Genomic DNA, 57,671 nt, shown 5'->3' on the forward strand with positions numbered 1-57,671 from the left:
AGTTTGGCCATGCTTTATGTTCCTATTATCTTTTTAAATTATGCTGCTTGATGCATGAAGGCCAAAAAGTGGTTGATATAATGAGTTGCTGTGGTCTGATCGACCTGTGTACCTAACTTTTCCAAACGTTTATAGCCCAAATGCGTCGTCATGTTGATTACTCCGTTAAGAGTTTTATCGACAACTAAATTAAATTTTAAACGCTTTTTAGGCTCACGTACTAGGCTTGTTACGCCTAAATCTACAATTTGTATTAATGTTTCAAAAGCAGCTGCAATACTTTGCATATTACCGTCACGAATTTGCTGCGTAAGGTTTTGAGCTTGTTGTACGAGTTGCAGGGTAACTGGGTAGGTAATATAAATTTGCTGCCCCTGTTCTTTCATCAGAGATGTCATGTAATCGACTAAAGGCAAAAGACGCTCATTTCCAAAAAATGAAACTGACCACGGCATGTATTTTCGAAAAGTCTCTAAAACTTGCTGAATCACTTTTTCAGACTCAGCTTGTTGTTTTGGAGACATGGTTGCACTTCCTGACTGTAAAAGCACAGAAAAAACCTGCTCAATAATTTCACAAGAAAGATCAGAGAGTACATCGCCTAAAGGTTTTGCCTGACTTTGACTTACCCCATCATGCAGTTTCTGTCGAATGGTCTCAAATTGGGTATAAGTTGAATCGGAAATTTTCAGAAAAACTTCATAACTCATGAGCAACATCCTTTTTCAATTCGTTTGTAATTTTTGTGCCGTGTGTCTACACGATTAAATTGTGATCCATCTTTCATAAATCTACCGTTTTTTGAAAAAAATACAAAACCGTTTATCTGTTTTCAGCACATTAATTTCGAGGCATTTTTTTGCTACAATAGGTGCAATTTTTTATGCATATTCGATCTAAGCTACTATGACTGACGCTCAAACCGCTCAAAATATTGCGACCACATACGATCCAACCGAGATCGAAAAGAAGTGGTACCAAACGTGGGAAGAACAAGGTTACTTCAAACCTTCTGGTCACGGTGAATCATTCTGTATCATGATTCCGCCACCAAATGTCACAGGTAGTTTGCACATGGGCCATGGCTTTAACAATGCCATTATGGATGCCCTCACCCGTTATAACCGTATGATGGGTAAAAACACTTTGTGGCAACCGGGTACTGACCATGCTGGTATTGCAACGCAAATGGTTGTTGAGCGTCAACTTGGCTTACAAGGTGTGACTCGTCATGACTTAGGCCGTGATAAGTTCATCGAAAAAGTTTGGGAATGGAAAGAGCAATCTGGCGGCACAATTACGAAACAAATTCGTCGCTTAGGTTCATCTGTAGACTGGTCACGTGAACGCTTCACGATGGACGAAGGTCTATCAAACGCAGTTAAAGAAGTATTCGTTCGTTTGCACGAAGACGGTTTAATTTACCGCGGTAAGCGCCTTGTAAACTGGGACCCTAAACTTCAAACAGCACTTTCTGATCTTGAAGTAGAAAGCAAAGAAGAAAAAGGCTCACTTTGGCACTTTAAATATTTCTTTGAAGACAAATCAGTTAAAACTCAAGATGGCAAAGACTATTTAGTCGTTGCAACAACTCGTCCTGAAACTTTACTCGGTGATACTGCTGTTGCTGTTCACCCAGAAGATGAGCGTTATGCACACCTTGTTGGTAAAAACATTGTATTGCCAATTACTGGTCGTTTAATTCCGATCGTTGCTGACGACTACGTTGAAAAAGACTTCGGTACTGGCTGTGTAAAAATTACCCCTGCTCATGACTTCAATGACTATGACCTAGGTAAACGCAATAGCTTGCCAATTATCAATATCTTCAACAAAAATGCCGAAGTTTTAGGTGAGTTTGAATATATTGCAAAAGCTGGCGAACAAATTTCTAAAACCATTACTGCACCTGCGGAATATGCTGGTTTAGAACGTTTTGCAGCACGTAAAAAGTTAGTTGCTGAAGCTGAAGCTGAAGGCTGGTTAGATCAAATCCAACCGTATGACTTAAAAGCTCCACGTGGCGACCGTTCAGGCGTGATCATTGAGCCATTACTTACTGACCAATGGTACGTAAAAATTGCGCCTCTTGCTGAGCCTGCGATTGAAGCAGTTCAAGATGGCCGTATTAAGTTTGTTCCAGAGCAGTACAGCAACATGTACATGGCTTGGATGCGTGACATTCAAGACTGGTGTATTTCACGTCAGCTTTGGTGGGGTCACCGTATTCCAGCTTGGTACGATGCAAATGGCAATATCTATGTTGGCCGTAACGAAGAAGAAGTACGCACGAAAAATAACATCGCTGCTGACGTTGAACTTAAACAAGACGAAGACGTTCTTGATACATGGTTCTCATCTGCACTTTGGACATTCTCAACTTTAGGTTGGACTGGCGACGCACAAAAAGACGCAGCAAATGATTTCTTAAAAACCTTCCACCCAACAGATGTATTGGTGACTGGTTTTGACATCATTTTCTTCTGGGTTGCCCGTATGATCATGATGACCCTGCACTTCATGAAAAATGAAGATGGTTCATCGCAAGTTCCATTTAAGACTGTTTACGTTCACGGCTTGGTACGTGATGGTGAAGGTCAAAAAATGTCGAAGTCTAAAGGTAACGTGCTTGATCCATTAGACTTGATTGACGGTATTGATTTAGAAAGCTTAGTTGCAAAACGTACAACTGGCTTAATGAACCCGAAAGATGCTGCGAAGATTGAAAAATCAACGCGTAAAGAGTTCCCAGAAGGTATTAATGCTTATGGTACTGACGCAGTACGTTTCACGTTCTGTGCGCTTGCAAACACTGGTCGTGACATCAAGTTCGACTTAAAACGTGTTGAAGGCTACCGTAACTTCTGTAACAAAATTTGGAACGCAACTCGTTTCGTTCTGATGAATGTTGAAGGTCAAACTGTTGGTCAAGAAGCACGCCCTGACCTTTGGGAACTTCCAGAACAATGGATTATGAGTCGTCTGCAAAAAGCTGAAGCTGCTGTACATCAAGCGTTTGCAACGTATCGTTTAGACCTTGCTGCTCAAGCGATTTACGACTTTATCTGGAATGAATACTGTGACTGGTACGTTGAGTTAACTAAACCAGTTCTAAACGATGCAGAAGTGTCAGAAGAACGTAAAGCTGAAGTACGCCGTGTATTGCTTGCAGTGATGGAAGCTTCATTACGTTTGGCTCATCCATTAATGCCATATTTGACAGAAGAAATCTGGCAAACGCTTGCACCAATGCTTGGTCAAGGCGGCCCAACGATTATGACTGCTCAATACCCTATTCCTGAGCAAGCAAAAATCAATGAACAAGCTGAAGCAGATATGCAATGGCTTCAAGGTTTGATTGGTGCAGTACGTAACATTCGTGGTGAGTTAGGCTTAGGTAATGCGCGCTTGTTGCCAGTATTACTTCAAAACACATCTGATGCTGAACGTGAACAAATCATTCGTATTGAAGCATTGTTCAAAGCATTGGCTAAAGTTGAAAGCATTGAGTTCTTGAATAAAGACCAAGAACCACCTTTATCTTGCTCAAGCGTTGTTAGTCATGCATCGGTATTTGTACCAATGAAAGGCTTAATTGACCCTAAAGCTGAACTTGCTCGTTTGCAAAAAGACTTGGATAAAATCCAAAAGCAACACGATCAAATTGCGGGCAAACTTGCAAACGAAGGCTTTGTATCTAAAGCACCAGCAGCGGTGGTTGAAGGCGAAAAAGCGAAGCTTGCTGAGTTTGCTGCCCAGTTAGAGAAAGTTAAAGCGAATATGGAGCAAATTGCTGCGCTTTAAGCTTTTTAGTTAAATGAACCCAGAATTTGTGCAAGCAGGTTCTGGGTTTTTCTATATTTAGAAATTACTTTTTCTGTAGAATCACCATATGAAGATGCCATGATTTTATATAACCACTCAACAAAGGAAGATTTTCATTTATTTCTTTATGAAACAATAAATTAAAATCATATAAGAATAGATTAGCTATATCTTGATAAGTAAATCCTATAAATTTTGCAGGTTCTCTAGCAACCCATTCATCTTGAGTCCCCAATAAATCAGCTACCAGAATTCCGCCTTCAGGAAGCGCATTTATAATTCGTTTAATTACACTATAAAAATAGCTTGGCTCACAAAAGAATAGACTTGATGAGGCAATAATTAAGCTTGCAGACGGGAAATTAAAGTCTTCAAAAGATTCATGATAGAAACTAAATTTAGAGTCATCTTTGAATCGCTCAGTACAGACTTTTTGCGCATCAATTGAAATATCAAAAGCATGAACATTAAATCCCTTTGAGAGTAGATAAGCAGATTCATTGCCAGCGCCACAGCCACAATCGATAGCAACTAAAGGTAAATTAGGAAAATGTCCTAAAGCCTTTTCTAAAATAGGTCTATGTTTAAGTTCTCTTGATAATTGAATAAATTTTTCATTCATAAATCCGATCTTTTAATTTTTATAATTTTCACACTATATTTTATAAAAATTCTAATCTCAATAATTTCTTATTTCAGAAGCTACTCTCTCACACCATCATCACTAGTATGGTTATGGCAGCAAATAAAGTATAAATCTAATTATTACTGCCATAAGTTGAATACGCCAATAGGCTTATCAAAGATAATTAAAACACCCCATGCCCCAATAACATCTCTATCCCACTCACTTTTTTCATATGTTTTAAACGCTCCTTTTCCCACTTCACCTGCTGCTTTAACTCAGCACAGTCAGCATCTATAGCTTTATAAACATCACTAATGTGTACATGCTCTGCTTTTACATTCTTTGCCAACTGAAAAGAATCCAAAATTTCAGCAATTTGACTTTCAAGCTGCTGGCTTTGTGCATCCAAAGCCAGTTTATAAAACCGCAACTGCTCAGCAGATAACTCTTTAGCGCCTAGCCCTTTATTCTGTTCAAGCTGTAACTGGAGTTTGAGTAAATAAAACAAATCTTGCTTTTCGTAGGCCTGACTTACCAGTTGGAACAACTCGGTTTTTTCCTGTTTCTTTATTTCATCTTGCTCACGGTCTGGGTGAATCATCGCAGTAATTTTTAAATAAACTGTTTTTAACGACTGCGTTGCCATTTGCTCGGCTTGTTCACGTTTCTGTTGCTGTCTTTGCTGTTTGGCTTGTTCTCGCGCTTGTTGTTGCTCAGCAGCATATTGTTCAAAGTCTTCTTCAAACTCTGAACCTTGATCAACGCTTTCTTCATATTCAGATTTTATTGAATGAGCTTTTTTATTCTTTTTTACCGACTCCCCCGCATGTTGCTGATAAAAGGTATCGATCTGCCTCACTAACTCCAACTGTTCAGCAGATAGCATTTTGGAGCGCTTCAACATTTGTGCAAGCTGGGCAATTTTTTCATCGAGTTGTTGTATATCTGCTTTAGAAAACTCATGGCTATGCAGCATATTCCAAAGTTGCTCTAACTGTTGGAATAACACTTCATGCAAATCGCCATACACAGGCATCAGTTTTTGCCGAATGTGCTGTTGAATCTCAGCTTGTGCATTTTGCCATGTGCTCAGGCTAACTTTTTGCTGTTCTATTTTATCAATCAGGCGATTCAGTTTTTTCTGCTGTGCAGACGGTTCAGACCTTTGCTGCAAGCCCACTTTGAGATCAAAGGACATACTCATCCACCTGAAAAAGAAAAAGTGTAGCAATAATCAGATGAGGAAGGTAGCCAGCATTCTTTAAGTGTTAAGAGACCTAAAATTTATATCTTAAGAAATCCACCAAATCACTAGTGGCAAAGTCACGGCGGCACATAGAGTTTGAAAGCTAATCACGGCTGCCATAAGCTGACTATCGCCACCCAAAACTTTGGTTAAAATGTATGAAGCTGAAGCAGTCGGTAGCGCAAAGAAAATAACTAGAATTTGAGTTTGTAAGCTTGGTAAACCAAACCACGTACAGACCGCGTAAGCCAAGGCAGGTACTGCTAAAAGTCGCGCAAACGTGTCTGCTGCCAATACCACAATGTCCTTTTTAATTTGCATAAACTGCAAAGCTGCCCCCACACATAACAATCCTAGTGGCAAACTCGACACTGAAAAAAGCTTAATAAACTGAGTAAAGCCTTCCCAAATTGGGATATGAAGTGCATTGATTGCTGCCCCGACCACACACGATGCAATTAAAGGATTTTTAAGGAGTGCAATCAAAACAGGTTTAATTGCCATGTGTTCTTTAGAGGTTAGAGCAAGCACCGAAATAACGTTCACAAGTGGAATGCAAAGCGCCAATAAAATTGCCAGAATTGCCATTCCTTCACTTTTAAAAAGCGAAGTCACTAAAGCCAAACCAATATAGGTATTAAAGCGAACCATACTTTGTACGTGCACACCAAAGCGTGCAGGTGGTATGTGCCAAAACATTCGGAGTATGTATAAAAAGGCGGTCACAGCTAAAACCACAATCAACATCGCAATAATGGCTGTGCTCAAACTTTCTAAGTCAATTTTTGCGGTTGATAGCGTACTAAAAAGCAAAGCAGGAAATAAAATATAGTAATTGAGCTTCTCTGCTCCAGCCCAAAACTCATCGCTAAAAAAACGATATTTTTTAAATAAGTATCCAGATGCAATTAATGCAACTAAGGGAAAAAGAGATAAAACAATGCTATTCATTTCTTTACTCGAGTTTTGTGGAGGTTTGCTGTTTGGCAATGACCTTGGCTTACTCATATATTAAAGATAATGAAAACTCATGATAAAATGAGTTTTTACTCATAACAAATACAACATGACCTTTACCCAGCTTGAAATTTTCGCACTCATTGCTGAACTAAAAAGCTTTACTGCTACAGCAGAAAAGCTGGGAATTTCACAGTCGGCAGTTTCCCATGCACTTAAATCATTAGAACAACAATGGGGCATTAATCTGATTTCAAGAACTCAAAGCGATATTGAGCTCACCACCACAGGTCAGCAGTTATTGACTCATGTAAAAGAGCTATTGAGTATTGCCAATACCTTAGAAAAAGAAGTGGCTGCCATCCATGGTTTAAACGAAGGCACATTACGTATTGGTTCTTTTGGAGCTTCATCATCCATTTATCTATTGCCTGAAATTTTAGAAACCTTTCGGCAACGCTACCCTAAAATCGAAATTTATATTGATGAAGGTGAAGATAAAGAAGTTGCTCAGTGGTTATTAGAACGGCGCATAGAGGTTGGTTTTTTGATTATGCCAGATGAGCGATTCGATACATTCCCTTTAATTGAAGACCGTTTTGTTGCGTTAATTCCTAGTCACTACCCGCTCGCACAACAACTCTATATTGATCCAGTACAACTAGAAAACTGTCCTTTCATCATGACAATGGCTGGTAGTAGATATCAGGTCGAATTAATTTTAAAAAACTTTAATGTGAAACCAGACATTAAATTTTATGTTTCACAAATTTTGAGTATCGTCAGCATGGTTCATAATCAATTAGGGGTGTCCATTGTGTCTGATATGGTCATCACCAAAGAGTTACTCTCACTTTATCCAAACGTGGTTAAACGCCCTTTTAAACCGAACCTTAAACGTTCGATTGGTCTCGCAGTCAAAAATAAAAAGCACATGAGTCCCGCTGTGAAAGCATTTATTGAAGTTGCCCAATCGGTTTGGTCAAATCATTAAATGATTACGAATAATTTTTAGGAATTTGATAACGAACTTTTTCAGGTCAATTTATAAGCGCATTAGATGACTTGTAACGTAAAAAGCGCCATAACTGCTCTATCTTAACCAAATCAACGCACCATTTATCGCCAAAAACTACTTTTTCAATTCAAATTGGTGCACTTATTGCATATTCACTTTTATGCAATTGAGTTTGTTTCGACAAACTTAGGTTTTTAGATTCCTTAAATCTATTTTGGTGCAATTTACAGACCCAGATTTGTTCCAAAATGGAATTTAGCACTTTTTTCGAGCATGCTATGCAAAATGTAGATCTATTTTTCTTATTACTTGGTGCTGTTTTGGTTCTTGCCATGCACGCAGGTTTTGCATTCTTGGAACTTGGTACGGTTCGCCATAAAAATCAGGTGAACGCACTTAGTAAAATTCTGACTGACTTTGCCCTCTCTGCAATCGCTTACTTCTTTGTTGGTTACTACATTTCCTATGGTCAGCACTTCTTCCATGATGGTACAAGCCTCGCAAGTGATCATGGCTACAACTTAATGCGTTGCTTCTTTTTACTGACTTTTGCTGCGGCTATTCCTGCCATTATTTCGGGTGGTATTGCTGAACGTGCAAAAATGCGTTCACAAGCAATTGCAACACTCGCTTTAGTTGCACTGGTTTATCCATTTTTTGAAGGTATGGTCTGGAATGGCAACTACGGTCTGCAAAAATGGTTAGAAGCAACTTTTGGTGCAGCTTTTCATGACTTTGCAGGTTCAGTCGTAGTGCATGCTATGGGTGGTTGGATTGCACTTGCTGCCGTGATTTTATTGGGTGCCCGTTCTGGTCGTTATAAGAAAGATGGCCGTGTAAGTGCTCACCCACCATCTTCTATTCCATTTTTAGCGCTCGGTTCATGGATTTTAATTGTAGGCTGGTTTGGCTTTAACGTGATGAGCGCGCAACGTGTTGATGCAATTTCAGGTCTGGTTGCCATTAACTCACTCATGGCTATGGTCGGTGGAACCATTACAGCAAATGCGATTGGGAAAAATGACCCTGGTTTCTTACATAACGGACCACTTGCAGGCTTAGTTGCAATCTGTGCGGGTTCTGACATTGTTCATCCGGTCAGTGCGCTGGTTATTGGTGGTGCAGCTGGTGCAATGTTCGTGTATCTATTCACCTACACCCAAAACAAGCTCAAAGTGGATGATGTGTTAGGTGTGTGGCCTTTACACGGCGTATGCGGCGCATTTGGTGGTATTGCAGTAGGTCTATTCGGCCAAAAATGGCTTGGTGGTTTAGGCGGTGTATCTTTTGCTTCACAGCTCATCGGGACAGTACTTGCAATTGCTATTGCGCTCGCTGGTGGCTTTATTGTTTATGGCCTACTCAAAGCAACTATTGGTATTCGTTTATCCCAAGAAGATGAGTTTAGAGGGGCAGATTTATCTATTCATAAAATTTCTGCAAATTCTGAAGAAGGCATGTTTTAAGTCTGTGTGGCACGGCAGAGTCTTTTCTTCTGTAATAGCAAATAATATCAGTCAATTACGTTACTTTTGTTTCGGCAAAAGTAACCAAAACCATTTCCATTCACAAAACCTGTTCCCTATTGATTACTATCCAAATAATTTGCAAAAACTTTAAACTTCTTATGCTCAACAGGTTGTGAATGGATACATCCATTCATCATTTTGGTCACGAAATTAAATTTAGTTTAAGAACAATTTAAGTTTTATTTTATGTAATGCCTTCAACTCACACTCAAATTGATGTTGCATGGCAATGAACCAACAAAAACAATTTTTTCAACTTCAACTTATTTTTCTTGCCCTTAGTTTTTTTATGCTTTTATTTATATTTCCAGTGGGTGGGAAAATTGATATGTATTTCATCCAGCCTTGGATGGATTCAACGGGTCATTTCTTTAATCGGGACAATTGGTACCTTGTCAGAGTTAACCATGAAATCGTAAAACAGATCATTACCACTGTTTATGTGATCTTTTTATTTCTGTGGATTGTGTCATTTAAAGTAGAAAAATTGAAGCTTTCCCGCTGGCAATATGGCTATATGTTTTTTGTGAGCATGATTGGTAGTGGTGTAGTTGGCCTATTAAAATCACAATCTGCTCACGCTTGCCCTTGGAACATGGTTCATCCGACTGCTTTAAGTTATGTGTGGGACTTTACCGCTACCCATGGTCATTGCTTTCCAGGGGGTCACGCAAGTGCAGGCTTTATTTTAATGACAGGCTTTTTTGTTTATCGCCTTGAGCAACCTAAACGCGCCTATTTTTATCTGATCGCTGGCATTATCTTAGGCTTTCTAATGGGCTGGGGACAAATGATGCGTGGCGCCCATTTCCTTAGCCACAACTTATGGACAGGCTGGGTCGTTTGGGCAGTGAATATCTTATTTTATAAAATATGTATTCACCGCTTTGAGTTTGAAAAACGAATCAAACAAGAACTTGCTTAAATCAAGTTCTTACTTCATGAATATGTAGAGCTTTAGGCAGTTTAACTAAAACAGAAAGTCCGCCAAGCTCTAAGCTTCGATCCAGTGTCAAAGTTCCACCTAAACGCTGAGTCGCTCGGTCAACAATTGATAAACCTAAACCACTACCCACTTCAAGGTGGTGGTGTACACGATAAAAACGTTTTAAAACTTTATCGTAATGTTCAGGGTCAATCCCTGCACCGCTATCTTCAATTTGTATACACGCATCGCCATCTTTAGCAGTAAAGACTGAAATGTTAATCATTCCTTCATGAGGCGTGTATTTAATTGCATTATCAATTAAGTTAAAAATAATTGAGTGTACTGTTGGCTCAACACTATGCATTTCAATAGGTTCGTTACGGACAAACCCTAGGTCAATATCTTTTTGCATAGCTAAATTAACCAGTTGTTCAACACAATTTAAAGCGACATCATTGAGTTGAAAAGTTCTGGTCGGTTCAATCACACTTAAAGAGACATCTTGCTTAGCCAAAGCCAAAAGCTGGGTAACCAAATGCTGAATACGCGCTAATCCTTTACTCAAGTTTTGCAGCGCTTCATGCTCAGGAAACTGACTGATTAAAATCTTGGTTTGTAAATTTAGAGCTGTGACAGGAGTTCGTAATTCATGAGCAGCATCTGCAATAAATTGTTTTTGCTCATTTTGAGCTTTAGAAATACGCTCAAACAAACGGTTCATTTCATCAATAGTTGGCAATAACTCTTGAGGATAGTCCGAAACTTCAATGGGAGTTAACTCTTCCGAATCACGTTCCTTCAGCTCATTTTTAAAGTCATCTATCGGCTTTAGGCCTCGACCAATAATTGCAGCCAAAGCAAAAATCGCAAATGGCAAAATAATTAAATACGGAATAAACATACTTCCCGCAAGTTCCCAAGCAAAAGCTTCGCGAACTCGTTCTTGTTGACTGACCTGAATCTGGTAATCTTTTAAAGGCAAAACATAAGTTCGCACTACGCCTTGGCTAGTTTTATGAGAGTAAAAACCAGCTTGTGTAACAGGTGCAACCAACAGATGTAAACTGTGAGATAAATGAGCCTGATCCTTATAGGCCCAAATATCTAAAAACAAATCTTCTTCATGATAAGTTTTATGTAAATCAAACTTACTACTTACTGTTCTTAAAGGGTACTCAGCTGTTCGTTCTGCTAAATACTGCATTTGAGTATCTAAAATTTCATCAACTTCTTGAAGTGCAACCTTATAGGCACTAAAAATTAATATACAACCTAAGATGACACTGAAAATTGAGGTGCCCCAAATCAGTCGTTTCTTTAATGAATAATGCACTTTTATAAAGTTCCAAAATTGAAGTGAGGATTACCCTAAACGGTAACCCAACCCTCGAATAGTTCGAATAAAGTCTTTTCCAAGTTTAGCTCTCAAGTGATGCACATATACTTCTATCGTATTACTGGTCACTTCACTATCGAAATCATATAACTTATCTTCAAGATTTGCTTTAGAAAAGATTTTATTTGGATGACTCATTAAAGGAATAAGAATCGCCCACTCACGGTTCGACAAATCAATCCGCTGGCCTTTAAAGGTTGCAATATGTTGTTCAACATTTAAAACCAGATCGCCATTTTGTAAAAGTTGCTCATGATTCGCAAGCTGAGCCTCTACCCCAGTACGGCGCAATAGTGCATGAATACGGGCAAGTAACTCATCAAACTCGTATGGTTTAATTAAGTAATCATCTGCACCGTGGTTTAATCCATCTACACGGTTTTGTAACTGGTCTCGTGCCGAAATGATTAAAACTGGAGTGACAGCTCTTTGACGGATTTGCTTTAAAACCTGCATGCCATCCATCATCGGCAAACCTAAGTCTAATAAAATGATATCAAACTTATTTTTAGCCAATTGAGCCAGACCATCCAAGCCATTATTGACCCACTCCACCTCAAATTGATGATATTGCAGCAACGTTATTGTTGACTCAGCAATCATAAAATCATCTTCAATCATCAAGATTTTTGTCATGTTCTAGGCTCGCTTTAATTCACATGGGCACATGAGTGCAACATGTCCAGTTGAGGGTTAATGACCTGAGTTTTCACATCCAGCATACTTAACAAACTTGGGAATAAATTATCCTGACTTAACTTTTGTTTCGTTTGTTGGCCTAAACAGCTCACTTGCGCAAGATTATGCTGTTTCCAGTTATCAGAGAACCACATAATCATTGGTACATGTGTTTGTTGAGTCGGTGCGATTGCATAAGGTGAACCATGTAAATATAAACCATGTTCGCCAGTTGATTCACCATGATCAGATAAATACCATAAACCTGTTTGATATTTCGATACTTCTTTTAAATTATTAATCATCTGACTTAATACATAGTCTGTATATACGATTGAATTATCATAGCTATTTATTAATTCGGTTGGAGAACAGCCCTGTATCGCATTAGTATCGCAAGTCGGTTTAAACTTTTGATATTCCACAGGCGCTCGCTTGTAATAGGCTGGGCCATGACTTCCGACTTGATGTAAAACAATTAAACGTGGACGCGTGTCTTCTTTAGGAATAGTAGCTAAATATTCATTTAAGCTATCAATTAAAATACCATCAAGACATTCGCCATCTTTACACCATTTTTGCTGTAGCTTTTCTGGAATTTGATATTGCTCAACACGATCACATGCGCCTTTACAACCAGAATTGTTATCAATCCAAGTCACCTGATAGCCCGCACGCTTTGCAATATCAAGTAATCCTTCACGATGACTTGCTAATTGCTCATCATAGTCAACACGTGGCATGCCCGAGAACATGCATGGAACTGAAACAGCGGTTGCTGTACCACATGAACTTACTTGCGAGAAATTCAAAATATCTTGTTTAGAAAGCTCTGGATTCGTATTTTTGGCATAACCATTGAGTGAAAAACTTTCCGCACGAGCTGTCTCACCGACAACTAGCACCATAAGTTTAGGTAAACCTTTTTGTGCAGTCTGAACCTGATGAGCATCTTGACCATATTTCACAAGAGGAAGATTTTTCTTAGGCGCCTTCTTATGATAATAAGACATTAAAGAAGAAATAGTGTTTTGAGGAGAGATCATACCTTTTAAATCACGATGCTCTCTAAATATTGCTGCAAAATCAACATAATATGTAAATAACAAACCACCTACAACTGTGAAGGCAATAGCTATAGATAATACTTTCTTAACTAAAAGAGGAACTATTCTTTCTTTTTTAATCTTTACCTGAGTAATCAAAAAAATAGGTAAAACAACAAAGAAAATAGTCCAAAGTCCAAAGCGCAATGAAACTAAATCAGAAACTTCAGATACATCTGTTTGTATCATATTTTGAATCTGATCAGGCGAGATGATTACACCTAACGTATTTACAAAATAAGAGCTAAAACCACCAATAAAGACCAGCAAAATTGCAAAAAGTTTGGCCGTCCATTTCCAGTTTAAAATTTGTAAAAGCGCATAATACGCAGCAACAACAATAAGCACTGTAGCAGCTAAAAATAGAATAGCTTTTACTCCAAAATATGGAGTTAAAAGATGTACTTTATTATAAAAACCAATATTTAAAACTGCACCTAACCAAATGGCTATAATGAAATTAAACATAAACAGTGAAATCTGTTTATTTTTTAAGGTAGAAAAAAAATTCAGCATCTTGGGGGAACTACAATCTTTTTATGATGCTTTACTGTAGAAATTGAAACTTAAAAATGACTTAAATAAAAAATGATCTAATACATAAATCTTAAAAAACACTTATTTCAAAATTTTTCTAATAAAAAGACGAGGTTAAATTTAACCTCGTCTTTTTGATTTTTAACTAAATATTGTTCTTAGAAACTATATTTAGCCATTAAACCAACACGGTTATCTTTGTAAGACTTACCATCAAAGGTATCACGTTTACCATTGATATATTCCAGACCCAAATCAATTGGTTTTACTGGTGTATAAATTACGTTAAGCCATGCTTGTTGAACTTTTTCATTTGCAGAGGCATTTAATCTTGCAAAATCAGTACCATCATCAGCGAATTGAGCACCATATGCTAGAGTAGAACGTAAGTTAGGTAAAATCTTATAAGTTCCACCCACTTGTACTGCTACAAATTTATTTTGCTCAATAGAATTACCTTCTACAGCGTAAGCAGAGTTACTACCGTATAAATAAGTATTATCACCTACTACATACGATGCGTCAGCAAAGAGTTTTAAAGGATCAGATACTTTAAAGTCAGTACCAACAGCTACGCCCCAACCAGTTTTATTATCATCAGCAAGCTGTGATTTATAATTTTCTACTAGAACACGAGCTGATGCAGAACCTTTACCCTCTGCATAACCTTGAGTAATTTTAGCAGTTAATGCAGGTAGGCTATATTTGAGGTCGCCAGTAGTAGATGTTGAACTATCTGCTTTTTCTGCAGAAACAAACAATTGAGTTGTAGGACCTAGTTTGTAGTTATAACGTACTTGAGGTACACGTTTAGTACCGCCACCAATGTTGGTCGAGAAGTCGATCATTTCTGGAGCATGGCTTGCCAAGAAGTTAGATGTTGTTTGACCAAATAACCAGTTGTTATAAGTCAAGTAAGCATGACGAATACGGAATGCATCACTTGTTCCCCCAAAGTCAACTTCAATTTTACCACCAACTTTGGCATCACTTACTGGAGCAGTAAAATCTAAACCAAGGCGTGTCGTTTTAGCAGTCGCACGTAATTTATCATGTGTTTTACCATCTGACTTGCTTACAGCATTGAAGTCGTCATCCGCACCTTCAATAATATAGTTAGCGTCACCACGAACAAAACCATATAGGTTCACATCAGCGCCAGCTTTAGATTTAAATCCTGCTAACGGCGAAACTGGTGCAGCTACAGGTTGTGCTTTCACTTCAGCGAGTTGAACTTGCTGTTGTTGCTGTACTTGCTGTTGTTGTTGCTGTACTTGGCTTTGTTGTTGAATTAAAGCTTTTAAAGCCTCAACTTCTTTACGAAGCTGTTGAATTTCCGCTTTGTCGGAAGTCGCAGCATGTGCCCCACTCATCATTAAAGCTGTAACTGTAAGAGCTAAACTTTTAACAACGAAAGATTTACGATTAAGGAATAGATCCATCAAAAACTCCAAAAAATATATTTTATGTTGCCTATCCATGCCAAGTTGATTTACGCCATTAAATTAAGGGGCTAAAAAATCAACTCTCCTCCACTTTGGTTACATTAATTTTATTACCGCAACCAAAACCAATTTCAACGTTATGCAAGACCAAAACCAATAACCAAAGACATAAAAAATATACTTTGACTTATAGATTTTTACCTTAACTTCATGTTGTAACGAATCCTACACAACTCTCTTATCTTATAGAATGATTAAATCGTTATTTCATTATTCTTTTTTAGACTTTAGGCTAATATCCAATCTACTTGAACATTTTTCTACCCATTTTAATTGATTCACATGATTTTTCTTGTTAACGAAATCCATTTTTACTCCAGTTAGCTTCCATTTGCTACCCAAACAAGATGGCACAATTAATAGAGCATTTAAATAGCTAAAAACATACATTTTTAAAAACATAGACAAAGGTAGTAGATAATGACTAGATCACTCCTTAATCGATATTAAATTTCTTTATTTCATTTAGTTAACATTATTTTTCTTGTAGTTTTACATGTTTCCAGAGAGAAATAGGGAGCAAAGTAACCGTGCCAATAATGACAATAGCTATCAAATAATGGAAATAACCGAAAGCATCCCCAAACACACCACTCAAGCTATAAAGCCCCCCACTCACAGTCGCCATGACTGAAACCTGAAAGGTAAAATCTGTACCTGCATATTCATTTCGACTGTAGTGCATGACTAAGGTCAACATAACCACCAACAACATTGCCGAGAATGCATCCTCTAAAGCATTGACTGTATAGATAGCCCAGACATTGAGTTGAATTTTCTGTTCGTAAGCATAAGCTAAATAGGCATAGGCCGCTAAACTCATGATTTTAAATATTGAAAAAATAATTAAAGTGGTTGGTCTAGAGAAGTATTTCAGCACTCCACCGGCTATTGCTGCCCCTGCCAGTGCTGCTACTGCACCAAGCATGGTGATATAAACGCCAATTTGAGTAAAACTTAGCCCCATATCAACCATTAAAGGTTTTAGTAATGGTCCAGCTAAACCATCTGCTACTTTAAAAGTAATAAGTACAACTAACCAAGAACGAAGCTCTTTATTTTGAGAGAAATAACTCAAGTAGGCTTTAATCTTTATGACTAAATTTTGCTGACTGGGTTTAAGTTGATGACCTGAATAAGGTGCATGTTTAGGTTCTTTAAATAAGAAAACAGGTAAAGTATTTAAAAACACCAAAGCAGCTAATAACAAAAAAGTGGGTTGCCATGTTAACCAGTCTAAACACCACAGTACGGCACCTCCCCCGACAATAAAACCAAGTCGGGAACCAATCACCTGAAATGTATTTCCCCAATGTTGCTGGTCATGCTGTAACAAATTGACGGCCAAAGCATCGGTCGCAATATCTTGTGTTGCTCCTGTTAAATTCATTAAAAGAAGCGAAATAAAAAAGGCGAATAAATAAAGAGGTTGGTCTAAAGCCTGAATAGGGAAAAAAGACAAAATACACAGCACAGCTACCGTCAAAAACTGAGTAGGTAAAATCCAACTACGATAGTGCCCTAAACGGGAAAGTGCATGTCGATCAACCCACGGCGCCCAAAATATCTTAATTGACCAAGGCAACATTAATAGACCAAACCCACCAATATGAGCGAGTGACACACCTTGTGCCCTTAAAATAACAGGTAAAGCATGGGTCATAAAACCGACAGGTAGCCCTTGTGCCCAATATAAGGAAAATAGCAGAAGATAAAGATTTTGCTGCCGAAACATATATACCTACTTTTTATTTCTTTAATGAGGAATAACATCAAATGTCATGTTGTTCTTACATTTTGCCAATGAAGCATATATTTCAAAAGATTAAGATAAAACGAGGACAAGTTAAAATTTAAAAAAATATGGATCAACATTTCCCTAATTTACCTGATTTGGTACCCCAACGTGGTACTGCTTTAAGCCGAGCACTATTTAAGAAACTTTTTTTAGCGCAAGGTTGGACAATTGAAGGCGAAGTTCCTAATTTTCCAAAAGCAGTAGCAATTATTTCACCCCATACTTCCAATATTGATGGATGGTATGGCTTTCTTGCGATTTTCGGATTAGGTATCCAAATTACAGTATTGGGTAAAGATGCCCTTTTTAAACCACCGTTTAAGCGGGCATTAGACTGGGCTGGAGTCATTCCTGTTAAACGTGACACAGCCAATGGACTTACCGAACAAGTGGTTGCAACCATCCAAAAATATGACAAGATCTGGATTGGGATGGCGCCCGAAGGCACACGTAAAAAAGCAAAAAAAATGAAAAGTGGTTTTTACCATATTGCCGCAAAAGCCAATATTCCCATTGTGATGTTTTCTTTTGATTATGACCGTAAGACGATTCACTGCTTAGGTCACTTAGACCCGAGTGGTAACTATGATGAAGATCTCGCCAAGATTTTTGAGCGTTATAAAGGAAAAATTTCACCTAAAAATCGCAATTGGCTTGCCGAACCTTTACAAAATCTAGTGAAAAAAACCTAGCAAAAATTGAGCGAATCTGGTCTTATGGCCCTTCTTAATTTATCTCGACATAGATTATTTTTAAAGATGAAAATTGCTCAATTTGCCAGTATTGGATTTATCTCTCTAGCACTCTTTGGCTGTGATAAATTTAGCAAAACACCAACGCCGACTACCTCAATTAAAGCCCGTGAACCTGTAATTGCGCTTGCTTTAGGTGGCGGTGGAGCAAAAGGATTTTCACATATTGGTGTGATCAAGGTTTTAGAATCTCATGGAATTAAGCCTAAAATTGTAACGGGTACCAGCGCTGGTAGCTTTGTTGGAAGTATCTACGCAAGTGGACAAACACCTTATCAATTGCAAAGTCTGGCTCTGAAATTACAAGAGTCTGATATCCGTGATTTAACGCTAAACCGTCAAGGCATTATTCTTGGACAAAAGTTACAAGACTACGTTAACCGTAATGTTGGCAATAAACCGATTGAGAAGTTCCCAATCCGTTTTGCGGCTGTGGCAACTCGTCTTGATAATGGTCAAAAGGCAGACTTTATTAAAGGTAATGCAGGCCAAGCAGTACGCGCCTCTTGCAGTATTCCAAATGTGTTCGTGCCAGCCACAATCGGCAATCAAAAATACATTGATGGCGGATTAGTTAGCCCAATTCCCGTTAAAACAGCTCGTGATATGGGTGCAGACATTGTGATTGCCGTTGATATTTCAGCGCGTCCAGCAGGTAATCGCCCAGCCAACATGTGGGGATTACTAGATCAAACCATTAATATTATGGGCCAACAAAGTATTAATGAAGAACTCAAGCAAGCCAATGTCGTGATTCAGCCTAAAGTGGGTCATTTAGGTACACTTGATCTCAAATCAAGTAATCAGGCAATTTTGGAAGGTGAAAAAGCTGCTCAAGCTCAAATTCGCCAAATTGAAAGTGCGATTGCAACCTTCAAAAAATCTCCAGCAGCATTTAAGCCCGCGCCACGTTCTAAATTCTAATTGAAGTGGTTTTTTTCTATCCACATTTCCTATCATCTGCTACAGTGGTAAAAGTGATATTAGTCACTTTTACCCATCATAAAGATATATAAAAGAGCAGATTTATGGAGTTTGTTGTACAACCTTGGCACTGGTTTGTATTGGGTATCTTACTTATTCTTTCTGAACTGATTCTACCTGCCTTTGCCGCACTCTGGTTTGGTATTGCCGCCATTATGGTGTGCATTCTCTATTGGTTATTTCCAGATATTAGCCTCACAACACAAATTGTATTGTGGATAATACTATCCGTACTATGCACCATTCTTTGGTTCAAATTTATTAAACCCTTATCAATTGATAAAACGAAAGCAGGATTGCCCCGTGAAGCAACGATTGGTCAAATTGGAATGGTGATTCAAACCGGCCTAGACCATGATCAAATTATTGTTCGCTTTCCAATGCCTATTTTAGGAGCCGATGAGTGGAATTGTCGGAGCACTACTCCTGTTAAAGTAGGCGATCGTGTTAGAGTTATTGATATTTCGGGTAATGACTTAATTGTTCAAACCCATGGCACTTCATAAACATTAAAGATAAAGAGAGGGTATATTCATGCCAGTCGGTACTATTATTGTTTTAGCCTTTTTGGCTTTTGTGGCTATTACCATTTTTAAAGGGGTTCGAATTGTTCCTCAGGGCTACAAATGGATTGTCCAACGTTTAGGTAAATATCACACTACCCTTAATCCGGGGCTTAATTTTGTGATCCCTTACATCGATGATGTGGCTTATAAAATTACCACGAAAGACATTGTGTTAGATATTCCATCACAAGAAGTGATTACACGTGACAATGCTGTATTGCTCATGAATGCTGTGGCATATATTAATTTAACCACACCAGAAAAAGCAGTTTACGGTATTGAAAACTATACATGGGCGATTCAAAACCTTGTACAAACCTCACTGCGTTCTATTGTTGGTGAAATGGATCTAGATGATGCATTGTCTTCACGTGATCATATTAAAGCGAAGCTCAAAGCTGCAATTTCTGATGATATTTCAGATTGGGGCATTACCTTAAAAACAGTCGAAATTCAGGACATTCAACCGTCTCATACCATGCAAGCTGCCATGGAAGAGCAAGCTGCCGCAGAACGTCAACGTCGTGCTGCTGTTACTAAAGCCGATGGTGAAAAACAGGCTGCTATTTTAAGTGCAGAAGGTCGTTTAGAAGCTTCTCGCCGTGATGCAGAAGCACAAGTCGTGTTAGCTGAAGCCTCTCAACGTGCAATTGAAATGGTGACCAGTGCAGTTGGCGATAAAGAGATTCCTGTGGCATATCTATTGGGTGAACAATATGTAAAAGCAATGCAGGATATGGCGAAATCAAATAATGCTAAAACTGTGGTTTTACCTGCCGATGTTTTAAATACAATTCGCGGTATTATGGGAAAGCATAATTAATTCAATTACTTCAAATAAGTAATTAAAATCAAGGCGGTGACTATCATGTCGCCGTTTTATATTGAGTATTATTGGTTGTTTAATCTTTTTTGATCTTTCAAAGGTAGTTTTTTTACGACCAAGTCATAAGAGTCGCGAATCAAATCTTGAAGTAAATCGCTTGTTAAATTCTTATGCGATGTAATGGAAATCCAGTGCTTTTTATTCATGTGATAGCCCGGAATAATAAATGAATAAAGCTCCTGATATTCCTGACTTTTATAGGGATCACATTTGAGATTAATCATTTTGACGCCAGCTACTTCCGCTGTCAGCATGAATATTTTTTCTAAAATCTTAAAAACTTCATACTCTGGGCCAAATGGATGAGCGTGTTGGCTAAAAGGAAGATTACGTGCAATTTCAATTGCTTTTTGATGGAGTTGTTCACCATTCATTCTCTTCTCCTTTATGCATTTCACATGAATAGAAGCATCAATATTGATTTAATATTATTAATTCGTACGTGCTAAAAGGAATTGTGAAATCTCAACTAATTCTTTTGCATTGTCACCAAAATGAGCTAGGGCTTCAAAAGCTTGATCATGCAATTCTTTGGCATAAATCTGTGCTTGTTCGAGTCCCATTAAAGCTGGGTACGTCGATTTTTGAACTTGCTCATCTTTACCAGCAGTTTTGCCCAAAGCTTCGGTACTCGAAGTAATATCGAGAATATCGTCTAATACTTGAAAAGCCAGTCCAATGGTCTGCCCATATTGGCGCAATTTTGGAATTGCTTGATCTGTTCCAGAAAAGATAGTGACTGCACCCATCATAATCGCAGCCTGAATAAGCGCACCAGTTTTATTACGATGAATATTTTCAAGTTCGTCTTGAGCAATTTGTTTAGCTTCAGCTTGTAGGTCTAACACCTGTCCACAAACCATTTTAGAGGTGGCTGTTGCTAAAATCTGAATTTGCTTTAATACAATCGCAGCATCAGTACCCTGCCCTTGTTCATCGAACAAACGACTACCTAAAACTTCAAAAGCCATTGATTGTAAAATATCACCTGCGAGTAAAGCAGTATCTTCACCAAATGCAACATGACATGTCGGTTGACCACGACGTAATAAATCATTGTCCATACAAGGCAAGTCATCGTGCGCTAGTGAGTAACAATGAATAAGTTCAACTGCAACCGCAGCACGGCGAGCCGCAGCAAAATTTGGATTAGGCTGTAAAGAAGCTGTGGCATAACACAAAGCCGGGCGCACACGTTTTCCACCAAGCATGACTGCATGGTGTACTGCACTTTTTAAAGGCTCTGGAATTGAGAACGCGGCCAGTGTCGTCAATAAGTCTTGTTGAATACGTTGTTGAGCTTGTTTTAAAACATCCGCATTAACTTGAGAGAGTGATGACACAGTCGCCTCGATAAAATCAGTAGAGAAATTTTATTGAATGTAATGAAGCATTCATGCGCTACATCATACACGATTCACCGTGAAAAGTGGGTGATGAGTTTTTGAAGGTAACTGTAAAAAAGCCTCTACATGATTGAGAGGCTTTTTCTTACTTAATGACTTTTAGAAGCTGTCACCTGGGACGCGTACCCAGCCTTCCATTAACACACGTGCACTACGGCTCATAATGGCTTTTTTCACGACCCATTGATCGTTAATAAGTTCTGCTTGAGCACCAACACGTAATGTTCCAGATGGATGACCAAAACGTACTGCTTCACGTTCGCCGCCACCAGCCGCAAGGTTTACTAACGTTCCCGGAATGGCAGCCGCAGTGCCAATCGCAACCGCTGCAGTTCCCATCATTGCATGGTGCAATTTACCCATCGACAAAGCGCGAACCAGTAAATCGACATCACTCTCTGAAACTGACTTACCACTTGAAGCGGTGTAGTTTTTAGGTTTAGAAACAAAAGCAATTTTTGGTGTGTGCTGACGTGCAACCGCTTCTGAAATATCTTTAATTAAACCCATCTGTACCGCACCATACGCACGAATTTTTTCAAAACGTGCCAGCGCAGTTGCATCACTATTAATATGATCTTGTAATTCTGTACCTTGGTAACCCAAATCTTCTGCATTTAAGAAAATGGTTGGAATTCCGGCATTAATAAAAGTCGCTTGGAAACGACCAATATCAGGAACATCTAATTCATCAACAATATTCCCTGTAGGGAACATATCACCGCCTTCTTCGCCATCATCGGCTGGGTCTAAAAACTCAATTTGAACTTCAGCGGCGGGAAATGTGACCCCATCAAGCTCGAAATCACCAGTTTCTTGAACTTGACCATTGGTAATAGGCACATGCGCAATAATGGTTTTTTGAATATTTTTTTGCCAGATTCGAACCGTGCATAGGCCATTTTCTGGAATACGATCTGCATCAACCAAGCCATTTGAAATAGCAAAAGAACCAACAGCAGCAGTCAAATTACCGCAGTTACCACTCCAATCTACAAAAGCCTGATCAATTGAAACCTGACCGAACAAATAATCAACATCATGATCTGGCTGTGTGCTTTTAGCCAGAATAACGGTTTTACTCGTACTCGAAGTGGCTCCGCCCATCCCATCAATTTGTTTTCCATAGGGGTCCGGGCTACCAATGACACGTAGTAAAAGCTGATCTCTTGCTTGTCCTGCAACTTGGGCTTTTTCCGGCAAATCATCAAGCTTGAAAAAGACACCTTTACTGGTTCCACCACGCATATAAGTTGCTGGAATTTTAATTTGCGGTACTGAGCTCATATCAACTGTTATCCTTACTATTATGTTCTTCTATATCAAAACAAGCATTCTTGTTTACCCTTCTCTGCATCTTAAATTGTTTTAAGGCCAAGAGATAGCGATCTGCTTTATACATCAATCGTATTGACGCGAGCATATTTTGAGAATTTAGCAATATGCTTGCAATGACTTAATCTAAGCAAAATCTAAGAAAAAAAGTCTATATGAAATTATATTTTTTAGAGCACTTTTCACTCTATATTGAAATATTAAAAGTAAACCAATGATTTTAAATATATTTTATTATTACTTTTCAGTCACAGCTTATTAATTTGTAGTCTAGGCTAAAATAACTCCATCTATTAGAATAATTTACTTATTCATTGTGAGTGAAGACCTTTGACCAACGAATCTTCTACACTGCAACGAGGACTAAAAAATCGACATATCCAATTAATTGCTATGGGTGGAGCAATTGGTACCGGATTATTTTTAGGCTCGGCGCAAGTGATTCAATCTGCGGGACCATCCATTATTTTAGGATATGCCATTGGCGGCTTAATCGCGTTTTTGATTATGCGTCACTTGGGAGAAATGATTGTTGAAGAACCTGTTGCAGGATCGTTCAGCCATTTTGCGTATAAATATTGGGGGAAATTTCCCGGATTTTTAACCGGATGGAACTATTGGATACTCTACGTTCTGGTTGCGATGAGTGAACTCACCGCGGTAGCCAAATATATTAATTATTGGTGGCCTCATATTCCAGCGTGGACTTCTGTCTTATTTTTCTTTGTCGTGATTACGGCAATTAACTTAACCAACGTCAAATTTTATGGTGAGTCCGAATTCTGGCTCGCTATTATTAAAGTTGCTGCGGTTATCTCTATGATTGTGTTTGGGCTTTATTTGCTCTTTACAGCAGATGTAGGTTCAAGCATTTCATTTAGTAATCTTTGGTCTCATGGTGGATTTTTTCCAAATGGCTTTAGCGGCCTGTTCTATATGTTGGCTTTCTTGATGTTCGCTTTTGGTGGTATTGAACTGATTGGTATGGCCGCAGCAGAAGCAAAAGATCCGAAAAAAACCATTCCAAAAGCAATTAACCAAGTCGTTTTCCGTATCTTGATTTTCTATATCGGTTCATTGGCAATCTTACTTTCATTAGTGCCATGGAACCAATTAGATCTTGGCGGTCTCGACAAAAGCCCATTTGTTATGATTTTTAGCCAAATGGGAATTGGTTGGGCTGCACACTTACTGAACTTTATTATTTTAACTGCTGCTCTATCTGTTTATAACAGTGGGATGTTTGCAAATAGCCGTATGCTCTACAGTCTCGCTCAACAAGGGAATGCACCAAAAGTTTTTGCAAAAACCAATAAACAGGGGGTTCCTATTCCCGCTGTTCTACTTTCTGCTTTATTAATCTTTGGTTGTGTTCTTTTGAATTACTTTGTGCCTGAAGATGCTCTTGGACATCTCATGTATGTTGTGGTTGGTGCACTTGTTCTAAACTGGGCAATGATATCAATTACACATTTGAAGTATAGACGCTTTGTTAAGCACGCCAATATTAAGACATCTTTTCCAGCGTTATGGTCACCTTTTAGTAATTACTTAGTTTTAGCGTTTATTGCTGTGGTTCTCTATATTATGTGGACTCAAGGCTTCAAAGAGTCAGTAATGATGATCCCTATTTGGATTACGGCAATGCTCGTACTTTTTGACTATTTAAATCCTAAAAAACTAGATTCCATTGAGAATCCGGAAGAATAAATAAATCTAAAAAGCCATTGTCTCGACAATGGCTTTTTTATTCATCATTAGAAAATTAAGCGCTATAAAATTAAAATTTCATCGACAATAAAACTAGACGTTATGCATATTTATACTGACGCGAACAGTAAGCTCGTTCAATTTCTGATGAACGTAATTGCTGATGCTTAGTTTTACGCCCTGCCATACGTTTGCGCCAGAGTTTAAAACTATTGGTTTTCAGGTTGTATCTCATTAAACGAATAACTTCGCTTTCACTTAAGCCATATTCTCGCTCAATTGCTTCAAATGGAGTGCGATCTTCCCATGCCATTTCAATAATTCTAGATAAGTCCTGTTCATCAATTTTTTTCATGTTATGCCCTTTTGAATTATACGATAGTCAAATCTGATTTTTAACAAACAACCTTCTAGGAATAACTTCACCTACTCGATTGCTTGTCTTAAACCTTTTCGTGTTTTGCTTCAGATCATAGAAAGATCAACATGAATTTTTTGTGATTTTTTAGCTTTATAAACTGTTTTTCTACAGATATAAGTGTTTGAAACCGTTGAATGATTCAACTTTATCTTTATTGGCCACTCTGGCAAAAGTTTTAATAACTAAAACGTAAAAAAGCCATTGCCTTCGCAATAGCTTTTTTGTTTATAATCAGAAAATTATGCGCCCTTAGCTTAACTGGATAGAGCAGTTGCCTCCTAAGCGACCGACGTGGGTTCGAGTCCCGCAGGGCGCACATATTTCATCACTTAATCCTTCACTTCAGCCAACAATGTTTCAGCTGCAAGTTTTCCTAAATTATTAGAAGCAAGCGGACTATCACCTGTTAGCAATTTACGGTCTCTATGACATTGACCTGTAATGCCCTTATTTAAAATTTCTACACCGAGTTTTTCAAGGTTTTCACCTACTAGCCAAGGTAAAGCTCCAGGCATATAACCAATATCAATATTTGCTCCCTTATCTAATGAATCAGGGAATACACAAATTTGATAGCCTTTAAAAATATAGTTTTCTGGCTGTTCATCAACTGCCGCAGCCAATAATGAAGCTGGACCATGACATAAAGTAATAATAAATTTATCTTGTTCAACTGCCCATTTAAGGACTTTTTTCACCTCAAGGCTATGTGGAATTTTAGCCAATACGCCATGCCCACCCGGAATAAATACAGCCGCATACGGTGAGTTTTCACCAACTGCATTTTCTAAAATGTCGGCAAGTTTTAGCGGATTTTTTAATTTATCTGCATATTTTTGAAAGGTGTCTACCACCACTTGTTCTTGCTTTGGCATTGCCCACATTTCAAGTTTGGCAGGGTTTCCAGAAAGTGTCGCAATATCAATTTCAAAACCAGCATTATCTAAATGAAACATCGGTAAAAGCATTTCTACAGGATGGTTTCCTGTTGAAAAGAACTTACCGTTTTGCATCTGGATGTAACGCTCATCAGTTGCAATCATTAAAACTTTTTTATTGCCCACATACGGCGTTGAATAAGTCGTGCCGTCGTAATCGGTTTTAGGAGCAGTATATTGACTTAGTGAATAAGGTGATGGGAAAAAGGCATTATCTTCAGCCAAGTCTGGAGTAGGATTTTTATCATCAATATTTGCGGTATTCATTATTACTATCCTTTTTCATCAGTATGGAAAGAAATAATAAGGTAAGAACCCATTTTTATTTCTTACTTAATTTATAGGTGAAGTTATGGAACTGGTGCAATCTGCCAATAGAATTTGGCAATTTTTATAGAGAAATAGGCAGAATCTAGAATTATAAAATTCAGTTTAGGCGAACCTATCGTTCGCCCAAACTTCAATGATTACAGCGTTACGCATTCATTTCTAAAACGATCTTTCCAATATGATCACCTTGTTCCATACATGCGTGAGCACTTTGTACATCTGAAAAAGCATACGTTTTATAGATTTGCGGTAAACATTTACCTTGAGCCAATAATGGCCATACATGCTCATGCAAAGATTGGGCAATCTCTGCTTTTTCTTGGCTATTACGTGCTCGCATCGTTGAACCCGTAATTGTGGCACGTTTTAAAATCAGTTTTTGTAAGTCAAATTCTTTTGCGATTCGACCACCCATAAAACCAATAATGACAAGTCGGCCATCACGTTTTAATAGATTTAAATTTTTCGTGAAATAAGAACCACCCACAATGTCTAAAATAACATCAACACCTTGGTCTTGGGTGTGTTTCAAAATTTCTTGCTCAAAATCTTGGGTTTTATAGTTAATTGCTGTGGTGAAACTAGAGAGTGCTTCAACTTTATCTTCACTACCAACGGTAGCAAAAGTTCTAATTCCTAAAGCTTGGCAAATCGCTAAAGCTGTGGTTCCAATACCACTTGCCCCACCATGAATCAATGCAGTTTCATCTTTCTTTAAACGGCCAATATCAAATAGGTTTGCCCAAACTGTAAAAAATGTTTCTGGAATCGCAGCAGCTTGAGTAAAAGATAAATTTTCAGGTATTGGTAATACTTGAGTTGCAGTTACCGTGCAGTATTCCGCATAACCGCCGCCATTTGTTAGAGCACAAACTTTATCACCAACCTTGAATTGAGCTACTTGTTCACCCACAGCAACCACAACACCAGCGACTTCAAGTCCGGGTATTTGAGTAACACCTTTAGGCATTGGATATAAACCCATACGCTGTAAAACGTCAGGACGGTTAATTCCAGCAGCCTTTACCTCAATTAAGACTTCATTTGCTTGAGGTACTGGAAGACTAGCATCTTGAACTTTTAGAACCTCAGGTCCACCCGGAGCCGTAATTTCAATAATTTTCATGGTTGTTGGAAGGGTCATAAAATGCTCCATGTTTGATTTATATTTCAAAATACTAATCTACGTTAAATAATTGAGGACTTGGGTGGAACGCCAAACAGTCGCTTAAATTCTCGGCTAAATTGCGAAGCACTGACATACCCCACTTCATAGGCTGCTTCTGCTACACCCATTTTGTTGTTCATGATTAACTCACGTGCCTTATGTAGTCGAGTAATTTTGATGTACTGTAAGGGCGAATAATTCGTCACCTTTTTAAAAGTCTGATGAAAAAGCGATATGCTCATGCCCGCTTGTTTCGCCAACTCTTGAACCGTTAAGTTATGATAATAATCACGTTGAATAATTTCACAAATGGTGTAAATCACGCCATTTCGACTTGCCATAGCAGATAAGCTCTCGATTAGATTGCCACCTGAGGCCTGCACCACACGATAAACCAATTCTCTTTTAACTTGCTCACCCAATATAAAAGTATCTTGTTTAGAGCGAAGTAAATTGAGCAATCTGAGAGCAACCTCAGAAATGGTGGTATTCATGTCAATCACTCTAAGCCCACAGCTTAATTTTAAATCTTCTGAATGAGCATCTTTAGTAATCACTTGTTGCTGTTTATCCATTTTAGTAATGAGATCAGTCATCATTTGTGGTTCAAATTTTATTGCTATGGCCAACATTGGTTCATTATTTTCAACAACAGTATCGCAATCAAAAGGTATTGCAATTGAGATGAATAAGCACTGCCCTTGTTGAAATTGAAAGATTTCTTTACCAATATACCCTCGCTTTAATCCCTGTATCACTAAAACAATTGAGGGTTCTTGCAGCACGGCAACAGGTGGTGTGGAATGATCTACACGCATCAAAGTGATGTTAGAGATAAAAGTAGGATAGAGACCTTCTGCTGGAGCCAAGTGCAAAAATGCATCGACCAAATGTTCTGTAAGATGATTTTGCGGCATAGTTTTATTGTGAGAAGTAATCTAATAATCAATATAACAATGAAGCTAAAATGAAAACATCTGTCTTACGTTTACTTTGTATAAATAGGCAATTCAAATCAATTTTTAGGCATAAAAAAACCTAGAACACTCTAGGTTTTTCACTTCATCAGATTATTTAAGCCGATAAATTAAAGAACATTGCTGCAATCAAAATAATTACACCGAGTGCAATTCGATACCAAGCAAATACGCGTAACGTATGACGCTCTACAAATAGAACCAATGCTTTTACAACAAACAACGCGGCAATAAAAGCAGCAACAAAACCTACCCCAATATTAATCATATTATCAGCGGTCAGTACGTCAGCATTTTTAACCAAGTCAAAAGTTGCAGCACCCAACATGGTTGGCATAGCGAGGAAGAAAGAGAATTCTGTAGCAGCCTTACGTGATAAGCCCGCAAACATTCCCCCTACAATTGTTGCACCCGAACGTGAAGTTCCCGGAATCATGGCAACACATTGAGCAAGGCCCACTAAAAGCGCTTGTTTAAAAGTAATTTTGGTTGCATCAAGTGTCTTATGTTCAAATTGTCTAGATTCAACCCAGAAAATAATAAGCGCCCCGACAATTAAGGCAATCGCCACCACAATTGGGCTGAATAAAACACTTTTAATAAAGTCTACTGCCAAAACCCCAATAATAACTGCTGGGAAGAATGCGATAAGCACACTGATAGCAAAATGACGTGATTCCACATCACCACTAAAGAAGCCTTTAATCAAGTTAACAATTTTTTGTCGGTATAACCAGCACACTGCCAAAATAGCACCTAACTGGATTACGACCTCAAATACACGACCGCCGTCTGAATGGAAATCGATAATATGACCAAATAAAATTAAATGGCCTGTACTCGAGATTGGTAAAAATTCAGTTAAGCCTTCGACAAAGCCTAAAAACAGTGCTTTTATAACTTCAAAATTTTCCATCACTTGCTCAAAAAGTTAATCACCAGAAAAGTCTAAAAATTTGTTTTATATCATGTATAAACCATAATTTTGGCCTAATTCATGCCCAATATCAGATCATTTCTAGCATTTGTGGTTATTGCCCTTAGCAAAAGGCGGTTTATTTAAAGGGGAATAATGTATCACATCATCATGACAATCTTAGGTTAACTATCGTAAAAAGATAAACTTGGTTAAGAACTATAAAATTTCTCATTCTGTAGCTAAAGCTTTTTAAGCTTATTGATCCTAAAAATGATCTTAAAAAGACATGACAAAAACATGATATTATTTTTCTTACATGCAACTCATATCAAAAATTCTATCTGAATGAAAAATACCAAAATTAATGCACGTCATCTTATTATCGATTTATTTCTTTCCTCAGCTTATCCTCAGCTCACCATTAAACAAATATTGATTGCCGCTAAACTCTTTAATATGAGTGACAACGGTATTCGCGTTGCGACGACTCGGCTATTAAATGAAGGTATGATAGAAAGTGTCGAACGCGGTATCTATCAACTATCGCCATCCACAAAAGACTGGGCAAAGGTCATTTTGAACCGTAAAAATGGCATTAAACAGACCAAAGAATGGCAACAGAATTATCTGGCAGTATTTACGGGGACATTAGGGCGTATAGATCGGACTGCTTTAAAAAAGAGAGAACACGCTTTACATCAATTTGGCTTTAGAGAACTCGAAACTGGAATTTATATACGCCCAGACAATTTAGCCTATAGCTTTGAAAAAACATGTGAAGAACTCGTTTTAGCAGGCCTTGAAAATGAAGCCAAAATTTCTATTATTCAAAAATTTGACTCAAAAACAGTTTCGTTAATTCCCTCTTTATGGGATACGAAGCAGCTTGAAGAAAATTATGAGATATATAGTCAAGATATCCAAGAATGGCTTTTGAATTATAAAAATTTATCCTTAAACGAGGCTGCCACTCAAGCTTTGTTATTAGGACGTGAAACGATTACCTTACTCATGAATGACCCTCTGCTGCCCCCTCCATTTGTTAACGAACATGCCCGCAACCAGTTTGCTCAGAATGTAGAGCAGCTCGATTCGATTGGACAAAAACTGTGGCAGAAACTTTATGAAAATGAATTAGCCGATTAAAGGGCGATTTATTTTCTTACAAACAAATATTACCCTTTTTAAAATTTTATGATTATATTGGTAATATAAAATTTGGATACCAAAAATCTGATTTGGGAGAATAAAAATGAATGCACAAGTCAGTGTGACCGATCTCTTTAGCAGAGAAGAAATACAGCAACTCACACAACCCTCAGATGCGTATGGTGCTTGGGCTGTTGCAAGTACATGGGCTGTTATTGGCGGAACATTTGCCAGTTTAATTATGATGTGGGATTACTTACCGAGCTGGGGCAAATTACTTGCTTGTATGCTTGCCTTAGCAATATTAGCTGGTCGCCAGTTATGCCTAGCAATTTTGATGCATGATGCATCGCATAAAAGCTTGTTCAAAAATAAAAAAATAAATGACTTTGTCGGTGAATGGCTATGCGCCCGTCCCATCTGGAATGATCTACAAAAATATCGCGTACACCATGTTCGTCATCATGCAAAAACCTCTACTCCAGATGACCCAGACCTTTCTTTAGTTTCTGGCTTTCCTGTAAGCAAAAAATCTCTTACTCGTAAATTCTTACGCGACTTAACAGGTATGACCGGATTAAAGTTTAGCTTTGGTCGAGTGTTAATGGATCTTGATTTAATGAAATGGACGGTTGCCAATGATCAAGTCTGGCTAGACCGAAGTAATAAAGACTTCGTTGACTATGCTAAAAGTCTTATAAAAAACAGTAGTGGAGCCATTGCAACCAATGTAGCACTCTATGGGGTTTTAAAAGCTTTTGGTCAACAACGGTTTTATTGGTTATGGCCTCTAGCTTATTTAACACCCTTCCCATTATTTTTAAGAATTCGCTCCATGGCCGAACATGCAGGGATGCAAACGAGCAGTACCGCTTTAACCAATACACGAACAACACGTGCAGGTTGGATTGCTAGAAGCTTTGTGGCCCCTATTCATGTCAATTACCACATGGAACACCATTTAATGGCTTCGGTGCCCTACTTCAAATTGCCGCGCATGCATCGTCTATTGAGAGACCGAGGCCATGTTCCAGCACCACCTAGCTATTTTGAAGTAATTGAATCACTCTCATCTAAGCCAGAACAATCTACTTAATTAACTCAAATGATAAATCAAAGGCCATAAATTTATGGCCTTTTAACTTAAATCATCCATCTTCTGTTGGGTTTGGAAATATTTAGGAGTAACACCCATCCACCGCTTAAATGCACGGGTAAAGTGAGAAGTCTCGGCATAACCCAGCATTAAAGCCACTTTTTCAATCGACATGTTATTTTGAGTTAAAAGTTTCTGGGCATGCTCTTTTTTCAGTGACTCCACCAACACTGTAAAACTAGTTTGATCAAGAGCTAAATAGCGTTGCAGAGTTCGCTCTGACATATTCATGATTTGAGCAACTTGCCCAACTTTCAATGCCTCAATCTCCCCATTCAAAAGCAATTTTTCAGCAACTTGTTTGACTCGCCCTTTCCAGCCACTTTTTAATTTTAATTTATCTATATCCCGCTTGCATTGTGCATTTAACAACGGCGCTAGCATTGGGTCCGCCGTTAATACAGGCTGTGCTAAATACTCTTTTGGAAATATCCAACGATTACACTTTTGATTAAATAAACAAGTGACAGCCAGTTGATGACTTATTTGGGAAAAACCTATCGGTTCTTGCATTTGTAATTCAACTTTTCCTAAATGAGAAAGTCCTGTTAATTTTTTTGCAATTTGAACAAAACCAACTAACAAAAAAATGTTGGCATTTGGACTCAACTGAAATGCATTGACAGGCTGATGAATTGACCAACATGCATCATTATTTTCTTGTTTTAATTCTGGTTTAAAAACCTTACAACGTGAGCCAATGAACTGTTCAAGAATTTTCAGCGCTTCCCCTAAATTTGGAGAAACTATGGCGGCCATTCCGACTGAACCATAACATGAAGCTGTCATGTTTAAAGCTAAATACCCAGCTAATGCAGGCTCTTTGCATAACTTGATGGCCCGTTCAATAAGCTCATTTAAGATGTTGAATTCAACATACCAGTAAGGCTTTTTTAATTGTTCTAAGGTTATTCCACTTCCATCTAAAAGTTGCTCACCAGAGACACCCCATCGCTTAACAGTCTCGACTAATAAGTTAATATAAGTTCCGGGTAATTCTGGATTCATGAGCAACCCAATGAGCAAAATAAAATGGCGTGAAATGGTAAAAATTGTCAGTTCATGAACTATGCCATGCTTTTAAATTGATGCATAGTTATTCAAAACAAAATCCGCTGAATTGCACGAGACAGCACAATTTATGAAAAGAATACAGGTCGCCTTATGAACATTCTGATTGTCCATGCTCATCCAGAACCACAGTCTTTTACTGCTGCTCTAAAAAGTACAGCCAAACAAACCTTAGAAGAATTGGGCCACACAGTAGAGGTTTCAGATTTATATGCAATGCAATTTAACCCTGTTGCGTCCAAAGAGGATTTTTTAGAGCTTAACCAACCTGATTATTTTAACTATGCCCTCGAACAAAGAAATGCCAGCAAAAATCAACTTCTAGCTCCAGATATTCAAGCAGAAATTGAAAAAGTAAAAAAAGCTGATTTAATTATTTTAAATTTCCCACTTTATTGGACATCTGTTCCAGCAATTTTAAAGGGCTGGATTGATCGTGTGTTCGTCTCTGGCTTGTTTTATGGTGGTAAGCGGTTTTATAACCACGGCGGCATGGCAGGTAAAAAAGCGATGTTGTGCTTAACACTCGGTGGTAGAACACACATGTTTGGAGAGAACTCAATTCACGGTCCAATTGAAAATTATTTATCATCGATTCAACGTGGTACTTTGGCATATGCCGGTTTTGAAGTTTTACCACCATTCATTGCTTATCACGTACCTTATATTAGCCAAGAAGCACGAGAAACCCTTCTCGAAGACTATGAGATTTATCTCTCTCACTTGGACCAGCTTGAACCATTAAAATTTCCTAAGCTTGAGCAATTTGATGAAAAACTATATCCACTCTAATGCTGTGTTTGAGCTCTAAAAATTAAATAGCCGAATCTATCTTTATATTTTTGGCTATTCTCTCTCATAGTTCCTCCCGAACAGAGAGGCAAAAACGCAAAAAAAATAGATCAAACGGTAAAAAAACTAAGGTAAACTTTTTTATAAAATTAAGAATATAAAAGTTAATCAATAATATACAGATGTAGAGAAACTAGACTTATCAACTAAAAATAACAACTGCTACTCATTTCATAATCGATTAATTCATATTTTTACAAAAAAATCTTTGACCATTTTTCTTGGATTTGTGACAAAAATGTCACTAAAACAAACCTCTTTACTAATAGATTAAAAATATAAATATCAATCAATTAAAATAATTTACTAATGGAAATATTCCTTCATATTTCATTCATTATTGGCACTATTTGTATAAAAAGTGAGTACTCCTCAGTTCATATAACAGATTTACTCTTATTGTAATTATGCTATTTTTGTTACATGGAGTTATCAAAGCTTTTATAAGTTGTAATTAGAAGCTTTGAAGGCAACACAGTTTAAACGGTTTAACTCTGTTACTTTTAAAAAAATGTCTTGAAGTTCAAGGAAAGATTAAAATGAAATTAAAACATCTGAGCACTGCAATGATTTTAGCAACGCTGCCTGCAACTGGGGTTTTTGCAGCAGCATTGGATCGCTCTGGACAATCAATGTCTGCATTTTTGCAGCCTGGTAACTACTTTGAAGCTGGTATTTCTATCTTAGACCCAGATGTAGCGGGTAAAGAAGCAGGATCAAGCGCAACTCGCCGTGATATTAGTGACATGGGTAATGATTATTATTTCCCAAGTGCGGCATTAAAACTACAACTCAATGATAAATTCTCTTTCGGTCTACTCTATGATCAACCATTTGGAGCAGATGCAGAATATTCAGGTAATAATGTATTCGTTTCGAATCCAGGCACTGATACTATTTTAAGTCAAAAGGCATTAAGTGACTTAGCAACTAGCTCAATTAATAAATTAATTCAAGCATCTGGATCAGAATTTACACCAGCTCTTATAGCTGTGACGAATGCTACTGGTGGTGATCCTACAAAACCAACTCAAACAGAGGTCTTAGGCGCATTACAACAAGTTGCTAAAGGTGGAAATACAACTGTAGGTGCAGGACTAACAGCACTACAAAATACTCAAAATGCTATTAATGCAGCAAATAATTATTTAGGAAAGGGTGCAACTAAAGTTAAAGTTGATACACAAAACTTATCTTTTGTTTTTGGTTTCCAACCGACTCAAAACTTCAATTTCTACGCTGGACCTGTATTACAAACAATTAAAGGTAATGTAAGTTTACGAGGTCAAGCTTATAGCCTTTATAATGGTTATGATGCAAATATTAAAGAAACAACAGGCGCGGGTTGGTTAGCAGGCGCAGCTTATCAAATTCCTGAAATTGCACTTAAAGCATCTGTAACTTACCGTTCTGAAATTGATCATAAAGTGGATATTAACGAAAATTTATCTATATTAAATTTCCCTGGTCTTACTTCAGTACTTGCTGGTTTAGATGTTCCTGCATCTAAACTTCAAGCAATCAACTCATCTGGTAAAACTACAATTACAACACCACAATCGGTTAACCTTGATTTCCAAACAGGTATCATGGCTGATACAGTTGCATTCGCTAATTTGCGCTGGGTGAACTGGAAAGATTTCTCAATTCAACCATATAAATTTGGCAAAGTCTCAGAAGCTGTAGGTGGTCTTGTTGGGCGTCCAAATGGCTTTAACCTAGTTGAATATGCTGATGACCAATGGTCTGTGAACGCTGGTGTAGGTCGTAAACTTACCGACAAGTGGGCTGGTAATGTATCTGTAGGTTGGGACTCTGGTGCAGGTAACCCAATCACAACTTTAGGACCAACAGAAGGTTACTGGAACGTAGGTTTAGGTGTTCAATATAGCCCTACTCCACAAACATTTATTGCTGGTGGTGTAAAATACTTCTGGTTAGGTGATGCCAAAGCTCAAACAGGTGCGCAAGCAGGTAGTGATGACTATGTTGCAGAGTTCTCTGACAACAACGCAATCGCTTATGGTTTAAAACTTGGCTATAAATTCTAAGTTTCAAAACTAAATAATAAAAAAGGCGCTTTAAGCGCCTTTTTTATTATTTATCTATTAAGCTGGAATACTACGCTTTGAAACTGATCGGATTGCTTCTTTCAAGGCATCATATCCGTGGATAGCTGGAAACTGCGGGAACTCAGCAATCACATTTGCAGGTGCATCAAATAAGAAACCATGGTCAGCTTCACCCAACATAGTTGTATCGTTATATGAATCACCCGCTGCAATTACACGGAAATTTAAGCCATGTAGTGCTTTAACCGACTCACGTTTTTGATCAGGTTGGCGCAATTTATAAGCTGTAATCATTCCTTCTTCATCTGTCTCTAATTTATGACAGAAAATTGTTGGCCATCCTAATTGCTTCATTAAAGGATGCGCAAATTCATAGAAGGTATCTGATAAGATCACGAGTTGGAAATGTGTGCTCACCCATTCAACAAATTCTTTTGCACCTGGTAATGGCCCCATCTCGGCAATAACTTCTTGAATGTCATTTAAGCCTAATCCGTGTTGTTTTAAAATATTAAGACGCTGAGTCATTAAAACATCATAATCCGGAATATCACGAGTTGTTGCTTCGAGTTCTTTGATCCCTGTTTTTTTAGCGAAATTGATCCAGATTTCAGGAACTAAAACCCCTTCAAGATCTAGGCATACGATTTCCATGAATGCTTCCAACGTTGGTTAAAAATTGCTGTATCATACCACTAAGATTTTCAGTTTTGCGTTGTTATTGATCAAATCAATTTTATTCATAAGGATCGAAATTAAAGTGCTAAGCACTTTATTCACTATCCATTAGAATATTTTTCATAACTCAATGCGCCCAAGCCTTTTGCCAGGAACACACATGACCGTTATTCCGACTATTGATATCGTAGATGCTCTTGCAGCCGAATATGCGACCAAAAGCCCGCGAGAAATTTTAGAGCTTGCCTTAAGCCAGCAAGGTGAAATCGCAATTTCTTTTTCGGGAGCAGAAGATGTTGTCTTAATTGATATTGCTTCACGTTTGGGTAAGCCGTTCCGTGTTTTTAGTCTCGACACTGGTCGACTGCATGCCGAAACTTATCAGTTTATTGAGACTGTTCGTAAACACTACAATATCAATATCGAAATTTGTTTCCCTGAATCTGAAGCTGTTCAAAACATGGTAAACGAAAAAGGTTTATTCAGCTTTTTTACAGATGGGCACCAAGAATGTTGTGGTATCCGAAAAGTTCAGCCTTTGCGTAAAAAACTTGCGACTTTAGATGGCTGGATTACGGGCCAACGTAAAGATCAAAGCCCTGGTACACGTACAGAAATTCCAGTAGTACAAGCTGATGCAGGTTTCTCTGGTCCAGGTAAGCAACTTATTAAATATAATCCCTTAGCAAACTGGACAAGTGCTGAAGTATGGAGCTACATCCGTATGATGGAAATTCCATATAACCCTCTTCACGAACGTGGGTTTGTTTCTATTGGCTGTGAACCATGTACACGTGCTGTATTACCGAACCAACATGAGCGTGAAGGACGCTGGTGGTGGGAAGAAGCGACTCAAAAAGAGTGTGGATTACACGCAGGTAATATGAAAAAGTAATTTGTTATCAAAAAACCACTGCTAAATCAGTGGTTTTTTTTATGTCATGTTCCGTACACAAAGTCATATTTTATCTACTCTAAACGCTATATACTTAATTTTACGGTTCTATAATTCTAATAAGAGCTCAGATAAGGGCTTCTTAGAAAAATGCATGAGGCACAATGATTTATGCGTCCATTACACCCAATTGATTTCATTTTTCTGTCACTTGAAAAAAGACAGCAACCCATGCATGTCGGTGGATTATTTTTATTTGAAATTCCTGAAAATGCACCTGAAACTTTTGTACATGATTTAGTTGAAGATATTAAACGCTCAAAAAGCATTCCTATCCCACCCTTCAATAACCGTTTAAATGGCTTATTTTGGGATGAAGATGAAGAGTTCGATATCGATCATCACTTTCGCCACATTGCTCTGCCTCATCCTGGCCGTATTCGTGAACTTCTGGTTTATATTTCACAGCAACATAGTTCATTAATTGATCGCGCAAAGCCTCTTTGGACTTGTGACATTATTGAAGGAATCGAAGGCAATCGCTTTGCCATGTATTTTAAAATCCATCATGCAATGGTCGACGGCGTTGCAGGTATGCGTTTAATTGAAAAATCTCTATCAAAGACACCAGAAGAAAAACATGTTGTTCCTTTATGGTGTGTTGAGAGCAAAAGAACTAAACGACTAAAAGTACCGACGCCTAGTACCAGTAAGATTAAGAGTATTTTAGGCGGCATTAAGTCCCAACTCGATATAGCACCTAAAGTCATGCAAGAGCTATCTCAGACTATATTTAAAGAAATGGGTAAAAATCCTGATTATGTTTCTACTTTTCAGGCGCCAGTGTCGATTTTGAACCAAAGAGTAAGTGCTTCACGTCGCTTTGCGGCCCAATCCTTTGAATTGAGCCGCCTTAGAAAGATTTCAAAAGTATTAGGCGTGACAATTAACGATGTTGTACTCGCAGTATGCTCTGGTGCTTTACGTGAATATTTGATTAGTCAAAATAGCTTACCTAAAAAACCACTTATTGCCATGGTGCCAGCTTCATTACGCACCGATGATTCTGATATGAGTAACCGAATTACCATGATTCTGGCAAATTTAGGAACTCATAAAGACCAACCGTTAGAACGCCTAGAAATTATTCGTCGCAGCATGCAAAATTCAAAGCAACGCTTTAGCCGTATGACTGCGAATGAAATTTTAAACTATAGTGCGGTTGTTTATGGTCCGGCAGGATTAAACATCATGTCAGGAATGCTTCCTAAGCGTCAGGCGTTCAATTTAGTCATTTCCAATGTACCAGGGCCACGTGAGCCGCTTTATTGGAATGGCGCGAAATTAGATGCTCTCTACCCTGCTTCAATTGTCATGGATGGACAAGCTCTAAACATTACCATGACCAGTTATTTAGATAAGCTTGAAGTTGGATTAACAGCTTGTCGAAATGCTTTGCCAAAAATGCAAAATCTTTTGACTCACTTAGAAGATGAGATTCAACGTTTTGAAGAAATTATTGCAGAGAAACAGCTGAAACATCATTCAGCAAGTTAGAAAATTAAGGGGCTTTGAATTGGCCCCTTATTTTTTGATTGTGCGGCACTGGTTAAGTAACTGATGACATACTGAACGAATCATTGCAGTTGTGATCGGTACTTCTTTACCTTGGTCATTCAACATATAGCAGCTATTTACTGGCGTGCTTTCTAAAACATGTTTAAGACCGTTGCTAATTAAGTTTTCACTTACATTCATGGGTTATACCTCTTATTGTTTGCTAAGACGTTAAATAGGGAGAACGTCTACGGCTACTGTATGTAAGTAGTATTTAAAATTCATGAATGAAAGTAAAATTTCAGTTGTAACAAGGATTAAGCGATATCTTGTTACAACTTTAACTTAAAATGATATCGTATTGCTCTTGCGTATATAAATTTTCGACCTGAAATTTAATAACACGGTTGATGAAATGCTCTAAATCAGCCACTGCTGGTGCTTCTGCTGTTAATAATCGGTCAATCACAGAAGGATGGGCAACAACAGTAAAGCCACTCGTTGACTCAAATGCACGGGTATATCGTAATATCTCACGAAATATTTCGTAACACACTGTCTCTGCTGTTTTGACAAAACCACGTCCTTGACAGGTTGGACATGACTCACACAGCAAATGTTCTAACGATTCACGTGTTCGTTTACGCGTCATTTCAACCAAACCAAGTTCTGACACTTGAGTAATTTTGGTCTTAGCGTGATCACGCTCAAGCATTTTTTCAAACTGACGCATCACCTCTTCACGGTGAATTGCCTCTTGCATGTCAATAAAATCAATAATGAGAATACCCCCCAAATTACGCAGTCTAAGTTGACGCGCGATAACTTGAGTCGCTTCCATATTGGTTTTAAAAACGGTGTCCTCAAGACTACGACCACCAACATATGAACCCGTATTAACGTCAATCGTTGTCATGGCTTCAGTCTGGTCAATCATCAGATAGCCGCCTGACTTCAAAGCTACGCGGGTTTGCAAGGCTTTTTGGATATCTTCTTCGACATTATAAAGATCAAATAACGGTCGTTCACCCGGATAATGAATGAGTCGACTCTGCATATTCGGGACAAATTCTTCAACAAACTCAAGAAGTTTTGCATGAATCTCTCGCGAATCGACATAGATCTTTGCAGTTTCGTCACTCGCCAAATCTCGAATAATACGCTGAGGTAATGGAAGCTCTTCAAAAATTAAGGAAGGAACAGCAACATCAATTTGTTTACGTTGAATGTATTCCCATAATTTACTCAGATAGCACATATCCTGTGCAATTTCTGCCTCATCTACGCCTTCAGCAGCTGTGCGTACAATCACGCTACCCGGCAAATTATGTTCAGATTGAATACCTTCGATAATATTACGTAGTCGTTCTCGCTCTTCTTCAGATTCAATACGCTGAGATACACCAATATGATTACCATATGGCATGAGAACCAGATAACGAGAAGGGATTGAAAGATCAGTACTCAGACGCGCGCCTTTTGTTCCCAACATATCTTTCATTACTTGGACAGTAAGCGTTTGCCCGGGATGTAAGAGTTCAAAAACATTTGGGGTAGGCTGTGAACGAGGCCAAACCATATCATTGATATGTAAAAAGGCTGTTCGAGACAAACCAATATCAACGAAGGCAGCTTGCATGCCCGGAAGCACCCGCACGACTTTACCCTTGTAAATATTGCCGACTAGACCACGTTTGACTGTACGTTCGACATACAGCTCATTAACAGTTCCATTTTCGATTAATGCCACCCGACACTCCATAGGCGTGACATTAATAAGTAATTCTTCTGACATACATAAACTCAAAGCATTATAAAATTTTTATTAAAGAGTCAGAGAAGCTGTTAACTTTAACTTTGCCTAGTGTTCATCGACAATGCTATTCAATTAAGAATGATAACAACCTCTTATGTCTTTACTCTTTTTAATAACTGTGCAAATTCGTATAAAGGAAGTCCTACCACATTACTATAACTTCCTTGAATTTGGGGAATATATTGAGAAGCAATTCCTTGAATTGCATATCCACCGGCCTTCCCCACAGGCTCACCTGTAGCCCAATAATCTTCCATATCTTGCGTAGTCAGAGGCTGAAACTCAACTTGAGTTTGCACCACATGACTTAACATTTTTTGTTGCGTAGCAATACATAATCCAGAAAACACATCATGCCAACGTCCAGATAATTGTTTCCAGATTTCAAAGGCATGATTTTTCGATTCAGGCTTACCAATAATTTGGCCATCAAGCCCAAGACTTGTATCGGCAGCAATAACGATTGCGTTTGGAAAAAGCTTCAATACAGTTTGTGCTTTTTCTCTAGCTAACCGTTCAACATAATGGTGAACCAGCTCATTTTCATGAACGGACTCATCAATATCCGGACTATAGATTTCAAAATCCAAACCCAGTTGTTGCAATAGCTCCTTCCGACGAGGAGAGCTAGATGCTAAAACTATATGCGCCATTTTGCCAAACAATAATAGACGATTGGCCAAGTGATGATACTTGTCATCAATGGTTGCCAATGTCTAGCAATCGAAAAATGAATTCCACCCATGGTCTGCGTTACCCACATAAACGCTAAATGAGCAATAATGACCAGAGTTGCAATTGTCCATAAATTACCAAAGGTTAAAATACGGCGCTCACGAATTAAAAAACGGGTAAGAAAAGTCACAATTACAAAACTTAAAGCATTGAGACCTAAAGGCGCATCAAGCAAAAGGTCTGTAAAAATTCCCATTCCAAATGCAAACCAGACCCCACACCATGTTGGCTGACATACTACCCAAAATAGCATAATCATTAACATGAATAATGGGCGCCAACCTGAAATATCGTAGGATAGCGGGTAAACCATGAGCACGGAGCCGACAATTACAGAGAGGATAATTCCCCATAATGGATCATTTCGTTTTTCTCGTTTCAATTTAGCGATCGGCATATGGTTGCTCCTTCGCTAAAGAATCAGAGAAAAGTACGACTACATGATGCCCTGTTGCTAATTGTGCGGCTGGTGTAACATCAATTTCTGCAAACTCGCCCGAATTATGACGTCTTATTTTGGCAACTGTACCCACTGCGTACCCTGCTGGGAAATGCTCACCCAAACCTGAGCTAAACACTTTATCACCCACTTGAATATTCGCACTTGTTGGGACATATTCCATTTTCAAACGACCCAAATCACCAGTACCAGAAACAATCGCCCGCATTCCAGTGCGCTCAAGACGTACTGAAAGTGAATGTTCTTTATCTGATAACAACATTACACGTGAGCTATGAGGATATACATTAATGATCTGTCCCATAATTCCTTTATCATCCAGAACCGTTTGACCGACCTTAAGATGGTCCATAGAGCCACGGTTAATAATAATGATATGACGTAATGGGTCTGCATCTGTCCCAATTACTTCAGCGATCTCCATACGTCCATCAATAATTAATGGGGTATCAAGAAGACCTCGCAAACGGGTGTTTTCAGCTGACAGTTCAGAAAGCTTCTGTAAGCGGACTTGAGCTTGTAAAAGCTCAGCCTGCATCGCAGTATTTTCACGACGCAGTTGTGCTTCAGATTTTGTTTGTTGATTCAGCCATTCTCTCGACAGTACTGGATAACTAGCCAATGCATAAATTGGGTTATATGCAGCGTATAAGACATCCCTTGCTGGCTGAATTACATACGGCATGCGCCAATCAAAAAACAGCACAACCAAGCATGTAATGACCGCAATAATGAACGAGCGGAAAGATGGCGGCTGTCTTGAAAAAATATTCGGTTGCACCGCCTAATCCTTAAACTTAACCAACAAAAAGCATGTCATGGTTCGGGTTGTCGAAGAATTCCAATACTTTACCACCACCACGGGTCACGCAAGTAAGAGGATCTTCAGCAACCACAACTGGTAAACCAGTTTCTTGAGCTAATAATTTATCGAGGTTACGAAGTAATGCACCACCACCTGTCAACACAATACCGCGCTCGGCAATATCAGAAGAAAGTTCTGGAGGAGTTTGCTCAAGTGCAGATTTTACTGCGCTTACAATATTTTGTAATGGATCAGAGATTGCTTGAGTAATTTCGTCAGAAGTTACAGTAATTGCGCGAGGCACACCTTCTGCAAGGTTACGACCACGTACTTCAATTTCTAATGTTGTGCCATCAGAAACAGCCATACCTACTTCTTTTTTAATAATTTCAGCAGTGGTTTCACCAATTACACAACCGTGAGCTTTACGAACATAATTGATGATTTGCTCATCAAAAACATCGCCACCGATGCGTAAAGAGTCAGCATAGACACAACCTTGCAATGAAATAATTGCAATTTCAGTTGTACCACCACCAACATCCACAACCATAGAACCACATGCTTGTTCAACTGGCATACCTGCGCCAATTGCAGCAGCCATAGGTTCTTCAATCAAACGAACATCACGGGCACCAGCATTAAATACTGCTTCGCGAATCGCACGGCGCTCGACCAAAGTTGATTTACATGGTACACATACAACTACACGAGGTGCAGGTGGGAACAAACGTTTTTCGTGAACTTTACCAATAAACTGATTCAACATGGTTTCAGTCACTTCAAAATCAGCAATTACACCGTCTTTCATTGGACGAATTGCAGAAATATTCGCAGGCGTACGGCCCAGCATTTGCTTAGCATCTAGACCTACAGCAGCAACAATTTTTTGTGAACCACTGTGACGAATTGCCACAACTGTTGGTTCATTTAATATAATGCCGCGGCCTGGTGCATAAATAAGTGTATTTGCTGTACCTAAATCAATGGCTAGATCCGGCGAAAACAAGCCAATTAGTCGTTTTAGAATCACGGTTCGTTCTCAGTTAAACTTTCATGTGGATGCAAGGTGGCAACTTTAAACTAAATGTGATGATTTGAACAAGTCAATCGCTTATTATAACGCACGATATTTTGAAAATTTTTAATACTGATTAGGTGATGTTATGTCTACATCGGATGCACAGCATTCAGCAGATTTAAATGCACAAACAGTTTCAGCAATCGCCAATCTTGCTCGATTGTCGCTCAATGATACGCAATCTGCTGAATATGCTCAAAGTCTAAATAAAATTTTAGGCATGATGGAAACCTTAAAAGGCATTGATACGGAAGGCGTAGAACCTTTGAAAAGTCCTTTTGACAATCCTCAACCTTTACGTGCTGATGTGGTAACGGAAAGCAATCATCGAGATGAATACCAAGCAGTTGCACCTGCAACTCAAGATGGTTTGTATCTTGTTCCTCGCGTGATTGAATAACTTTTACTCAATTAACCCATCTTCCCTATTTTGAATGTAAAGAAATTTTACTCATGACTGATTTACATCGCTTATCAATTCGTGAACTTGCTGAGGGCTTAAGCCAAGCGAAGTTTTCATCTCGCGAACTGACTGAACATTATTTGCAACGTATTGCTAAAATTGACCCACTGGTAAAAAGCTATGTGACGGTTACACCTGAACAGGCGCTCGCGGAAGCTGATGCTGCCGATGCTGTTTTAAAAGCAGGCAATGCAACTGCTCTAACGGGTATTCCACTTGCTCATAAAGATATCTTTTGTACCAAAGGCATTAAAACAACTGCTGGTTCAAAAATTCTAGACAACTTCATCTCTCCTTACGATGCAACTGTTGTTGAAAAAACAAAAGCTGCTGGTCTTGTCACTTTAGGTAAAGTGAACATGGACGAGTTTGCGATGGGTTCAACTTCAGAAAGCTCATATGTTGGCGCAACAAGTAACCCATGGGCGCTTGACCACGTTCCTGGTGGTTCATCAGGTGGTTCTGCTGCGGCTGTAGCGGCTGATTTAGCGCCATTTGCAACAGGTACTGATACAGGTGGCTCAATTCGTCAACCTGCTTCTTTCTGTGGCTTAACAGGCTTAAAACCAACCTATGGTCGTGTATCTCGCTTCGGTATCATTGCTTACGCATCATCTTTAGACCAAGCAGGTCCAATGGCACGCTCTGCTGAAGACTGTGCTTACCTGATGAATGTAATTGCAGGTCATGATGCAAAAGACTCGACTTCGGTTAAAAAAGAAGTTGATGACTACGTTGCGAACTTAAATGGCAGATCTGTAAAAGGCTTACGTATTGGTATTCCTAAACAGTACTTTAACGTTGCAGGATTAGATGCAGACGTAAAAGCGCGTGTTGAAGAATCTTTGAAAAAGCTTGAAGAAATGGGTGCAACGCTTGTTGAGATTGACCTCAACATGACTGAAGCCTATGTACCAACGTATTACCTAATTGCGCCAGCAGAAGCATCTTCTAACTTGTCTCGTTATGACGGTGTTCGTTATGGCTACCGCTGTGAAAACCCAGCTGACTTGATGGATCTTTACAAGCGTTCACGTTCAGAAGGTTTTGGTCCAGAAGTTCAACGTCGTATCTTAATTGGTACTTACGCGCTTTCTGCGGGTTATTACGATGCTTACTATGTGAAAGCTCAAAAAGTACGTCGTTTAATTCAACAAGACTTCTTAAAAGCGTTTGAAAATGTAGACGTGATTGCGGCTCCTTCTGCACCAACAACTGCTTATAAAATTGGTGCAAACTTAAGCCCAACTGAAATGTATTTAGGTGATATCTATACACTTGCAGTGAATTTAGCAGGCTTACCAGCGATTAATGCTCCTGTTGGTTTTGACAAAGACAGCTTACCTGTAGGCTTACAATTAATTGGTAACTACTGGTCAGAATCACAATTGTTGTCGATTGTTCATCAATACCAACAAAATACCGATTTCCATACTCAACGTGCGGCAATTGCTGAGGAGAATGCATAATGGCTGAAGCTCAAAAGTTGAAATTGATTGACGGTTGGGAAGTCGTTATTGGTATCGAGATTCACACTCAGCTTGCAACCAATTCTAAAATTTTCTCAGGTTCATCAACTGAATTTGGTCAAGATCCAAATACACAAGCGAGCCTTGTAGACTTGGCAATGCCAGGTGTACTCCCTGTTTTGAATGAAAAAGTGGTTGATCTTGCTATCCGCTTTGGTTTGGGTATCGATGCATACATCGACCAAGCATCTGTGTTTGCACGTAAAAACTACTTCTACCCTGACTCGCCAAAAGGCTATCAAATTAGCCAAATGGATAATCCAATTGTTGGCTTGGGTCATATCGACATTCAACTTGAAGATGGCACAACAAAACGTATTGGCGTAACTCGTGCTCACCTTGAAGAAGATGCGGGTAAATCGATTCATGATCAATTTGAAGGCATGTCTGGCATTGACTTAAACCGTGCTGGTACACCTTTACTTGAAATCGTTTCTGAACCTGACATGCGTTCGGTTGAAGAGGCGGTTGCATATATCAAATCAATCCACACACTTGTGCGTTGGTTAGGTATTTCCGACGGTAACATGGCTGAAGGTTCATTCCGTGCAGACTGTAACGTGTCTTTACGTCGTCCGGGTCAACCGTTTGGTACGCGCTGTGAACTTAAAAACCTCAACTCATTCCGTTTCATTGAACAAGCGATCAATGTTGAAATTGAACGCCAAATGGAAATTTTGGAATACGGTGGAAGCATCGACCAAGAAACTCGTTTGTTCGATCCAAACAAAATGGAAACGCGTTCAATGCGCTCTAAAGAAGAAGCGAACGATTACCGCTACTTCCCAGATCCAGACTTGTTACCAGTGATTATTGCAGATGAGCAAATCGAAGCTGCTCGTGCTGCACTTCCAGAGCTTCCTGCAGCTCGCCGTGCACGCTTTATCGCAGACTTTGGTGTAACTGAATACGATGCACATGTACTTACGCTCTCACGCGAAATGGCAGACTTCTTTGAAGCTGTTGTGACTGCTGCTGGCGGTGCGAAGCAAGGTAAAGTATCTGCAAACTGGGTAATGGGCGAATTCTCAGGCGCATTAAACAAAGCGGGCCTAGACTTAGCAGACTCACCTGTTTCAGCTGAACAGCTTGGCGGCATGATTGCTCGTATTGTTGATAACACCATTAGCGGTAAAATTGCTAAACAAGTCTTTGGCTTTATGTGGGAATCGGAAGGTAAATCTGCCGATGACATCATTGCTGAAAAAGGCTTAAAGCAAGAAACTGATACTGGTGCAATTGAAGCAATCATTAAAGAAGTACTTGCAGCCAATGAGAAAATGGTTGAAGAGTACAAGTCTGGTAAAGAAAAAGCTTTTAACGGTCTTGTTGGTCAAGTCATGAAAGCTTCTAAGGGTAAAGCTAACCCTGCTCAAGTAAATGAATTAATGAAAAAATTGATTGGTTAATTTGACTAGCCAACTCAACAAAAAGCCTCGATTTATCGGGGCTTTTTATATCCTTCTAAAACACTCTTCGACTAAAGAATGCACTTTTTTTCTAAAAAATTACTCAGTGACTGTGCTAATTTAAATTAAGAATTTAGATAACTTATATTTTAAAAAGAGAGATAAATCATGTCTAAAAAGATTTTAATGTTGGTCGGTGACTATGCAGAAGACTATGAAACCATGGTTCCTTTTCAGTTCTTAACTGGTTTAGGTTATACCGTGCATGCAGTTTGCCCAAATAAAAAGAACGGCGACCACATTGCGACGGCAATTCATGATTTTGAAGGTGAACAAACTTATAGCGAAAAACGTGGCCACAACTTTGCGATTAACTATGATTTTGATGCCGTTAATACTGAAGACTATATAGGTCTAGTTATTCCGGGTGGTCGAGCACCAGAGTATTTACGTATGAATGAACGTGTTGTCGAAATTGTACGTGAGTTCGATAGAGTGAAAAAACCAATAGCAGCCGTATGCCATGGAGCTCAGTTGCTCGCGGCAGCAGATGTATTACAAGGTCGCCTCTGCTCAGCTTATCCAGCATGTGCTGCCGAAGTAAAATTGGCAGGTGGACAATACGCAGATATTGCTGTGACTGAAGCAGTTACAGATGGACATTTGGTGACGGCTCCAGCTTGGCCTGCACATCCAGCTTGGTTAGCACAATTTGTAAAAGTTTTAGGCGCTAAGATTACGCTCTAAATAGATCTCTTCATACTAATTAAAATAAAGCCTGCTGATTAAATAGCAGGCTTTATTACTAAAATAGAAAACTAGATTTTTTATCTTGTGATTCCCAATTTATTCCAAATCTCTGGTGTTAAAAACGTCGTCACCAATTTATTTAAATCGATATAGCGCAATGTGCCCTGCAACTGCTGTTTAACTGCGGGGTCTTTAACAATATCTTCGCCAGCACTTTGGCCTAACTGCTGGAAAGCCTCCCCAACTGCCTTCACACCTTCAGCCTGAATCACAGCTTTAGTTTGGGTAGAACATTGCTCCACAATCACACGTTGTAAAACCTGCGCCAGTTTTTGATCTAACTGATCCTTTTGCTCAGGTGTTACATTACTAAATGCTTTTAAATCAGGATGGGCAGCTAAAGCCGTAAATGTCCATTGAAGCACCGTGGTCTTGTCTGAAGCCGTTGTAGCCTTAACTAAACAGTCACTTAACTGATCAACCGTTGGACCAGCCATCGTAATTTGTGTTGTACCCAGTACAGCAACTGCCATACAAACTGAACGGCTCAAATGTGAAAACTTACGGCGGGCAATCGCATAAACTTGACGTGACATAGGTCTAGCTCCAATAAACAATCTGTTCTTTGTATCACAGAGCTAGTGGTGTTACCTGTTATGACTCTGTAAATCGTTTATTTCTTCAAATTTAACAATTACTTTAATAATTAGCCCATCCCCGCATAATTCCATGCTTCTGGAATATTGGGTTGCTCTGGTACTTTATTTAAATCAATATTTAAGTTTCTACTGCCCTGATAAGATTTCTCATCTGAATCTGAGGCAGGTGATACGCTTAAACTATAACGATAGCGAAATTGCCACAACATAGGTTTAATCGGACGAATATCTAGACTAAGACTATCTTCATCATGGCATTTGCCTTGAGAACTTTCATAATCTTGCTCAGAAAAACATGCCCGAATCATCCGATTAAAACTAAATGGATAGTTCGCAATAAATTGATATGTCATTCCAGAATCTGTTAACTCATAAAAACTAGCGCGCTCAATATTTGCACCACCTCCTGAGTACATTTCAGAAAATGAATCGATTACAGCAATTGCATAACGATTTTGAGCCATAGGAAAAAGCTTAGGAAAGATAAACTGCCCATCAGATGTACCCTCCTTTTGAGTAGAGAGATTTACATGCCACTGTTTCGATAGTTTGAATCCTTTTGCAGAGTCGTTAAATTGAATAATATCTCCACCCGACAGAAGCCATAACTGCCGATCTGCTGTTTTTAAAACCCGCCATTGGTCCGGATGCTCGCAAAGCTTTTTAACTTGTATGCAAAGTTGCTCCTGCTCATTCTGACTTAATTGTGTTTTTTTAAACTCTAAAATACTTAAGGGTGCAGCAAAAGCAGGCTTGGCAAAGCAAGCAAATATTCCTGCTATAACTAAGAAAGCTATCTGTATGTTGCCTTTAATCATTTTTTTATTTCCCTAATGATATTTCTTTTCAACAAATTAGCTATTTTACAATAGTTTCAATTCGATCAAGCTCCCACACTCCACCTGCTGCCAAGCCTTTGCACATCCCTGTCCACATATCCTTAGTATGTACAAAACTCTTGCCATCCCAGACCCATTCTTCACTTGCCCAGCAATCGCCTATGCCTCTTCCTTTTTGAGCACTACTAATAATACCGCTATCGAAATCAGAAGCTGTTTCTGTCACAAACGTTGCTTTACCAGTCAAAGACTCATCGAGTACCCAAGCCCCATACCCTTCGTTATAAGCCCCTCTCCAACACAACGTAGTCGCAAAAACTTTCTTATTGGTTAGTTTATATAGCTCGATTTCTTGTGGCTCAGCTCCATCACTATTACCGTCATAAATTCCTTCACAAAAGTCTTCTTTAGGATTCGGATTAGCTGCCATCAAGCTACGGTGTATTACTTGATACTGCTTGCTTTTCGGTTGTAGCGTTAAATAAGGTTTAGCTGTAGTTTTAATATGTTTAACAACCAGTTTTGGCTCAGGCATAAGTACTTTAGTTTCATTGGCACCCCCCTTTTTAACTAAAGCACCAACAGTCCCAATACGCTTCTGAAAATCATCCATTTTTAATAGCACAGCGGTCATTCCTGCATCGGAAATTTTCCATTGATGTTGAGCATTTTTAAATACAATTTCAGTTTTCTGTTTAGACTGCTGTAGTACAGCGTTGACTTGTGAATTATTCAATTTCCCCATCAATGGCAAATCGGTACCATCTATAGTCACAGCGCCTAAATCTTTGCCATTTACATAAAAATAAATATTTTTAAGCTGATTGGCTGGCAAACTTTGCTCATAGTCTGATAAAGCAAACTCAGCTTGTACAGGTTGTTTTGGCCCAGCTTTACGTGTTAATAAAATTGAAGCTGGATTATCACCATTGTCTTCATTTTGATAGCCTGCAGCTTTACATGTACCCGTATTGCCACAAGAGATTTCCCATTCTTGGTGTGAAAATGAAATACCTTTTATGTCTTGAGCAAAACCATAAGAACTGATGACTGATAAACAGCAAATTGAAAGGATTTTTTTCATTTTTTCATGTCTCTGCTGGTCTGTTTTATTATGAGGTTAAAAACAGTTTTAAATTTTGAATTACCTTACAGTTTAAAAGAATATGTTAGATTTATATAAGATTTAAATTGATTACTTTCTAAAAATGAAAAAATTAAATTTTCTATTATGCACAGCATTGATCAGCCTAACTTCAACTGCTTATGCAGAAATAAAAAGCTTTACTCCCCATTTCCCAAAGTTTTATAGCTCTGCTGCAACCCGCAAAGCAGATAATCAATTCTACGCTCTAGGAGAGGCAAAGTTTTTAAACGGCATTACAGTCCCGTTTTATGGGGTTACAGCACAAAGCCCAACAGAGAATGGTTTACTTAAAGATTTTGAAACCTGTACACCTAAAAGTTGTCGTTTTAATTTTAAACTCGATACTCAACATGCAAAACAACTCAAGCTTCTTGCATTACCTGAAACAGGCTTAGTGCTCGTTCCAAGAAATTGGCAAGATGTACAAGCAAATGCAGGCGCTAATGGGACTGGTTTTGCTCTAATAATGAGTACAGATCAAAAACAAGCAATAGAACTCTATGATTCTTCATTTTGTGTTGGCTGTGGACTACCAAATGCAACGCTTTATTTTCCTGAACTGTTAAAAGAAAGTCTTGAAAATGAATTCGGTGGCTATAAAGACCCTAAAAAAATCATCAATATTGTTCATCCTTCTAAAAAAGTGGCTTTTTTTAGTTATCAAATTCCACAAGTGAACAATAAAACGCATGGTATTGCTAAATATGATGATGAAGACACTTTTAACTATAAAGAGATTCAAGTCACCTTAGATAAATCACAACAGTCATTGGTTGGCCCTATCCTTAATTTTTATAATACAACCCATTAATCCAATGCTTATAAAAAAACCCGCTTTCGCGGGTTTTCATTTATTTATGTAGTATCGATTCAAAAGCTTTTAAACGTTTATAAATTGAAAGCAGTTCAATAATCGTTTTCCAGGAACTAATTAAGTATTGGAAGGATTCACGTACACGCCCAAATACATTTGCAATTTGTTGAATCAAACCTAATGTGAGCTTACCAGCAGCAATTGATGGGAAAAGGACAACCAAGTTATATAAAACATCAAGTTGGCCATACCAAATAGCTGTCATATTAAAATAGGCATAATGGAAGTAAAGTCTGAAATAATTTTTACGTACATTACTAAATAACTCACGCAAGGTAGCAGGTTGTGCGCGATCAGCATGGTCTTCACCATAGACCAACTCTTTACGATAAGCAGCCTCTACTTTCTGATTGTTAAATTGCAAACCTGGCAACCTAATCCCTACTACCATTAATAGAACAGTACCGAAAATTGACCACACTATTGCGGCCCATACTAAAGAGTGATTTAACTCACCAACAATAGGTAAAACAGTAACGTGTTTAGACAGCTGAAATAAAATAGGTAAAAACGCAATCAATGTAATAACTGCTTTTACTAACTCTACCCCTAAATCTTCCAAAATTGTTGCAAAGCGCATGGTATCTTCTTGCACACGCTGCGAAGCACCTTCAACATGACGCAGTTGTTCCCAATGTTCCGTGTAGTATTCATTCATTGCCGTACGCCAACGGAATACATAGTGGCTTGTGAAAAAAGCATTAATTACAGCAAGAGTCACAGCAACCATAGCAATATAAAGAAAGACCATAGTCTCACTATAGAGTGCCGAAACATTTCCCCCGCCACTCGAAAGCATTTTTTGAATTAAATCCCAAAATGGTACATACCATGCATTAATCGCAACACTGACCTGAACACTAAACCAGATATTAAATAAGATAAATGCAGAGCCCCATATAGACCAACGCTGCCATGGATTATTAGAAAGAACTTTCCAAAAGCCAGCAAAAAGAGCAGTAGAGACTAAAAACCAGAGATAGAACCATAAAAATGCAGGTGACCAAAAACGGCTTACCCCAATAGGCAACTCAGCATCTGCATAACCATGAGGAAAGCCTAAATACTCTCCCCAGTGATCTCCCCCCGTATACCAGAGCACCATATTTAGCGCGAGCCAAATAACTACAGATATAAAAAAATACCGTGGTGATGGAAAAAATGATTTGAACATTGAGCGTGGATATCCTTATATTTCTTCAAATTTACAATGGAAGGAATACTAAAACCTAAACCTTAAAATTGTGAAGGGCAAAGTTTAGAGAATTGTCAATTTTTCCCGTTTCATTGAAGGATTTGATCGTTTTTTTGTAAATTAATCCCTTTTTGGCAATTTAATCCATTTAAATTACCTTGTATATGACTCTCAATAGAGCCATATACGGCTTTTATAACACAGCAATATCAGAGATTAAATCTCTTCTTTACGAACAATATAGCCTTCCAACTGCATTGCCTGAATGAGTAAATCTAGGTCTGAAGCGCTTTTAAGCTCAACATCGACACTCACGGCACTTTCTTTGGCACGGCTTGTCGCTGCAAAGCGTTCATGACGCAATTCATAAATATTACCGCCTTGCTCAGCAATAATTGCAGTTAAACGGGCTAAAGCACCTGGGTTATCTGGTAATTCAACACGAATACGAACCATACGCCCTGTACGCGTTAAATGACGTTGCAATACAGAGACCATAACGCGTGTATCAATATTGCCACCAGACAGCACTACACCCAACTTATGACCTAAAAATAGATCAGGACGAGACATGATTGCAGCAATACCTGTCGCACCAGCCCCTTCACACACTGTTTTCTCAATATTAAGTAACAGTGCAATTGCCTCTTCAATCATGTCTTCAGTAACAACAACAATGTCATCAACGTATTGTTTAGCAACTTGAGTTGTAAGCTCGCCCGGAGTTTTTACCGCAATACCTTCTGCAACGGTAGAGCCCATTGAAACAGCATGCTGATAATTGCACAGAAGTTTCGCCATACTTGGATATACAACCGATTGCACCCCAATCACTTTAATTTTGGGATTGATAGCTTTAGCAGCAATCGCAATACCAGAAATTAGACCACCACCGCCAATTGGCACAACTAAAATGTCTAGTTCAGGAACAGCTGCAAGCATTTCGAGTGCAATAGTTCCTTGACCTGCAATAATTTCTGCATCGTCAAATGGATGGATAATTGTTAAAGATTCTTCTTGTGCAACACGGTGCATTTCAGCAGCAGCTTCTGAAAAGTCTTGTCCATGTAAAATGACTCGTGCCCCATATTCACGCACTCGTTGTACTTTTACATTAGGTGTCGATTTCGGCATTACAATAGTTGCTGTCACGCCTGTGCGCTGAGCATGATACGCTACGCCTTGCGCATGATTTCCTGCCGAAGCTGCAATAACACCGTGTTGTTTTTCTTGGTCAGATAAACACAACAGTTTATTCAGTGCACCCCGTTCTTTAAAAGAAGCGGTAAATTGTAAGTTTTCAAATTTCAGCCACATCTCAGCCCCTAAGGTTTTAGAAATGGTTTCTGAGAAAACAAAAGGAGTTTTTACGACTAAACCTTCTAAACGCTCTGCGGCAGCATGAACATCATCTAATGTTGGAAACCCATTTTTAACCTGTTGCTGTATCATTTATCTAGTCAGCCTCAATACATTACAAATCAATTATTTTTTAGAAATGACATCAATATTTTATATTGGTCATCAGAGTTTTCAGCATATCCAACATATACCTAATATACAAAAATTTTTATTCCAAAAATGAAGGATTTAAATTCACATAAAAAAAGCCCTATTCAGGCTTTTTAATTAATTTTCAAACAATTAACATCAAATTATTGAGTTTGTGCACTTAACCCTTCAGTAGACATATTCTGTTCAGCTATTTTTTCATCAATAGCAAACTGAATATCGGAAAGTTTGGCATTGGCTGCATCGATGCCAGATTTCATGGTAGCTTCACGGCCTTTCACATCAAAAATATGCGCTTTTTCTCTTAAATCTGGCTGAATAACAACATCCGCATACTGTAATTCTTCTGCTGCCAAACGACCTTGCATAATATTAATATTCTGGTTAAACAGTCCCCAAACATTCGATGTTTCTGTGTAAATAGGTTGAGCTAAAATATCAACGGCAATAATCACATCAGCACCTAAGTCACGTGCAACCTCAACTGGTACAGGACTGACCAAACCGCCATCTACATATTCAGATTTACCAATTTTAGTAGGTACAAACATACTTGGAATTGAAGCAGATGCTCTTACGGCTTGCCCAGTATTACCATAGTTAAATACGGTTTTAGTGCCATGCTTTAATTCGGTTGCAACCACATACATTGGGATTTTCATTTTTTCGAGTGGGACGTTATTTACTTGCTGGTTAACGTAGTTTTCTACTTTTTTACCATCAAAAAAACCTTTTAATCCGATACTAATATCACGCACATCGCCAGCTTTCATTTTTAAAGCAGTATCACGTAATTCAGCAGGACTTTTACCACTGGCATAAAGTGCTCCAACAATACTACCCGCGCTGGTACCTACAATAAAATCTGGTCGGATACCATGTTGTTCCAAAACCTCAATGACACCGATATGAGCATAACCTCGTGCTCCACCGCTACCCAATACGAGCGCAACCACAGGACGTTTTTGCTGTTTTTTAATTCGTGCAAATGGCTGATCAACAGAGCGAGCATACGCCTCTGCTGTTGGTGATTTTAGCGCAGCAGATAAGTGTGTAGTGGTCTGGCATCCTGCCAACACCATAGAGAGTCCGAGAACCCACAATTTAAGCTGTTTCATGGCCTATCTTCGCACTATGAGGTTTAAGTTCGGATTGCAATTTTAGTTGCTAGTCTCGTTAAAAGCTGTATTGAATTTATTTAATTTGTCATGTTTAAAATTTAGACTCAAGTATTTTATTTATCCCCGTTATGAAAAAGGCCCCTTATTTATAAGAGGCCTTTTGTAACTTACCAGATATCTGAATCAACTTTTTTCTTCAATTCCGGATATTTATCAATTTTAAACTCAGGCTCTTTAATGCCTTTTTTCAATTGTTCACGGTAATCTTTCAACAATGTGCGTGCCATCGGTGTTAACAGTAAAATTGCAATCAAGTTAATGGTTGCCATGATACCCATAAACAAGTCAGCCATAGACCAAACGAGTGGAACACTACCAATTGCACCGAAGTACACCATCACCAATACAAAAATACGGAAGATGAACATGACTTTCGGGTTGTTATTAATAAACTGTACATTACCTTCTGCATAGGCATAGTTACCTAGTACAGCTGAATAACAGAATAAGAATAATAGAACAGCAAGGAAATCAGATCCCCAATGTCCAACTTGAGTTTCTAAAGCACGTTGAGTTAATTCAACACCGACAAAACCTGCATCTTGGTAAACACCAGAAACCAAAATAATGATTGCAGTACTTGTACATACAATGAAAGTATCTACAAATACACCGAGCATTTGTACCAAACCTTGGTTTACAGGATGTTTTACATCAGACGCAGCCGCTGCGTTTGGTGCAGAACCCATACCAGCTTCGTTAGAGAACAAGCCACGCTTAATCCCTTGCATCATTGCCATTGACACTGCCGCACCAAAGAAACCACCTGCTGCAGAATTAAAATTGAAAGCTTCAGTCACAATCAGCTTTAAAATATCAGGCAAAATCGCATAGTTACTGATTGCAATATAGAGAGCAACAGATAGGTAAAGACCTGCTTTTAAAGGTACAAACATCTCTGCGAATTTAGCGATACGCTTAATACCACCAAAAATTGCCAATGCAACCATAACGACAAGCGCAATACCAACCCATGAAATTTCTAGATCAACGCCACCTAAATGAGCAATAAGATTTGCTTTATCCCAACCCCAAGCATGTGAAGATGCATTAGCAATCGCGTTGATTTGAACTGAGTTAAATACGAAACCGTAGGTAAAGATCAATGCAAGTGCGAAGACCACACCAAAGGTTTTACTGCGCAAACCTTGAGTAATATAGTAGGCTGGTCCACCACGGAACTGTTTACTCTTACTATCTCTAACTTTAAATAGCTGAGCAAGCGTAGACTCAATAAAAGCAGAGCTCATACCAAGAACAGCTGTTACCCACATCCAGAAAACTGCACCAGGACCGCCAATTGCGATAGCAATTGCTACACCAGCAATATTACCTACCCCAACACGGCTCGCAAGGCCAGTTACAAACGCCTGAAAAGGTGTAAGACCATGCTCATCTTCCCCTTCTGTACGACTACTTTTCATCACTCGGATACTTTGCAAGAACATGCGAATTTGCACAGCTCCTGTTAAGACCGTATAAAAAATACCTACAGCTAGCAAGAAAATAACCAAAAAGTCCCATAAAGGGTCATTAAAAAATTTTACCCACGACATCAGTGTGGCATTGAGTTGTTCATTCATACTCGGTCCGCTTACGTTCCTTGCTAATGTGCTAAAAGCACATGCCAAAATACTGCAATAAACAAAAAAGCCCCTAGAAACCGGGACTTTTCAGTAAATTCAAGAAAAAACTTTTAATGTCAATTGAATAGCAATTACCGTCACAAGTTTAAGCAACATCATGCCCAACACTAAGCCTTTGAAGGTTGCATGAGAGAAAGCGACCTTCAGATAAAAGAATATCATTGCGCTACTGAACTTTTCCGCTTTCGGAAAAACAGTATGCATCGACTCAGCTACAAACTTGGAAACTAACAAATGACCACCGCTAAATAAACTCGTCTAATGATTCCCATCAGTTAAGCGAGTTTTACAAAATCTGGATTTAAGCCAATAAGCATATTTACATATACTTTTGAACAAATGTCTAAACTGGATATAAATTTCAAAGACTGTAACGAGCCATCGCCATAACGCGATTATCTGCGCCCTTTTCTTCATGATCAAAGAAGAGTGCGTTTAGACCTGTACTAAGCTGTTGTATTTTTTGTGGCTCAGTAGCTGCTTGAGTTACGTTCATTTTCATGGTTGCAATGGTAATCGCCAATCCTTGTTTCATGAACTGCTTGTTGATGAGTGGTAAACTCATGTAAAGCTCCTATACCTCGTGTATTTCTCCAT

At 38.6% G+C, this 57,671-nt stretch carries 55 protein-coding genes, 1 tRNA gene and 2 pseudogenes (1 of these 58 only partly in view); 21 read left to right on the forward strand and 37 right to left on the reverse strand.

Translation table 11 applies throughout. The annotated features are described in order from the left end of the window. Positions 1 to 11, reverse strand: the start of a protein-coding gene (locus tag AC1PJP_RS09755) for an SDR family NAD(P)-dependent oxidoreductase (RefSeq protein WP_013196962.1). 796 nt of this gene lie to the left of the window's left edge; 11 of the gene's 807 nt are visible here — the first part of the coding sequence; its start codon is at positions 9 to 11; its stop codon lies beyond the left edge, outside the window. Between the two features lie 27 nt (positions 12 to 38). Next, entirely contained in the window at positions 39 to 710 is a 672-nt protein-coding gene (locus tag AC1PJP_RS09760; protein ID WP_104079849.1) for a hypothetical protein, read from the reverse strand. 196 nt (positions 711 to 906) lie between these two features. Here AC1PJP_RS09760 and AC1PJP_RS09765 point away from each other — a divergent pair, with 196 nt between their 5' ends. After that, the gene (locus AC1PJP_RS09765) at positions 907 to 3,804 is read left to right on the forward strand and encodes a valine--tRNA ligase (RefSeq protein WP_479766889.1); all 2,898 of its coding nucleotides are present in this window, start codon (positions 907 to 909) and stop codon (positions 3,802 to 3,804) included. 64 nt (positions 3,805 to 3,868) lie between these two features. Here the strand turns inward: AC1PJP_RS09765 and AC1PJP_RS09770 are convergent, their stop codons facing one another. From AC1PJP_RS09770 to AC1PJP_RS09780, 3 genes are all read right to left on the reverse strand, one after another. Next, entirely contained in the window at positions 3,869 to 4,447 is a 579-nt protein-coding gene (locus AC1PJP_RS09770) for a methyltransferase domain-containing protein (RefSeq protein WP_479766890.1), read from the reverse strand. 187 nt (positions 4,448 to 4,634) lie between these two features. After that, the gene (locus AC1PJP_RS09775) at positions 4,635 to 5,651 is read right to left on the reverse strand and encodes a molecular chaperone DnaJ (RefSeq protein ID WP_216070633.1); all 1,017 of its coding nucleotides are present in this window, start codon (positions 5,649 to 5,651) and stop codon (positions 4,635 to 4,637) included. Between the two features lie 93 nt (positions 5,652 to 5,744). Then, positions 5,745 to 6,650 (reverse strand): AEC family transporter, encoded by a 906-nt coding sequence (locus AC1PJP_RS09780; protein WP_216070632.1) that lies wholly within the window; start codon positions 6,648 to 6,650, stop codon positions 5,745 to 5,747. A gap of 115 nt (positions 6,651 to 6,765) precedes the next feature. Between AC1PJP_RS09780 and AC1PJP_RS09785 the strand changes: the two genes are divergently transcribed. Next, positions 6,766 to 7,650 carry a LysR family transcriptional regulator gene (locus AC1PJP_RS09785; RefSeq protein ID WP_479766891.1) on the forward strand — a complete coding sequence of 295 codons (885 nt, stop codon included), beginning with the start codon at positions 6,766 to 6,768 and terminating at the stop codon, positions 7,648 to 7,650. A 302-nt stretch (positions 7,651 to 7,952) separates the two neighbouring features. Next, positions 7,953 to 9,140, forward strand: a complete 1,188-nt coding sequence (locus tag AC1PJP_RS09790) for an ammonium transporter (RefSeq protein WP_016137075.1) — start codon at positions 7,953 to 7,955, stop codon at positions 9,138 to 9,140. Between the two features lie 119 nt (positions 9,141 to 9,259). Here the strand turns inward: AC1PJP_RS09790 and AC1PJP_RS09795 are convergent. Continuing rightward, positions 9,260 to 9,349 (reverse strand): annotated as a pseudogene (locus AC1PJP_RS09795) (hypothetical protein); the annotation flags it as partial. Between the two features lie 70 nt (positions 9,350 to 9,419). Here AC1PJP_RS09795 and AC1PJP_RS09800 point away from each other — a divergent pair. Further along, positions 9,420 to 10,128 (forward strand): annotated as a pseudogene (locus tag AC1PJP_RS09800) (phosphatase PAP2 family protein). A gap of 1 nt (position 10,129) precedes the next feature. Here the strand turns inward: AC1PJP_RS09800 and AC1PJP_RS09805 are convergent. The 6 genes from AC1PJP_RS09805 to AC1PJP_RS09830 form a co-directional block, all read right to left on the reverse strand. Then, entirely contained in the window at positions 10,130 to 11,464 is a 1,335-nt protein-coding gene (locus tag AC1PJP_RS09805) for an ATP-binding protein (RefSeq protein ID WP_199987520.1), read from the reverse strand. Between the two features lie 30 nt (positions 11,465 to 11,494). Then, positions 11,495 to 12,163 (reverse strand): DNA-binding response regulator PmrA, encoded by a 669-nt coding sequence (locus AC1PJP_RS09810; RefSeq protein ID WP_005309947.1) that lies wholly within the window; start codon positions 12,161 to 12,163, stop codon positions 11,495 to 11,497. A 14-nt stretch (positions 12,164 to 12,177) separates the two neighbouring features. After that, positions 12,178 to 13,827: a phosphoethanolamine transferase gene (locus AC1PJP_RS09815; protein WP_199987519.1), complete on the reverse strand. Its 1,650-nt coding sequence runs from the start codon at positions 13,825 to 13,827 to the stop codon at positions 12,178 to 12,180. 179 nt (positions 13,828 to 14,006) lie between these two features. Beyond that, positions 14,007 to 15,290: a DcaP family trimeric outer membrane transporter gene (locus AC1PJP_RS09820; protein ID WP_151768298.1), complete on the reverse strand. Its 1,284-nt coding sequence runs from the start codon at positions 15,288 to 15,290 to the stop codon at positions 14,007 to 14,009. Between the two features lie 273 nt (positions 15,291 to 15,563). After that, the gene (locus tag AC1PJP_RS09825; protein ID WP_034591627.1) at positions 15,564 to 15,755 is read right to left on the reverse strand and encodes a hypothetical protein; all 192 of its coding nucleotides are present in this window, start codon (positions 15,753 to 15,755) and stop codon (positions 15,564 to 15,566) included. Between the two features lie 73 nt (positions 15,756 to 15,828). Continuing rightward, entirely contained in the window at positions 15,829 to 17,088 is a 1,260-nt protein-coding gene (locus tag AC1PJP_RS09830; RefSeq protein WP_437119668.1) for an MFS transporter, read from the reverse strand. A gap of 128 nt (positions 17,089 to 17,216) precedes the next feature. Between AC1PJP_RS09830 and AC1PJP_RS09835 the strand changes: the two genes are divergently transcribed. From AC1PJP_RS09835 to AC1PJP_RS09850, 4 genes are all read left to right on the forward strand, one after another. Then, entirely contained in the window at positions 17,217 to 17,843 is a 627-nt protein-coding gene (locus tag AC1PJP_RS09835; protein ID WP_111856238.1) for a lysophospholipid acyltransferase family protein, read from the forward strand. 66 nt (positions 17,844 to 17,909) lie between these two features. Then, on the forward strand, positions 17,910 to 18,827 hold the full coding sequence (locus tag AC1PJP_RS09840; RefSeq protein WP_034591625.1) for a patatin-like phospholipase family protein: 918 nt from the start codon (positions 17,910 to 17,912) through the stop codon (positions 18,825 to 18,827). Between the two features lie 104 nt (positions 18,828 to 18,931). Continuing rightward, positions 18,932 to 19,393 carry an NfeD family protein gene (locus AC1PJP_RS09845; RefSeq protein ID WP_004789340.1) on the forward strand — a complete coding sequence of 154 codons (462 nt, stop codon included), beginning with the start codon at positions 18,932 to 18,934 and terminating at the stop codon, positions 19,391 to 19,393. A 28-nt stretch (positions 19,394 to 19,421) separates the two neighbouring features. Continuing rightward, positions 19,422 to 20,276: an SPFH domain-containing protein gene (locus tag AC1PJP_RS09850; RefSeq protein WP_151989026.1), complete on the forward strand. Its 855-nt coding sequence runs from the start codon at positions 19,422 to 19,424 to the stop codon at positions 20,274 to 20,276. Positions 20,277 to 20,344: 68 nt separating this feature from the next. Here AC1PJP_RS09850 and AC1PJP_RS09855 read toward each other — a convergent pair whose 3' ends face one another. The 3 genes from AC1PJP_RS09855 to prpF all read right to left on the reverse strand — a co-directional run bounded on the left by AC1PJP_RS09855 (position 20,345) and on the right by prpF (position 23,032). Further along, on the reverse strand, positions 20,345 to 20,713 hold the full coding sequence (locus AC1PJP_RS09855) for an MmcQ/YjbR family DNA-binding protein (RefSeq protein ID WP_447507103.1): 369 nt from the start codon (positions 20,711 to 20,713) through the stop codon (positions 20,345 to 20,347). A gap of 57 nt (positions 20,714 to 20,770) precedes the next feature. Further along, entirely contained in the window at positions 20,771 to 21,682 is a 912-nt protein-coding gene (locus AC1PJP_RS09860) for a polyprenyl synthetase family protein (protein WP_151823276.1), read from the reverse strand. Positions 21,683 to 21,844: 162 nt separating this feature from the next. Next, a complete protein-coding gene (prpF, locus tag AC1PJP_RS09865) occupies positions 21,845 to 23,032 on the reverse strand; it encodes a 2-methylaconitate cis-trans isomerase PrpF (protein WP_479766892.1) in 1,188 nt (395 codons plus the stop codon). Positions 23,033 to 23,410: 378 nt separating this feature from the next. Between prpF and AC1PJP_RS09870 the strand changes: the two genes are divergently transcribed. Continuing rightward, entirely contained in the window at positions 23,411 to 24,790 is a 1,380-nt protein-coding gene (locus AC1PJP_RS09870; protein ID WP_004789335.1) for an amino acid permease, read from the forward strand. A gap of 100 nt (positions 24,791 to 24,890) precedes the next feature. Here the strand turns inward: AC1PJP_RS09870 and AC1PJP_RS09875 are convergent, their stop codons facing one another. Next, positions 24,891 to 25,145 carry a TIGR03643 family protein gene (locus tag AC1PJP_RS09875; protein ID WP_479766893.1) on the reverse strand — a complete coding sequence of 85 codons (255 nt, stop codon included), beginning with the start codon at positions 25,143 to 25,145 and terminating at the stop codon, positions 24,891 to 24,893. Between the two features lie 309 nt (positions 25,146 to 25,454). Between AC1PJP_RS09875 and AC1PJP_RS09880 the strand changes: the two genes are divergently transcribed. Continuing rightward, a tRNA-Arg gene (locus tag AC1PJP_RS09880) sits at positions 25,455 to 25,527 on the forward strand. Positions 25,528 to 25,540: 13 nt separating this feature from the next. Here AC1PJP_RS09880 and hchA read toward each other — a convergent pair. From hchA to AC1PJP_RS09900, 4 genes are all read right to left on the reverse strand, one after another. Further along, positions 25,541 to 26,416: a glyoxalase III HchA gene (hchA, locus tag AC1PJP_RS09885; protein WP_479766894.1), complete on the reverse strand. Its 876-nt coding sequence runs from the start codon at positions 26,414 to 26,416 to the stop codon at positions 25,541 to 25,543. 208 nt (positions 26,417 to 26,624) lie between these two features. After that, on the reverse strand, positions 26,625 to 27,635 hold the full coding sequence (locus AC1PJP_RS09890; protein WP_199943715.1) for an NAD(P)H-quinone oxidoreductase: 1,011 nt from the start codon (positions 27,633 to 27,635) through the stop codon (positions 26,625 to 26,627). Between the two features lie 32 nt (positions 27,636 to 27,667). Further along, positions 27,668 to 28,564 carry an AraC family transcriptional regulator gene (locus AC1PJP_RS09895; protein WP_199943716.1) on the reverse strand — a complete coding sequence of 299 codons (897 nt, stop codon included), beginning with the start codon at positions 28,562 to 28,564 and terminating at the stop codon, positions 27,668 to 27,670. A 157-nt stretch (positions 28,565 to 28,721) separates the two neighbouring features. Beyond that, positions 28,722 to 29,540: an undecaprenyl-diphosphate phosphatase gene (locus AC1PJP_RS09900; protein ID WP_016137097.1), complete on the reverse strand. Its 819-nt coding sequence runs from the start codon at positions 29,538 to 29,540 to the stop codon at positions 28,722 to 28,724. A 348-nt stretch (positions 29,541 to 29,888) separates the two neighbouring features. Here AC1PJP_RS09900 and AC1PJP_RS09905 point away from each other — a divergent pair, with 348 nt between their 5' ends. Both AC1PJP_RS09905 and AC1PJP_RS09910 read left to right on the forward strand, forming a co-directional pair. Next, on the forward strand, positions 29,889 to 30,689 hold the full coding sequence (locus AC1PJP_RS09905) for a PaaX family transcriptional regulator C-terminal domain-containing protein (RefSeq protein WP_199943717.1): 801 nt from the start codon (positions 29,889 to 29,891) through the stop codon (positions 30,687 to 30,689). A gap of 106 nt (positions 30,690 to 30,795) precedes the next feature. Beyond that, complete coding sequence (locus tag AC1PJP_RS09910) at positions 30,796 to 31,788, forward strand: fatty acid desaturase family protein (RefSeq protein ID WP_199943718.1); 993 nt, start codon at positions 30,796 to 30,798, stop codon at positions 31,786 to 31,788. Between the two features lie 42 nt (positions 31,789 to 31,830). Here the strand turns inward: AC1PJP_RS09910 and AC1PJP_RS09915 are convergent, their stop codons facing one another. Next, on the reverse strand, positions 31,831 to 32,856 hold the full coding sequence (locus AC1PJP_RS09915) for an AraC family transcriptional regulator (protein WP_479766895.1): 1,026 nt from the start codon (positions 32,854 to 32,856) through the stop codon (positions 31,831 to 31,833). A 156-nt stretch (positions 32,857 to 33,012) separates the two neighbouring features. Here AC1PJP_RS09915 and AC1PJP_RS09920 point away from each other — a divergent pair, with 156 nt between their 5' ends. After that, the gene (locus AC1PJP_RS09920) at positions 33,013 to 33,711 is read left to right on the forward strand and encodes an NAD(P)H-dependent oxidoreductase (protein ID WP_416718329.1); all 699 of its coding nucleotides are present in this window, start codon (positions 33,013 to 33,015) and stop codon (positions 33,709 to 33,711) included. Positions 33,712 to 34,310: 599 nt separating this feature from the next. After that, the gene (locus AC1PJP_RS09925; RefSeq protein WP_479766896.1) at positions 34,311 to 35,822 is read left to right on the forward strand and encodes a long-chain fatty acid transporter; all 1,512 of its coding nucleotides are present in this window, start codon (positions 34,311 to 34,313) and stop codon (positions 35,820 to 35,822) included. 57 nt (positions 35,823 to 35,879) lie between these two features. Here AC1PJP_RS09925 and thrH read toward each other — a convergent pair whose 3' ends face one another. Next, positions 35,880 to 36,497, reverse strand: coding sequence for a bifunctional phosphoserine phosphatase/homoserine phosphotransferase ThrH (thrH, locus tag AC1PJP_RS09930; RefSeq protein ID WP_003655338.1), 618 nt, complete (start codon positions 36,495 to 36,497; stop codon positions 35,880 to 35,882). Positions 36,498 to 36,681: 184 nt separating this feature from the next. Here thrH and AC1PJP_RS09935 point away from each other — a divergent pair, with 184 nt between their 5' ends. Continuing rightward, positions 36,682 to 37,416: a phosphoadenylyl-sulfate reductase gene (locus AC1PJP_RS09935; protein WP_004789321.1), complete on the forward strand. Its 735-nt coding sequence runs from the start codon at positions 36,682 to 36,684 to the stop codon at positions 37,414 to 37,416. Positions 37,417 to 37,587: 171 nt separating this feature from the next. Then, complete coding sequence (locus tag AC1PJP_RS09940; RefSeq protein WP_005309889.1) at positions 37,588 to 38,973, forward strand: WS/DGAT/MGAT family O-acyltransferase; 1,386 nt, start codon at positions 37,588 to 37,590, stop codon at positions 38,971 to 38,973. A gap of 27 nt (positions 38,974 to 39,000) precedes the next feature. Here the strand turns inward: AC1PJP_RS09940 and AC1PJP_RS09945 are convergent, their stop codons facing one another. From AC1PJP_RS09945 to AC1PJP_RS09970, 6 genes are all read right to left on the reverse strand, one after another. Beyond that, the gene (locus AC1PJP_RS09945; protein WP_002116397.1) at positions 39,001 to 39,174 is read right to left on the reverse strand and encodes a PA1571 family protein; all 174 of its coding nucleotides are present in this window, start codon (positions 39,172 to 39,174) and stop codon (positions 39,001 to 39,003) included. A gap of 139 nt (positions 39,175 to 39,313) precedes the next feature. Beyond that, positions 39,314 to 40,768, reverse strand: coding sequence for a ribonuclease G (gene rng / locus AC1PJP_RS09950; RefSeq protein ID WP_004789319.1), 1,455 nt, complete (start codon positions 40,766 to 40,768; stop codon positions 39,314 to 39,316). 113 nt (positions 40,769 to 40,881) lie between these two features. Next, on the reverse strand, positions 40,882 to 41,442 hold the full coding sequence (locus tag AC1PJP_RS09955) for a Maf-like protein (protein WP_479766897.1): 561 nt from the start codon (positions 41,440 to 41,442) through the stop codon (positions 40,882 to 40,884). Then, positions 41,430 to 41,921 carry a rod shape-determining protein MreD gene (mreD, locus tag AC1PJP_RS09960; RefSeq protein ID WP_004789317.1) on the reverse strand — a complete coding sequence of 164 codons (492 nt, stop codon included), beginning with the start codon at positions 41,919 to 41,921 and terminating at the stop codon, positions 41,430 to 41,432. The genes AC1PJP_RS09955 and mreD overlap by 13 nt, the downstream gene beginning before the upstream one ends. After that, positions 41,908 to 42,765: a rod shape-determining protein MreC gene (gene mreC, locus AC1PJP_RS09965; RefSeq protein WP_479766898.1), complete on the reverse strand. Its 858-nt coding sequence runs from the start codon at positions 42,763 to 42,765 to the stop codon at positions 41,908 to 41,910. The genes mreD and mreC overlap by 14 nt, the downstream gene beginning before the upstream one ends. A 16-nt stretch (positions 42,766 to 42,781) precedes the next feature. Next, entirely contained in the window at positions 42,782 to 43,822 is a 1,041-nt protein-coding gene (locus AC1PJP_RS09970; protein ID WP_004789315.1) for a rod shape-determining protein, read from the reverse strand. Between the two features lie 133 nt (positions 43,823 to 43,955). Between AC1PJP_RS09970 and gatC the strand changes: the two genes are divergently transcribed. The 4 genes from gatC (at position 43,956) to AC1PJP_RS09990 (ending at position 48,018) form a co-directional block, all read left to right on the forward strand. Then, positions 43,956 to 44,270 carry an Asp-tRNA(Asn)/Glu-tRNA(Gln) amidotransferase subunit GatC gene (gatC, locus tag AC1PJP_RS09975; protein WP_000107699.1) on the forward strand — a complete coding sequence of 105 codons (315 nt, stop codon included), beginning with the start codon at positions 43,956 to 43,958 and terminating at the stop codon, positions 44,268 to 44,270. A gap of 53 nt (positions 44,271 to 44,323) precedes the next feature. Beyond that, entirely contained in the window at positions 44,324 to 45,802 is a 1,479-nt protein-coding gene (gatA, locus tag AC1PJP_RS09980) for an Asp-tRNA(Asn)/Glu-tRNA(Gln) amidotransferase subunit GatA (RefSeq protein ID WP_479766899.1), read from the forward strand. After that, positions 45,802 to 47,271 carry an Asp-tRNA(Asn)/Glu-tRNA(Gln) amidotransferase subunit GatB gene (gatB, locus tag AC1PJP_RS09985; RefSeq protein ID WP_479766900.1) on the forward strand — a complete coding sequence of 490 codons (1,470 nt, stop codon included), beginning with the start codon at positions 45,802 to 45,804 and terminating at the stop codon, positions 47,269 to 47,271. Before gatA ends, gatB begins: the two co-directional genes overlap by 1 nt. Positions 47,272 to 47,439: 168 nt before the next feature. Then, positions 47,440 to 48,018, forward strand: coding sequence for a DJ-1/PfpI family protein (locus AC1PJP_RS09990; protein ID WP_479766901.1), 579 nt, complete (start codon positions 47,440 to 47,442; stop codon positions 48,016 to 48,018). Positions 48,019 to 48,098: 80 nt separating this feature from the next. Here AC1PJP_RS09990 and AC1PJP_RS09995 read toward each other — a convergent pair whose 3' ends face one another. From AC1PJP_RS09995 to AC1PJP_RS10005, 3 genes are all read right to left on the reverse strand, one after another. Continuing rightward, positions 48,099 to 48,617, reverse strand: coding sequence for a hypothetical protein (locus AC1PJP_RS09995; protein ID WP_213066459.1), 519 nt, complete (start codon positions 48,615 to 48,617; stop codon positions 48,099 to 48,101). A gap of 110 nt (positions 48,618 to 48,727) precedes the next feature. Continuing rightward, positions 48,728 to 49,498, reverse strand: coding sequence for a hypothetical protein (locus tag AC1PJP_RS10000; RefSeq protein WP_479766902.1), 771 nt, complete (start codon positions 49,496 to 49,498; stop codon positions 48,728 to 48,730). Positions 49,499 to 49,538: 40 nt separating this feature from the next. Continuing rightward, positions 49,539 to 50,603 (reverse strand): DUF1176 domain-containing protein, encoded by a 1,065-nt coding sequence (locus tag AC1PJP_RS10005; protein ID WP_479766903.1) that lies wholly within the window; start codon positions 50,601 to 50,603, stop codon positions 49,539 to 49,541. A gap of 124 nt (positions 50,604 to 50,727) precedes the next feature. Between AC1PJP_RS10005 and AC1PJP_RS10010 the strand changes: the two genes are divergently transcribed. Further along, positions 50,728 to 51,477, forward strand: coding sequence for a DUF4850 domain-containing protein (locus AC1PJP_RS10010; protein WP_199945360.1), 750 nt, complete (start codon positions 50,728 to 50,730; stop codon positions 51,475 to 51,477). Between the two features lie 40 nt (positions 51,478 to 51,517). On the opposite strand, the gene sbmA is transcribed toward AC1PJP_RS10010, so the two are convergent. The 6 genes from sbmA to AC1PJP_RS10040 form a co-directional block, all read right to left on the reverse strand. Next, on the reverse strand, positions 51,518 to 52,714 hold the full coding sequence (sbmA, locus tag AC1PJP_RS10015; protein ID WP_199945358.1) for a peptide antibiotic transporter SbmA: 1,197 nt from the start codon (positions 52,712 to 52,714) through the stop codon (positions 51,518 to 51,520). Between the two features lie 237 nt (positions 52,715 to 52,951). Beyond that, positions 52,952 to 54,187 carry a threonine ammonia-lyase gene (locus AC1PJP_RS10020; protein ID WP_013196924.1) on the reverse strand — a complete coding sequence of 412 codons (1,236 nt, stop codon included), beginning with the start codon at positions 54,185 to 54,187 and terminating at the stop codon, positions 52,952 to 52,954. A gap of 203 nt (positions 54,188 to 54,390) precedes the next feature. Beyond that, positions 54,391 to 55,365 carry a patatin-like phospholipase family protein gene (locus AC1PJP_RS10025; protein ID WP_205668941.1) on the reverse strand — a complete coding sequence of 325 codons (975 nt, stop codon included), beginning with the start codon at positions 55,363 to 55,365 and terminating at the stop codon, positions 54,391 to 54,393. A gap of 170 nt (positions 55,366 to 55,535) precedes the next feature. Beyond that, on the reverse strand, positions 55,536 to 57,011 hold the full coding sequence (locus AC1PJP_RS10030) for an alanine/glycine:cation symporter family protein (protein ID WP_111856211.1): 1,476 nt from the start codon (positions 57,009 to 57,011) through the stop codon (positions 55,536 to 55,538). A 99-nt stretch (positions 57,012 to 57,110) separates the two neighbouring features. Then, positions 57,111 to 57,278: a hypothetical protein gene (locus AC1PJP_RS10035; protein ID WP_107881224.1), complete on the reverse strand. Its 168-nt coding sequence runs from the start codon at positions 57,276 to 57,278 to the stop codon at positions 57,111 to 57,113. A 157-nt stretch (positions 57,279 to 57,435) separates the two neighbouring features. Then, positions 57,436 to 57,639 (reverse strand): hypothetical protein, encoded by a 204-nt coding sequence (locus AC1PJP_RS10040; RefSeq protein WP_151767610.1) that lies wholly within the window; start codon positions 57,637 to 57,639, stop codon positions 57,436 to 57,438. Between the last annotated feature and the right edge of the window lie 32 nt (positions 57,640 to 57,671).

It is taken from the genome of Acinetobacter sp. V116_7, from assembly GCF_056735735.1.

What these genes read in the sequence shown, in the direction of transcription:
- AC1PJP_RS09780 (WP_216070632.1), bottom strand. Translation starts at nt 6,650, where the DNA reads ATGAATAGCATTGTTTTATCTCTTTTTCCCTTAGTTGCATTAATTGCA.
- thrH (WP_003655338.1), bottom strand. Translation starts at nt 36,497, where the DNA reads ATGGAAATCGTATGCCTAGATCTTGAAGGGGTTTTAGTTCCTGAAATC.
- AC1PJP_RS09830 (WP_437119668.1), bottom strand. Translation starts at nt 17,088, where the DNA reads ATGTTTCGGCAGCAAAATCTTTATCTTCTGCTATTTTCCTTATATTGG.
- AC1PJP_RS09770 (WP_479766890.1), bottom strand. Translation starts at nt 4,447, where the DNA reads ATGAATGAAAAATTTATTCAATTATCAAGAGAACTTAAACATAGACCT.
- AC1PJP_RS10000 (WP_479766902.1), bottom strand. Translation starts at nt 49,498, where the DNA reads ATGATTAAAGGCAACATACAGATAGCTTTCTTAGTTATAGCAGGAATA.
- AC1PJP_RS09940 (WP_005309889.1), top strand. Translation starts at nt 37,588, where the DNA reads ATGCGTCCATTACACCCAATTGATTTCATTTTTCTGTCACTTGAAAAA.
- gatC (WP_000107699.1), top strand. Translation starts at nt 43,956, where the DNA reads ATGTCTACATCGGATGCACAGCATTCAGCAGATTTAAATGCACAAACA.
- AC1PJP_RS09890 (WP_199943715.1), bottom strand. Translation starts at nt 27,635, where the DNA reads ATGGAGCATTTTATGACCCTTCCAACAACCATGAAAATTATTGAAATT.
- AC1PJP_RS10025 (WP_205668941.1), bottom strand. Translation starts at nt 55,365, where the DNA reads ATGAAACAGCTTAAATTGTGGGTTCTCGGACTCTCTATGGTGTTGGCA.
- AC1PJP_RS10005 (WP_479766903.1), bottom strand. Translation starts at nt 50,603, where the DNA reads ATGAAAAAAATCCTTTCAATTTGCTGTTTATCAGTCATCAGTTCTTAT.
- AC1PJP_RS09815 (WP_199987519.1), bottom strand. Translation starts at nt 13,827, where the DNA reads ATGCTGAATTTTTTTTCTACCTTAAAAAATAAACAGATTTCACTGTTT.
- AC1PJP_RS09990 (WP_479766901.1), top strand. Translation starts at nt 47,440, where the DNA reads ATGTCTAAAAAGATTTTAATGTTGGTCGGTGACTATGCAGAAGACTAT.
- AC1PJP_RS09855 (WP_447507103.1), bottom strand. Translation starts at nt 20,713, where the DNA reads ATGAATGGTGAACAACTCCATCAAAAAGCAATTGAAATTGCACGTAAT.
- sbmA (WP_199945358.1), bottom strand. Translation starts at nt 52,714, where the DNA reads ATGTTCAAATCATTTTTTCCATCACCACGGTATTTTTTTATATCTGTA.
- prpF (WP_479766892.1), bottom strand. Translation starts at nt 23,032, where the DNA reads ATGAGCTCAGTACCGCAAATTAAAATTCCAGCAACTTATATGCGTGGT.
- AC1PJP_RS09875 (WP_479766893.1), bottom strand. Translation starts at nt 25,145, where the DNA reads ATGAAAAAAATTGATGAACAGGACTTATCTAGAATTATTGAAATGGCA.
- AC1PJP_RS09845 (WP_004789340.1), top strand. Translation starts at nt 18,932, where the DNA reads ATGGAGTTTGTTGTACAACCTTGGCACTGGTTTGTATTGGGTATCTTA.
- AC1PJP_RS10010 (WP_199945360.1), top strand. Translation starts at nt 50,728, where the DNA reads ATGAAAAAATTAAATTTTCTATTATGCACAGCATTGATCAGCCTAACT.
- mreD (WP_004789317.1), bottom strand. Translation starts at nt 41,921, where the DNA reads ATGCCGATCGCTAAATTGAAACGAGAAAAACGAAATGATCCATTATGG.
- AC1PJP_RS09935 (WP_004789321.1), top strand. Translation starts at nt 36,682, where the DNA reads ATGACCGTTATTCCGACTATTGATATCGTAGATGCTCTTGCAGCCGAA.
- AC1PJP_RS09820 (WP_151768298.1), bottom strand. Translation starts at nt 15,290, where the DNA reads ATGGATCTATTCCTTAATCGTAAATCTTTCGTTGTTAAAAGTTTAGCT.
- AC1PJP_RS09995 (WP_213066459.1), bottom strand. Translation starts at nt 48,617, where the DNA reads ATGTCACGTCAAGTTTATGCGATTGCCCGCCGTAAGTTTTCACATTTG.
- hchA (WP_479766894.1), bottom strand. Translation starts at nt 26,416, where the DNA reads ATGAATACCGCAAATATTGATGATAAAAATCCTACTCCAGACTTGGCT.
- AC1PJP_RS10020 (WP_013196924.1), bottom strand. Translation starts at nt 54,187, where the DNA reads ATGATACAGCAACAGGTTAAAAATGGGTTTCCAACATTAGATGATGTT.
- rng (WP_004789319.1), bottom strand. Translation starts at nt 40,768, where the DNA reads ATGTCAGAAGAATTACTTATTAATGTCACGCCTATGGAGTGTCGGGTG.
- AC1PJP_RS09920 (WP_416718329.1), top strand. Translation starts at nt 33,013, where the DNA reads ATGAACATTCTGATTGTCCATGCTCATCCAGAACCACAGTCTTTTACT.
- AC1PJP_RS09765 (WP_479766889.1), top strand. Translation starts at nt 907, where the DNA reads ATGACTGACGCTCAAACCGCTCAAAATATTGCGACCACATACGATCCA.
- AC1PJP_RS09810 (WP_005309947.1), bottom strand. Translation starts at nt 12,163, where the DNA reads ATGACAAAAATCTTGATGATTGAAGATGATTTTATGATTGCTGAGTCA.
- AC1PJP_RS09850 (WP_151989026.1), top strand. Translation starts at nt 19,422, where the DNA reads ATGCCAGTCGGTACTATTATTGTTTTAGCCTTTTTGGCTTTTGTGGCT.
- AC1PJP_RS09915 (WP_479766895.1), bottom strand. Translation starts at nt 32,856, where the DNA reads ATGAATCCAGAATTACCCGGAACTTATATTAACTTATTAGTCGAGACT.
- AC1PJP_RS09760 (WP_104079849.1), bottom strand. Translation starts at nt 710, where the DNA reads ATGAGTTATGAAGTTTTTCTGAAAATTTCCGATTCAACTTATACCCAA.
- AC1PJP_RS09840 (WP_034591625.1), top strand. Translation starts at nt 17,910, where the DNA reads ATGAAAATTGCTCAATTTGCCAGTATTGGATTTATCTCTCTAGCACTC.
- AC1PJP_RS09825 (WP_034591627.1), bottom strand. Translation starts at nt 15,755, where the DNA reads ATGTTTTTAAAAATGTATGTTTTTAGCTATTTAAATGCTCTATTAATT.
- AC1PJP_RS09775 (WP_216070633.1), bottom strand. Translation starts at nt 5,651, where the DNA reads ATGTCCTTTGATCTCAAAGTGGGCTTGCAGCAAAGGTCTGAACCGTCT.
- AC1PJP_RS10030 (WP_111856211.1), bottom strand. Translation starts at nt 57,011, where the DNA reads ATGAATGAACAACTCAATGCCACACTGATGTCGTGGGTAAAATTTTTT.
- gatA (WP_479766899.1), top strand. Translation starts at nt 44,324, where the DNA reads ATGACTGATTTACATCGCTTATCAATTCGTGAACTTGCTGAGGGCTTA.
- AC1PJP_RS09900 (WP_016137097.1), bottom strand. Translation starts at nt 29,540, where the DNA reads ATGGAAAATTTTGAAGTTATAAAAGCACTGTTTTTAGGCTTTGTCGAA.
- AC1PJP_RS09790 (WP_016137075.1), top strand. Translation starts at nt 7,953, where the DNA reads ATGCAAAATGTAGATCTATTTTTCTTATTACTTGGTGCTGTTTTGGTT.
- AC1PJP_RS09905 (WP_199943717.1), top strand. Translation starts at nt 29,889, where the DNA reads ATGAAAAATACCAAAATTAATGCACGTCATCTTATTATCGATTTATTT.
- AC1PJP_RS09955 (WP_479766897.1), bottom strand. Translation starts at nt 41,442, where the DNA reads ATGGCGCATATAGTTTTAGCATCTAGCTCTCCTCGTCGGAAGGAGCTA.
- AC1PJP_RS09895 (WP_199943716.1), bottom strand. Translation starts at nt 28,564, where the DNA reads ATGCCGCAAAATCATCTTACAGAACATTTGGTCGATGCATTTTTGCAC.
- AC1PJP_RS10035 (WP_107881224.1), bottom strand. Translation starts at nt 57,278, where the DNA reads ATGCATACTGTTTTTCCGAAAGCGGAAAAGTTCAGTAGCGCAATGATA.
- AC1PJP_RS09785 (WP_479766891.1), top strand. Translation starts at nt 6,766, where the DNA reads ATGACCTTTACCCAGCTTGAAATTTTCGCACTCATTGCTGAACTAAAA.
- AC1PJP_RS10040 (WP_151767610.1), bottom strand. Translation starts at nt 57,639, where the DNA reads ATGAGTTTACCACTCATCAACAAGCAGTTCATGAAACAAGGATTGGCG.
- gatB (WP_479766900.1), top strand. Translation starts at nt 45,802, where the DNA reads ATGGCTGAAGCTCAAAAGTTGAAATTGATTGACGGTTGGGAAGTCGTT.
- AC1PJP_RS09910 (WP_199943718.1), top strand. Translation starts at nt 30,796, where the DNA reads ATGAATGCACAAGTCAGTGTGACCGATCTCTTTAGCAGAGAAGAAATA.
- AC1PJP_RS09835 (WP_111856238.1), top strand. Translation starts at nt 17,217, where the DNA reads ATGGATCAACATTTCCCTAATTTACCTGATTTGGTACCCCAACGTGGT.
- AC1PJP_RS09925 (WP_479766896.1), top strand. Translation starts at nt 34,311, where the DNA reads ATGAAATTAAAACATCTGAGCACTGCAATGATTTTAGCAACGCTGCCT.
- AC1PJP_RS09945 (WP_002116397.1), bottom strand. Translation starts at nt 39,174, where the DNA reads ATGAATGTAAGTGAAAACTTAATTAGCAACGGTCTTAAACATGTTTTA.